The following is a 57,671-nucleotide window of genomic DNA, read 5'->3' as shown; positions in this document are numbered from 1 at the left end:
GGGATTTGTGATGATTTATCTGATGGGTTTTACACTTGCTACAAAACAGCCGGCTATGACTGCTGCCACGATGACAAAAGTACTATCTGAAGAAGGAAATGCTCAAAGAAACAATACGGAATTTGCCCATTTGGTATCCAAGCTGTTCAGAAGCCAGTTCATTGCCTTTGTAGGGAATGTATTGCTTGCTTTTCCGGTAGCTCTTGCCATTATTTATGGATTGGATGTGTTTTTCTCCCAAAACCTTGCTGTAGAGCGTTCAGATAAACTGTTAAAAGACCTAGATCCTTTTAAATCAAAGGCTATTCTGCATGCCAGTATTGCCGGATTCTATCTTTTTATTTCCGGGATTATTTCGGGAAATATCGGGAACAACTCTGTGTTTTATCAGATACCGGAGAGAATTGCTAAAAATCTTTCCATCAGAAGCTTTTTTGGAAAGAAATTCGCAAAAGGACTTTCAAAATATTATGCTAAAAACTGGCCGGGAATCATTTCTAATTTCTGGTTTGGGGTTTTCCTTGGGGCAACAGCTCCGGTCGGAATGTTTTTCGGACTGGATCTGGATATCAGACACATCACCTTTGCAGCCGGAAACTTTGCTTTAGGGTTATATGGAAAAGATTTCTCTGTAGATTCCTATACATTCTGGATGTCTTTTGTAACGGTATTCCTGATTGGTTTCTTCAACTTCCTGGTAAGTTTCAGTTTGTCGATGTTCCTGGCATTCAGGTCAAGAAAAATGAATTTCGGACAGGTAAGTGAGATCTATAAAGAGATTTTCAGATACTTTACGAAACATCCGCTGAAATTCTTCCTACCATTAAGCTCTGGTCTGGATAAAAAAGCAGACGATTTGATGAGCAGTACCATTTCTAATAAATCAGAAGAACATTAATATAATAAAAAATGCTACCCACGGGTAGCATTTTTCTATTGTTATAGCTATTAAAGACAAATAGGAAGTAATGGGCATTTTGTAGGCAAGGTTGTCCAATAAGCACATTCGTTTTCATTAGCGCAGCTTACAGCACAGCAAATCTGTCCAACGCCTCCTCCCTGTATTGTTTTTAAAGTTTTTCTAGTCAGTTTTTTTGATGCAATTGATTTTTTCATGGTAAAAATATTTAATGTGCATTAAAAATACATATAAAATTGCATAGAATAAAATAATTTCAACATTAGTGAATTATTTAAATGAATTTGCGTTCTACTCCTATAATATCTGAAGATCATTAAATTTCTCTATTCCAAATTTATCCTGAAACTTCTTGAGGTAAAAGCTTTTCCGCATTTTAAAATCATGCTTCAGTAGAGGAGAATCAATTTTGATTATGATACATTCGTTTTCTATATTGACACTTCTGATTTCATTGAAAAGACTTTCATCAAGATATTCTTCAAGGAAATCTTTAATGTCAAAAGCAACTAGTTTATGTTCAAAACCATAAATTCTGGCAAAAGATTTTACCAGTTCAGAGGATTGATATTCACGTTTTTTCTTCTTCATAGTCGGGGTTCGGGGTTCGGGATGCGTGATTCGGGTTTCGAGTTTTATTTGGTTTGTGATTGTTGATTATTGTTGCGACTTTTTATTCCAATTTTCTATGACCCATTTTTTATAAATATTGATCTTTCCTCCGAATGTGTTGTATTCATTTCTTAATATCTCAAATTCTGAGGAAAAATTAGGGTATAATATGATGATTTTCTCCAGATGGTTAATTGTTTCATCGTTACTTGCATGGCTGTAAATCAGGAAGCGAATGTAATCATTTTTATAAGTTGATCTTCCATAGCCTTCAACAATATTTGTAATGACTGAGTCTGAAGACCTTCTTAATTGACTACCTAGTTCGAACAGTTCGTATTTAGGAAGAAGATGAGACGCTTTATGGGTTTTTAAAAATAAATCAAAAGCTTTTTTATAAATATCCAGATTTCTATAACTCATATCATTGGTGTTTTAGGATCTTAAGTTAAGACAAAAAACAGTTCGATGATAAAGAATATTAGTTTTTTACTTTATATCGACACCTACACTTATTTGCCTGCATTTAATACCTCGTAACTCGCATCTCGAACCTCTTATTAAACTTCAAAAATGATACTTTCCTCGTTAATTTTCTTTACCACACTTTCAGTACGCTCTCTATGAGTATCTGTAATGAAAATCTGACCAAAGCTTTCTTTATTGACAAGCTCAATCAATTGAGAAACTCTGGTATCATCAAGCTTATCAAAAATATCATCAAGCAGTAGGATAGGTGTCTTTTTGGTGAGTTCTTTTACAAGACTCATCTGAGCTAGCTTTAAAGAGATCAGGAAAGATTTCTGCTGTCCCTGTGATCCGATTTTCTTGATTAATACATCATCCATTTCAAAAAGAAGATCATCCTTATGAATTCCTTTTGACGTGTAAGTAAGCATTCGGTCTCTCTCAAGGCTTTCTTTTAAAAGATTTTCAAAAGAATCTTCCAGCAAATGAGATTCATAAATTACTGATACCGTTTCCTTGCCACCGGAAATAATCTGATAGAAATTCTGAACAATCGGGTTGAGCTGCTCTACAAATTCTTTTCTTTTCTTAAAGATTTTCGTTCCGAATCTGGTGATAGGGTCATCATAAATTTCAAGAGAATCTTTGTCCCAGGTTCTGTTTTTTGCAAAATATTTCAGTAACGCATTTCGTTGCTGAATGGTTTTCTGATATTGGATGAGGTCAAAAAGATATTCAGAATCCGTTTGAGAGATCATCGCATCCAGAAACTTACGTCTGCTTTCTCCGGAATCCGAAATAAGATTAGAATCGTAAGGTGAGATCATAACACTTGGCAGGTATCCAATATGATCTGCAAGCCTGTCGTAGCTTTTATCATTCTTCTTGATCACCTTTTTAGCTTCCTTAGGCTGGGTGATTCTGATGATATCCTCACTGTCTTCATTCTGAATTTCAGCATCAATGGTAAAAAAGTCTTCCTCTTGTTTAATATTGTTGAGGTCCGTATTTCCCAGAAAGCTTTTTCCTACTGATAAATAATGCAAAGCATCCAGAATATTGGTCTTTCCCACGCCATTATTTCCCACGAAACAGTTGATCTGCGGGGAAAATTCAAATTTTTTCTCGGAATGGTTTTTGAAATTGTAGAGGGAAAGCTTCTTGATAATCATTCGTCAAAAATACTCCATTATTACTAAAAATAAAAAAGGAAGTGCCGAACAAGTTTCCACTCCGAATGAGAAATAAGCGTCATCTCTTTTATTATCAGAGAAGTAGATGAGAATATAAGTTACAATGCTGGCCATAAAAAAAGATATGGCGTAAGATAATTCAAGATAGAAGATCCCAATGATGTTGCTGATAAAAACAAGTGCGTAGGCAATATATTTAGTGTTTTCTACCCCTATCAGCATAGGGAAAGTTTTTACTGTATCACTGTTCATATCCCGGATGTCAAAGGGAAGTACAAGTGCCGTGATAAAGAAAAAGCTGATCAGAAAAATAGGGATACTGAATTCGGGAAGTGTAAGCCAGCAGTTGACCAATGCCCATACTAATCCTACGTAGAAGACTTTCAGTAAAGGAATTTTCCGGATATAAACATCAAGAAAAAAACTGTTGTAAAGCAATCCCAGCACGACAATGATAAACCATTTCAGAAGTCTTATTTCATTATGATTATGAATGATTAAAAAAGCACAGATGATTCCAGCAATGGCGTTGAGGATCACTATTTTAAAAAAATACCTGGTATATTGATATTTAGTATACAGATAACCACTGAAATAAGTGATGAAAATAAGTGCAAAAGTAGGGAAACGGAATGTGTTTTGCTCTTTCATGAAAAATACTGCAAAAAGAGTTCCCATAAGGGAGACATAAATCTGGCTGTCTATGACGGTTTTTTTCAGTATTTTTAAGATGTTCATTTATCAAAATTAATATATATGAAAAGATTTTCCAAGATTTTTCTGCTTTTGCTTGTAATGCTAAGCTTTTCAACGGTACCCGCACAGAAATATTACGATACCCAATGGAAAAAAGTGGCTGATAACAGTGTGAAAGGAGCTTATAAATCTAATCTTCCCATTATTTTAGACATACAAAAACAAGCCATGAAAGAAAATAATGCCTTCGAGCTGATCCGTTCTCTGAAAGCGGAATTCAGTATTGTAAACCAAACCGTTGACGATGATCAGAATGATGCTGCTTCTCAGTTTTTCAAAAAAATTAAGGATGCAGAAGGCAAAATAAGCGGAGACGGAAAGCTGGTGTACAAAGTCTTAATGAATGGCTTTTTCATGGATTATTACAATCAGAACTCATGGAAAATAAACGGAAGAACCAATATCAATTCACAGGATGTTTCACAGATTGAAACCTGGAGTAAACTTGATTTCAAAAATTATCTGACGAAAAACTTCCAGGAACTTGATAAAGAAAAACCTGAAATGAAAAAGATCTCTCTGGAAAAGTATAAGAATATCTTTTCAGAAGCAGGAGACCTTGTTTATTTCCCGACCTTGTCGGATTGGTATGCAGTGAAGAAAATAGCGTTTTTATCTGAAAACAATATTTTTACCAAAAATGAACTGACAGAAAACCATACAACAATCAATGCAATTTATGAGGAACTGATCGAGCAGAATACAGGAAATTCCAAGCTGTATTTCATGAAAGAAAAGCTTACGGAAAATTGTAACTTCAATCATTGTAAGGATAAACTTCAGCAGCTTCAGAATCTTTTGAAATCTAATATAGAAGGAGATTATAAAGTGATGATCATGGGAGATATCATGGATGAGCTCACTAATCAGAAGAAGCCTAAAGAAGCTCTTGCATTAGCGGCACAAGCTAAAAGTGAATACCCGAAATCTCTTTTCCTGGAGAATATTAAAAGCAAAGAAGCGCAGATTGTCAATCCATATCTGACTTTAAAATATGAAGCACAGACGCAGAATAATCTTCCGATTCATTTTGTAGCACAGTATCAGAATGTATCAGAATTTACCCTGAATATTTATGAAGTGAAAGACGATTTTACTTCGTTAATTCGATATGTTCAGGACTCATATTCCGATACTTTTACCAAACTAAAGAAGAATCTGGTAAGGAAGGAAACATTCCAGCTTCCGGATCCTAAAGATTATCAGAGTCATAAAACTTCTTTGGAGGTGAAGCCGCTTCCTTCAGGAGTGTATGTAGCAGAATTTACGGTTGCAGGAGCGGATATGAAAGATACAGACTCCAGACAGAATTTATATTTTCTGGTTTCAGGAAACAAGATTATTTATCAATCCAAAACGGATAGAAGCCCTCTTTCCGACGAGCTGAAATTGGTAAATAGTGAGAATGGTAAGCCTTTAGCCAATGAAGGTCTTCGGTTTTATGAATTTGTTTCCAATAAAACATTAACTAAAATTGAAGGAAAAACCAATGCCAGCGGAGTATTTAAGCTTCCTGCTACAGATAGCAAAGAATATTACAGAACATTCCTGATCCAACAGCCTAAAACAAATGATTTCCAGATCATGCAGGTCTACGGAAACAGAGGCTATGCTGAAGATTATAATCCTAATAAACAAACACGTTCAACAGCACAGATTTTTATTGACAGAGGAATTTACCGTCCCGGACAGACTGTTTATTTCAAGGTGATCAACACGAGAATGAATAAGGAAGTTGAAACTGTTCTTTCAGGATTGAAACAAAAAATAACGTTATTGAACACCAATAGTGAAGAGGTTTCTTCACAGGATTTTACCACCAATGAATTCGGTTCTTACCATGGAAGTTTCATCCTTCCAAAAGGAAAACTGAACGGTAATTTTTACCTGAGAATAGAAGGGGAAAGTGCTGGATATAAAAACTTCAGGGTAGAAGAGTATAAGAGACCAAAATTTGAAGTCACCTTTGATCCCGTAAAAGAAGAGTACAAATACGGTCAGACTATTGATCTGAAAGGAAAAGCCGTGATGTTTTCAGGAGTTCCTTTGAGTAATACTACAGTGAATTATGAAATCAAAAAGCAAAATATCAGATGGAGGTATTTCAGCTGGTATCCACAGAATGATGACAATGAAAATTCAATTTTAGGCGAAGCAAAAACCAACGAAAAAGGAGAATTTGTTATTCGCCTGGAACTTAAAAAAGATGAAAAGTTGGAAGGGATACAGATTGATAATTATGCCATCAATGCTTCTGTTACAGACATCAACGGAGAAACGCAGACTGCTGATACCCAATTAAAAGTAGCTTCGGTTTCTCATTACATTCAGGCAGAAAACATCAGCAATATTTTTACAGATGAAAATGTAAAAGTGAAGGTAGAAACCAAAAATTATAATGATCAGAATCTTAAAAAACCATATCAGGTTAAGCTATCAAAACTGAGTGCTCCGGATAGGATTTTCAGAGAAAATTTCAAGTCTGATGTTCAGAATCTGCCAAAATATTCAAAAGAAGAATTCATCAGCAAATTCCCACACGATCTTTTTGATAAAAATGATGAGATTAAAAACTGGAAAACAGAAAAAGTATTGATTGAAAAACAGCAGCAGCCATCCGCTGATAATGCTCAACTTTCAACCAACCTTGATTTAGGAAAACTGGAAACAGGAGATTATGAACTTGAACTTTTCAATATTGAAGGAAAAGATACCATCAAAACTTCACAGTATTTCAGTGTTTGGGATAAAACAGGGCTAAAATCAACTCAAAAAACTTTCCTTACAGTCATTGCTCCGAAAGAAGAATTGTCAAGAGGAGAAAAAGCAAAAGTGTATGTTTACTCAGCAGTTCCTGATGCTTTAATCAATGTTTTTGTACAGGACGGATCAGGAAAAACGGTTTCAGAAGTTCATCAGATGAAAAACGGAATATTAGAATTTACGGCTGAAATTCCTAAAGATAAAAGTGTCTCAGATCTGAATCTTCAGTTTCAGTTGGTGGCATTTAATGATGTGAATACAGAATCTGTTTCCTTAAAAATAAAAGACACAGAAAAGCCTTTAAAAATTGAAACCGTAACCTTCAGAGATAAGCTTGAACCTAACGCTAAAGAAAAGTGGACGGTAAAAGTTACCGGAAATGATAAAGAAAAGATCAATGCTGAGGTATTGGCGAATATGTATGATATGTCTTTGGATCAGTTTGCTAAAAACACGTACAGCTGGAGAAAACTCTATACTCCATTTGTAATCGTTACTTCTTATGGAATAAGAAATTATCTGCAGCAGCAAAACTATCAGAAGAGATTAAAGTATTTCGAAGACAGATATATAACTGTTCCTCAGTTTAACTGGTTTGATGGAAATTATTATTCAATTTCAAGGGAAACTGTAGTAGGATTTAGCAATCAGGAAGGAGTGAAAGCTCCGGCTTATGCAATGCCGCCGTCACCCATTGCTGGTGCGAAATTTAAAACAGCAAGAGCTGCTGTTGCAGAAGATAGAATTGAGGTGATGCAGAATGTTGTTCCTGAACCTCTAAAAGCTCCGAACATGGATGCAGGAAAAGGAGCTGCAAATGAAGAAGCCTTGGATAAAGTAGCTGTACGTCAAAACCTGAATGAAACGGCTTTCTTCTATCCTGACCTGAAAACTGATGCAGAAGGAAATGTAAGCTTCGAATTCACTTCTCCGGAAGCACTGACAAAATGGAAACTGATGTTCCTTGCCCACACTCAGGATGCAAGAGCGGCTACCTTGGAAAAAGAAGTGGTAACACAGAAAGAATTCTCAGTAACGCCAAACTATCCGAGATTCCTGAGAGAAGGTGATGAACTGAATCTGCAGTCGAAACTATCCAATCTTACCGATAAAAAACTAAGCGGTTCTGCGGAATTACAGATTTTAGATGCCTTTACCAATGAAAATATTTCCTCGAAATTCGGGATAACTTCTGGAGTACAAAACTTCAGCTTAAATGAAAACGGAAGCAGTGCATTAACATGGAAGTTGAAAGTTCCGGACAATATTTCCTCCATTATCTTCAAAGTGGTTGCGAAAGCAGGAGCTTATTCTGACGGTGAACAACAGGCTGTAGCCGTATTACCTAACAGAATGCTGGTGACAGATGCTGTTCCGGTTTTTGTAAAAGAAGGAGAAACCAAAACATTTGTACTGGATAATCTTAAAAATAATACGTCTACAACAGCTTCTAATGTTTCCAATACGTTAGAATTGACTACGAATCCGATCTGGGAGATCATGTTTGCGCTTCCAAGTCTGAAAAACGATCAGAATAATTCTGCGGATGTGATCTTTAATAAATGGTTTGCAGACGTGCTGGCTTCGGAAATATTCAAAGCCAACCCGAAAATGAAAACAGTTTTTGAAGAATATCAGAACAAAGGATTATTAAATTCAAATCTTGAAAAAAATCAGGAATTGAAACAGTTGTTGCTAGAAGAAACTCCTTGGGTATTGGAAAGCAAAAATGAAGGCGAGCAGATGCAGAAATTAGCATTGCTATTTGATGTCAATACGATGAAAAATTCTATCAATCAGGATTGGGATGATTTCAAAAAACTACAGAATCCTGATGGCGGATTCTCATGGTATCCTGGCTATCCAAGTTCTTACGGAACGTCATTGTATATTCTTAAAAACTTAGGAAAAATCAATTCCTGGTTAAAAGATAATGTGAAAGATTATCAAAATGCAGATCAGAAAGTACTTGTTGCTAAATTGATCCAGTATGTAGATAATGAGGTGAATAAATATTTTGATGCGAAAAAAGGAAATGTCTGGAACAACTGGACAATGGATTATCTTGATACCAGAAACTACTGGGAGCAGCAATATCCATTGAAAGGAAAAGGCGCTACCCTGAAAACATTGGTAAAACAAAAAGCAAAAACAGCGAAAATCACCGACTTTACATTCTTCGGACTTCATCGTGCTGCATTATTAATGAACGATTATGGTCTGAAAGATGTGTCTGCTAAGTTGATGACTTATCTTAAGGAAACTTCTACAGATACCAAAACACAAGGGGTTTATTGGAAACAAAATCTGAACGATTGGGGATGGTTTGGCTCAAAAGTAGTCAACCATGCCGGAGCATTGGAAGCTTTCAATACGTTGCAATCTAACGACCAAAACTTTATTGAAGACATGAAAATCTGGCTGGTAACTCAGAAGGAAGTCAACTCATGGGGAAGCTCAAGAGGAACAGCTGAGGTGATCTTTACCATTTTGAATTCAGGAAAATCATGGACGGGAGCAGAAAGTGATAAAGCAACGATTGTTTGGGGTGGAAAAGAATTAACTCCTCAGACACAGGCAACAGGTTACGTGAAATCAACATTGAAACCAGAAGCTATAGATAAAAACTTAGCATCTGTAACCGTTACAAAACCTGGTCCCGGAATTGTTCAGGGAGGATTGTTCTGGCAGTATTATGAAGACCTTGACAAAATCAAATCTTCAGAAAACTATATTTCTGTAACGAAAGAGCTTTATAAAAAAGTGAAAACTGTGAACGGGGAGGAACTTCAGAAAATCTCTTCTGAAACTCCGTTGAAAGTAGGAGATAAAGTAACTGTAAGAATGATTCTGAACACAGACAGAGCCATGGAGTTTATTCATATTAAAGATATGCGTGCAGCAGGATTTGAGCCTGTAGATGTATTATCCGGATATCAATGGAAAAATAATCTGGGATATTATCAGTCAACCAAAGATGCCTCTACCAATTTCTATATTCAATATATGCCGAAAGGAAAATATGTATTTGAATACGATGTGGTCTCCAATGCATCAGGAAAATTCTCCAACGGAATTACAACGATGCAGAATTATTACGCACCACAGATGAATGCGCATACAAAAGGAAGTAATGTAACAATTTCAGAGTAACTGATCAACATAGAAAACTGTAGTAAATTTTTTACTGCAGTTTTTTATTTCTGGATTTTTAATAAAAATAGAATTAAATCGAAAAATCAAACAATTGTTTAATTTTGGAATGATTTTTGGAATTAATATAGTAGCAATTAAAAAAATTATTAAAAGATGAAATTTTCTAAAACTTTAATCACAGGATTAGTATTAATGGCTGGAGTAAATGCTTTTGCACAAAAGAAAGCAGAGAAGTTTGAAAAACTACAGATTGAAATGTTCCCAAAAGCAAAAGAAGGATATAAGCAAGTATATATTCAGCTTCCCGTAGCAAAAAATGAAAACGATTTGAAAGTTGAACTTTTTGTAGGAGCTGAAAAAATGTTAGACTGTAACAACTATTTCCTGATGGGAGAAATGAAAACTCAGGATCTTCAGGGATGGGGATACAACTATTATGAAGTAGAATCTAAAGGAGAAACGGCAGGAACACTGATGGGCTGTCTGGATAAAAAACAGACTAAAAAGTTTGTGACTTTAAAACCTGAAATTGTAAGATATAACAGTAAACTTCCATTGGTATTCTACGTACCGAAAGACATTGAAGTTCGTTACAGAATTTTACGCCCTGATGCTGCAATGAAGAAAGCAATTCAAAAATAAATCAGCTTATTATAATTATACAGAAAACTCCTCACAGCGATGTGGGGAGTTTTCGTTTATAATTGAACATTATTCTCGCAGATTTGCTGCTTATTCATCCAGTTTGTCATTCCGCAGGAATCCAGCCTCCAAAAGTAGGATAGAGATAATATGATAAAAAATGATTTGTCATGTCATCCAATGATTAATTACTTTAATATTCCAACCTTCAGGAATTCTTGTTATAACATAAGTTTCACCTCTAGAAACCCCATTATGGACTAAAATGTAAGTATCTTTTTTATCATCACATTTGAAAAGTTTGCTGTAAAAATGAACATATATATTGTTAAAGCTTTGTTGGATGTATTTGGAAAACTCTTTTGAAGTAAGAAAAATTATTTTTTTACCTAAAGTATCTGTTCTTCTTAGATTTTCGTCATTCGTTACAATAACATTATATTGTAGCATATCAATGAAGCTCTTTTTATTATTTGAAGTAGAATTATACCTTTCCATCTGTGAAGCAAAGTCTTCTTTAAATGTTTTTAAATTCACAATAAACTCAATGGTTAATGGATCAGGATTATCAATAAGATCGTATTCTCCATATAAAGCGGCTAATAATACTTTTGTAAAATCATTGTCTATCGTTTTGTATTTTGGATTATTGTCCTCAGAGTCCGGAACTCCATCGCTATCGGTATCTTTTGATAAAGGATCGGTAAAAAGTTCCATTTTTTCTTCAAGATCATTAAGCCCATCATCATCAGAATCTTTCATGATCTCATTAATATTAATAATAACCAGTGCATTTCTTCTTAATATCTCATATTCAGCTTCACCATGTGGAAAAGTGAGTGGTCTTGTCATTCTCACAATGTCTGCTTCAATCTGTAAATGATGTCTGTCTTTCCACAATGGAAATTGAGAATTGTTTTTAAAAAAATAATTATTATTCTTTTCCATTCCGGTATAATAATTCTTCCAGGTTTTTCCATTGTCCACTGAAATTCTCAGATAGTATTTCGCGTTAAAAGAAGAATCATTCTGATAAAGTATAGCAATGATGTTATTAAACTGACCTGTTTTAACAATTAAAGGCCACGGAATATTTCCATATTGTTTGGCAAATTCTATATTTCTAATAGAGTCTCTTAGTTTATAATGTCCTAAGAGACTATCTGGGGTTGCGCTACTTTCTGCGGAAGCCATTTTTGTTTCCAAAGAATCTATTAAACTTTCAGATTTTGAAAATTTTTTTAAATATTGAATAGATACGAACTTAAAAGGACGTGTAAGTGCTTGTTTTCTGGTTGTTTTATAATTATAAGAATATGGGTTATTTAAACTATCCTTGGCCTTTTTTAAAGCTTCACACTTGCAGATCTCCTGATCTTGTGCCATGGAAAAAATGGAGAGTAAAAAGAAGAATACACTGAGAATTTGTTTCAAAATATAATTTTTTGTTAAATAGATTATTGTGATTTAAGATGAAATACTGTTTTATTTTAAAAAAATATTTCATATTTTGTTATTCCGAAGAGTCAAAATTTTACTATTCAGGATAGAAAATGTACTGTTGCTTTTTTCAGGTCGAATGCTCTGTTATTCCTTTGTTTCCTTATAAAAATGCTTTGAAAGTTGTGCGATAAAAGTAGAGTTAAATATTTTTTCAAAGTTTTTTAGTTTTTAATTAACATTTAAACGCTTTGTCCAAAACTTTATTTTGTAGGGTTTTAAACTTAAACATATTTTAAACTTACTTTAAATTCACTACCTTGTTGAATTATCTTTAAGGATTTTAACAATTTTTGCATTATATTTGTTATAAACATAAACCATGAAAAACAATTTATTGATTTTTACGTTTAGTTTTTTTGCTTTCCCCGTTTTTGGCTGGGCACAGTCTGCGCCGGATTTTAAAGAACTTCTGGATAGTGCGATGGTTCGGGACTCGAACCTTAAAATGCAGATTACCCAAAACAAACTTACCGATCTTGACGAACACAAACTCAAAGATATTTTTCTTCCAACTCTGGAACTAAGTGGTAAAGCCGGCTATCTCAACGGAACAGCAAGACTGACGTCCCCGGAATTCAATCTCGCTCCCTTTATCAATATTCCTGAAGGGACTTTCAACAATAATTTCAATGTATCCGGATTTTCAGGTATTGCCAAGGCAGATGCCAAAATGCTTCTGTATTCAGGAGGGAAGGTGAAGTACATGAAAAAGGCGGTGGAAGAAAAGAAAAAGTCTGAAGATATCCTTCTGGAGAAAACAAAAGATGAGGTGATTGCCACTATTTCTAAAGCGTATGATCAATTAGCCTTAATTCATCAGTCTAAAAAAGTGCTGGACGAAAGTAAAAAAAGATTGGATATTAACAGGAAAACTGCTGACAAAGCACTTGGTTATGGTTTGATAACGCCTTATGATCATAAGAAAATTGAACTTGCCCAGGCTACTTTGGATGCCAAAATGGTAGAATATGAAGGGAAAAAAGAACTGCTTCTTACACAGCTTTATATTTTGACAGGGATTCAAAGAGAAAGGCTCAGAATGATTGATCCTGTATTATCTCCTGTAGAATTACTGGCTGCAGAAAAAGGGATTGAACAGAGAGCAGAAATTCGTGCACTGGAACATGGAATCAGTGCTGCAGACTATAAAATAAAAGCAGAAAGAACGTGGATGATTCCTAAAGTACAACTGATGGCTTCTGCCTATTATATCGGTTTGTACGGAAACAGAATAAAGTCATCAGAAAACATCATTCCGGCAGTTCCCATACTTGGATATGAAGGGAAAAAGCTGGACTGGAGACCTAATAATATCAACGTATTTCCATTGATTACAGCAGGAGTTGGTTTTAAATGGGAAATTTTCGATGGTAAAGAAGGAAAACATGCAGAAGAAACTGCCAAAGTTGGGAAAGAAGTATTGCAGAACCAGAAAGAAGACGCGCTTAAAAAACTAACGTTGAATCTGGCTAATAATCAAACCAATTATGATATTGCTTCCGCACAGATCACCTTGAAAGCCAAAGAAAAAGAACTGGCAAAAAATGCACTCGTACAGGCAGAAAAAGAATTCAGATACGGAATGAGCAAATCTTCACAGCTTATTGATGCGGAAAACGACCTTGAAGCTTCAGAACTGGAATATCAGAATGCCATTTTCAACCAGAGAAGAGCGGGAATAGAACTGATGAGGTCTACCCAGGAGCTGGATATCACCAAATTTTATTTAATCCCTTAAAAATTTAAATGATGCATAAAAATATATATATACTCTTCGCTGCTCTGTTTTTATTGGGGAGCTGTGACAAAAAAAATGAAAAAATCAAAGAACCTGAAGGAAAAACTAAAAAAGATGTCATCTCATTTGCTCCTAAAGTTACCGGAAGGATTCTGAAAATATATGTTTCTGAAGGTCAGACTGTGAAGAAAGGAGATACGCTGGCTCAGCTTGATGTCCCTGAAGTTTCTGCAAAAATAGCACAGGCACAAGGTGCGGTAAGTGCTGCTTCAGCTCAGGAACAAATGGCTAAAAACGGAGCGACACCCGATCAGCTGAAACAACTTCAGGCTAAATATAAAGGATTGAAAGAACAATATGAATTTGCCCAGAAATCCTACAAAAGAGCCAACAATATGTTTCGCGACAGCTTAATGTCTCCACAGGCTCATGATGAAATCTATGCAAAATTACAAGGCGCAAAAGCTCAGTATGATGCTGTAGTGGCAGAATTGGATGATGTAAACAGAGGAACCCGTTTCGAAAAAATAGAAATGGCGGCAGGGCAGGCTTCACAAGCCAAAGGAGCTTTGCAGGAAGCTAATGTAGCCTATTCCGAAAGATATATTATTGCTACCAACGATATGGAAATTGAGACCATCAGCTTAAATACGGGTGAATTGGCAACCGCAGGTTTTGCACTGTTTAATGGATATATTCCGGAAAGTACATATTTCAGATTTACCATCCCGGAAAGTGCTATTTCAAAATATAAAAAAGGACAGGAGGTAACCATGCAGGTAGTGTATAATAAAGAAAACCTGACAGGAAATATCGTATACATTAAGCAGTTGACAAAGTATGCCGATATCACAACAGCTTATCCGGATTACCAGTTACAGGATGCAATCTACGAGATCAAAGTAAAACCCAAAGACATGAATAAGGCTAAAAGTATTCTGGTCAACGCGAATGTAATCCTGAAATAAATTGAAAAGAACAGATGAAGTTTCCATTGAATTTCATTTTATTCTTCAACACATAAAAATATACAGATGAAAGAATTTTTCCGTCTTTTGAAACGTGAGTTCAAACTTTTTATCGGCAATTCTACCTTAAGAACGGTGTTCTTTTTGGCACCCGTTTTCTATGCTACCTTGCTGGGGTTTGTCTACAAAAGCGGAAAAGTTGAAAATACTCCTGTTTTAGTTGTGGATAGAGACAATACACCTTTATCCAACCAATTGACAGAAATGCTGGATGATAATAAAAGCATCAAAATTATCAGATATCTGCAGGAACCTCTCAGTATTAAAGATGAGGTGATCAGGCATGAGGCTGCGGCTGTGGTGATTATTCCATCCAGATTTGAAGGAGATATGCTGCAGAAGAAATATCCGGAACTGAATGTTTATATCAATACAGGGAACGTTTTAACAGCTAATTTCGCATCCAAAGCGCTTCAGCTGACCATAGGAACATTTTCTGCCGGAGCTTCCATCAAAGCCCTTCAGAAAGCAGGAATGCCCGCTGCAAAAGCTGCAACACAATATGAGCCTTTCAAAGCCAATTATATAACCCTTTTCAATACTACCGGAAACTATCTGATCTTTATGTGGCCGGCAATGCTGGCAGTAGTATTACAACAGGTAATTTTATTAGCAATGGCGGTAAGTTTTGCTGCAGAATTTGAAAGAGGATCTTTTGTGAAAGAATACCTGAAAATGAAAAGATGGGCTTTCCCAACCATGCTGATAAAAGTGATCCCAATCTGGGTGTTTTCTATTCTCATCGTAGGTATTTATTACTTTATGCATATGATTTTCAGAGTTCCCATGCCGGAAGGAATTTTCAATTTTATTCTTCTGACAGCCGTTTTTGTAGGCTCAGCCTCATTTTTGGGTGTATTCATCAGTATCCTGATTCCGGATGCTTTGAAAGCTACACAAATCCTGATGGTAATTGCTTCTCCGGCTTTCATTATCAGTGGATTTACATGGCCTTTGAGCGCAATGCCGGCTTTCGTACAGTTTATCGCGAATATTATTCCATTAACTCCCTTTTTACAGGCTTTCAAGATCTTATTGATTCAAAAGGGTTCGGTAGAACTTACTTTTCCATATCTGAAACACCTAAGTATCCTTTTGGTAATATATGCTATTATAGGATGGATTGCTTTAAAGATCAAGCTTTGGTTTATTTTCAAAAAATCCACACCACAGGAAATTACAATTGAGGACACTTCTCGGGAAGAGATAGAGTAGTTTTTGGTTAATTTGTTGCTGGTTTTTAAGTTAGATATTGATAGGATACTGGTTTGCTGGTTACTTTTGGTAGTATATGGACTGACTGATGATCAGTTCCTATGCCCGACGATAAAAACAAGAGCAGGAAAAAATACGTAAAAATAACCCGAAAAATAGCCGAAAAAATTTCGAATTCGAATCCCGTACCCCGTAACTCGTATCTCATAACGAACACTTCTCAATTTTTTCACTCAACAATAAAATCAAACAAAAAAACTGATATATTTGTCCATAGTAAAATAGAAATTATATGGAAAATGTATTTGATGCAAAAGATGCTCAAAACTATATAGATAGGATCAACAGATTGGTAGAAGATACTCACGGTTTGTGGGGGAAAATGACAGTAGACCAAATGCTGGCACACTGCTGTATTACCTATGAAATGATCTATGAACCGGAAAAACACAAAAAACCGGGAGCGATTGCAAAATTTATCCTAAAAACTTTCGTAAAACCTAAAGTAGTGGGAGAAAAAGCATATCCAAGAGATTCTCCTACCGCTCCACAGTTTTTGATTACCACAAGAAAGAATTTTCACGAAGAAAAAACAAGACTGATCGGGTTCATTCAAAAGACACAACAGTTAGGAGCAGATGCGTTTGATGGCAAAGAATCTTTTTCTTTCGGAAAACTGAATTCCCAGGAATGGAATAATATGTTTGCCAAACATCTGAATCACCATCTTGCACAATTTGGCGTTTAAAAACACACCCTATGAAAAAATTTTTATTACTCTTCATTCTGACCGCCAATTTTGCATTAGGGCAGATGCCGGATATCTCAAATACCTGGCTGAACAATAGTAAACCTTATATAGGGACTATTGGAAACAAAGGCCAGGAACTGAAACTGAAGATCAATATTTCTGAACAGAATAAAAAGAATGATCAGGAATATTTTGTTTCAGGATATTCTCTTGTGGATACCAGTTATGCAAAATTTGAAGGGAAAATTACCATTTCAAAATATAAAGATTCCAAAAAACAGGGAACAGTATACGGAGAATATGAGCTGGCAGAAGAGAATAAAGGAAAACATTCCGGACTTTTCAAAGGGAAGTTTGTCTATAACTTCAAATGGAATAGAAAGACGGAGAAAATTGAAGGACAATTTATTGAGTTTATCGGAGACTGGAAAAGCTATGACGGAACTCTGGAATTTAAAACTCAATTAAAAAACCAATAATCATGCTGAGAAGAATATTAGCTGTATTGGTTGGTCTTATTGTTGGATCCGTGTGTATTACTGTGGTGGAAAAAATAGGACATGCTCTGTATCCACCGCCTGCACAGGCAGAGGCTGGAGATATGGAGGCTTTGAAAGTGTATGTAGAACAAGCTCCTTTTATTGCTCTGTTTTTTATCATCATTGCCTATGCTCTGGCAGCAATAGTTTCAGGTTTTACAGCTTCGAAAATTTCAAATAATGGGAAATATACAGCTGCTGTAATCTGTGGAATTATTTTTTTACTGATGACCATTTACATGATGGCATCTTTACCTTCTCCAATATGGTTCTGGATTTTAGGAATTCTGGTTTGGGGACTGGTTTTCGTAGGACATAAACTTGCTTTAAAAACAAAAAAAATATGAAATTAGGAGCTTTTTCAATCAGCTTAAGTGTAAAAGATCTTCAGAAATCCAAAGACTTTTATGAGAAACTTGGGTTCACCACTATGGCAGGAACAGAAGCACAAAATTACCTGATCATGAAAAACGGGTCTACTCTTATCGGACTTTTTCAGGCGATGTTTGATGGGAATATGCTTACTTTCAATCCGGGATGGGATGAAAATGCACAGAATCTTGAATCTTTTGAGGACGTGCGTGAAATTCAGAAAAGATTAAAAGAAAGTGGAGTAGAAATTGGAAAAGAAGCCGATGAAACCACGTCCGGTCCTGAGCATATCTATCTGAAAGACCCTGATGGAAATATGATTCTTATAGATCAACACAGATAATAATTAAAAACACATTTATGATGAGAACATTTAAACGCATTTTTTTACTTTTAACCACATTACTGATTATTTTACTGATTTGGGCTGCTTTTATTTCGGGAGACTGTAAATATGAAAAGTCGATTTCTATCAATGCTCCGGTAGAAAGAGTGTGGCAAAATACCAATACCCTCAAGGCAATGGATCAATGGAGCCCATGGAATGATCTTGATCCGGGTATGAAAAAAGACTGGACCGGATTAACCGGCCAACCCGGAGAAAAAGTTTGCTGGGACAGTAAAAATAAACAGGCAGGAAAAGGTTGTCAGGAATTGAAAAAAGTGGATGAAGCAGGTAAAAGAATAGATACGGAAATCAAATTTCTCACCCCTTATGAAAGTGAAGCAAATGCTTATGTAAAAGTAGTTCCGGAAGGAAACGGAAGTAAAGCAACATGGGGATTTACTTCAGAGATTCCTTATCCGTTTACTTTGATGAAGCTGTTTATGAATATGGAGGATGCTATTGGAAAAGATTATCAGAAAGGGCTTTCAAGATTAAAAACTTTATCTGAAAAACCTCAATAAAATAAACTCAACTTAAAAAAACAAAACAATTATGGCAACAGTAAACGTTTACCTGACATTCAACGGAAACTGCAGAGAAGCATTCGATTTTTATAAATCTGTTTTCGGGGGAGAATATCCTTACATCGGAACATTTGGAGAAATGCCTCCAATGGAAGGAAAAGAAACACCTGAAGAAGACAAAAACAAAATCATGCACGTTTCTCTTCCGATCTCTAAAGAAACGATTTTGATGGGAAGCGATACAGGAGGAGAGTGGTCTTCCAACTTCAAAGAAGGAAACAACTTCTCTATTTCTGTGAATGCAGAATCTAAAGAAGAAGCAGACAAATTATTCGGTGGTCTTTCTGCAGGCGGACAGGTAACAATGCCAATGGCTGATACCTTCTGGGGCGCTTATTTCGGAATGTTTAGCGATAAATTCGGAATCAACTGGATGGTAAACTATGACGATCCTGCTAAAATGCAGCAACATCCATAAGATTTATATTGGAATTTAAAATACTCAAAAACCGACAGATAGCTGTCGGTTTTTTTACTAGCTGTACTGCTTTTATTTCTTTTTAATGATTTTGTAGCTTCCTGATGCTGTTGTGATGAGGTAAATACCATCCGGAAGTTCGCTTATATTAAACTGATTTTTATCTTTTTCGGCTGCTGCAGATTTCATAAGTTTCCCAGACTGGTCGTATAATGAAACTTTTTCGTTTTTCTTCAGGTCATCCACATAGAAGATCCCAGTAGTTGGATTCGGATAAATATTCCCTTTGTTTTTGAGTGCATTTTCTGAAGTTCCCAGCGTGGAAATTTTTGTCCATGTAAATGCATCGAGGCACATATAGACATATCCTCCGGTGGATTGCAGCTGGAGTTCATCAATGGTTGTATTGCTGTTATTCTGATTATTTAAAGTAGCAAGATCAATCAGAGTAAATCCGTTGTTAATGCCCGTTGTTCCCATTGTTGCATTGAATGTTGTATTAAAACCTGAAGTTTTTGTGGTGCTAAACTTTGTGACTCCTGCTAATTTTCCTGTAATAATAAGCGTTCCTGATGAGGTAGACTGATTTAAAGCAGTATTACTCAGGAAGACCCAAAACTTTGATACGGTGAACATAGAACTGCTTTTAACACTAAAAGAAGGAGCATTGATATTGGTTGTTCCCGTATTGTCAATATAGACATTATCATTAGCTGTTCCGTTCCAGCCGGTATTGGGATAATTACTTTGAATTCTAAAAGTTCCGGCCTGTGAAACAATATTGAATGTATATCCATTGCTGGTAAAGCTTGTACTGCCGCCAGCTGAAGTTTCAAAAGTTACAGTGGTGATCTGTGCATTGATCGTTGTAATACTGCTTATGAAAGCAAGAATTACAAAAAAGATAATTTTTTTCATGGTACAGATTTTTTAATGTTTAAAGAAGATCATAAGCTTCCCGTACTGTTGATATGCTCATGAGGTTTTCCTCTAAAGGATACCACAAAGTAACCGAGAAATACAAAGTGACAATAGCGTATTAAATGCCGAATTGAAAAATGCGTAGAAATACGCAGTTTAGTTGTTTGTTATTATTATAATTTTGAAAAATGAATATTATGTTAATTAAAATGAAATTATTTCACGGTATGGTTAGTTTTTTTCATAACTTGTAATGTGTAGCTACAGTGACTTTATTCTAAACCTATTATATAATTTAAAACAAGAAAAACTATGGAACTACCAAAACATGCAATCTCATTAGATGATGCTAAAACATGGATCTCAAATTGGCAAAATACAAAAGTTATTGACGGAATGTCGATACGGGCTCATCTCATCCCTGCAAAGGATATCCATGATATTTTCATTAAAGACAAGGGATTTGAAAGATATCGCGGATACAATGCCATTACCAATGAAGGCGAATTTAAGTTTCTGATGGTAGGCGTGGATGCAAATGATAATGATATTGTAAATTATGACAATGGAGATTATGTCTATGATATGACAACACCTTGTCCAAGCGTATGTTCTGCTGCAAAATGGTGGAACCTGTAATCTGAAAATCAGAGATTATTGGACCATTGGATTGAAATATTGTCATTGATTGGAAAAGGCATTCTGCTGATTAATCTGGCAGTATACTGTATAGGCTTTTCCGGAAGAGGAAAAGCCTATACATTCTTCATCAGCTATTTGGCCTGGATATTACTATGTGAAATTGTGTTCTTTGTATTGAATTCACAGAAGATTAATAATCTGTTTTTCTCACATTATTATCTGATAGGCCAGTTTTTGTTACTGGGATTATTCTTTCATGAGATTTTAACGGAAAAATACCAGAAGAAAACAGCACGTACACTTTTAATTATCATTCCTGTAGTTCTCGTTATACAGTATATCATATACCCTGAAAAGTATTATGTTTTTAATCTGTTTGAAATATTTGTCACTTCTTATTCTATTATCATTCTGGCATTATTTCATTTGTATAATATACTGGATACCAAAAAGAAATACAATTATATAAGCCTGGGACTTTTACTTTATCTGATAAGCAGTACCGTAATATTTTTGTCCGGAAACCTCTATACGGTGATGAACAGAAAACTGCATAAAGAGATTTGGGTATTCAATGTTGTTATGTTTATTGTGTATCAGATCTTTATTCTGATAGACTATCTTTCTTCCCGCAAAAAAAATGTGTAATTACTGTTATGATTTTACAAAATGAATGAAAATACAATTATTTCCACTATCGTTTATACCTTTCTGGCATTTACCTTACTGGCCGTTACCCTGATTATATTTTATTATTTTTCGAATAAGAAAATAACAAGAAATCTTATTCAGAAAAAAGAGCTGGAGGTCAGATACGAGAAAGATCTTACCCATGCCATTATCAGTGCTCAGGAAAAAGAAAGGCTGAGAATTGCCCAGGATCTGCATGATGATATCAGCTCAAAACTCAGTGTGGTTTCTTTAAATATCCATCTTTTGGATTTTGATAATTTGTCCAGAGAAGAATATAGCGATCTGAAAAATAAAATCATACATCTGGTCAACAAAACAGCAGAAAGTGCCAGGCAGATCTCACATGATCTCCTTCCTCCGATTTTAGAAAAATTTGGACTCCATGCTGCAATAGATGCATTGTGCTCAGAAATAAACCTGTCCAAAACCCTGCAGGTTACTTATTCCAACAGCTTATACTTTGCAAAAGCAGAAGAAGAAAAAAATTTGCATATCTTTAGAATACTTCAGGAGCTCATTAACAATTCCATAAAACACGGAGAAAGTACGCATATTGATATAGAATTTTTGGGAAAAGACGGAAAAAACACCTGTCTCTACAAAGATGATGGTAAGGGATTTAATCTTAATGAAAATACTTTGAAAGAAGGATTAGGCTTGCGAAATATCAGAAGCCGGGTAGAATTGATCAATGGAACACTTAAAATTGAAAGTGAAAAAAATAAAGGGATTGCTGTAGAATTTACATTTTAAATCATTATAAAATGGAAAAGGATATAATTCGTGTCATAACTGTAGACGATGAAGCACTCTTTCGTCAGGGAATTTCATTGTTGATACAGAGAGAAAAAGATATTGAACTGGTAAGTGATTTCAGCAATGGGAAAGAGCTGCTGGACGAGCTTGTAACCCTGGAAGAACTGCCTGATATCATCCTGATGGATCTCAATATGCCTGAAATTAACGGAGTAGAAGCTACTAAACAAATTCATATCAAATATCCTCAGATCAGGATTATTGCATTAACGAGCTATAATACAAAAGCATTTATTGTCAATATGATACAGTCAGGAGCCTGTTCCTTTCTTAAAAAAAACTCAAGTCCTGCCGAACTGCTCACTGCAATCCGTGAAGTACACAGCAAGGGTTTCTTTTATAACAATGAGGTAATGGAAGCGTTACATCAAAACCTTACAGAACCTAAGAAGAAAGTTTCCAGTATTTTTGATGCCAATCATATTTCCAAAAGAGAAAAAGAAGTATTGGAACTCATCTGCAAACAATACAACACTTCTGAGATTGCAGATCAACTTTTTATAAGCTCCAGAACCGTTGAAGGTCACCGTAACAGCCTTCTGCTTAAAACAGGAGCCAAAAACACTGCAGGTTTAGTGGTGTATGCCATAGAAAGTAAAATTGCAGATATGAACTATTTAAAAGACAGGTTCGAGTAAATATTCATACAGCTGTTTTCATTAAAAAATTAAATAAAATTTATATTTTCTGATTAAATTAGCTTTTGTTTTGATAAGCAGAACCCAATGGTTTGTTTATGAAAAGCAATAATTTATAGTTAAAACAGAAAATACAAAAGAATGAAATTTACAATTGAAAACATCAAAGCAGAACACCAGAAAGTAAAAAGCGGAGCCGATTTCCCTCAATATATTCAGAATATAAAAACATTGGGAGTTTCTCACTATAAGGCGTACGTTCAGGACGGAAATACAGAATACTTTAACCACGAAAATCAATCTGTTCATACAGGAAAAAAGTATGATCCTCTTGCTGTTTCCGGTACTTTAAATCTTGAAAATTTTAAAATAAGACTGAAACTTCATCAGCAGGGAGGAACAGATTATATGACTTTCTGTAAAGACTGTGCAGAAAACGGAATCAATGGCTGGATAATGGATCTTCAGGCGATGACCTGTACTTATTTTGACCAGAATGAAACTGATGTTCTGACCGAACAGGTTCCAGGATAATCTTTTACGAAAGCGGGTGCAGACCATTGCATCCGTACTTGTTTATAATAACTTATAAAATATTGTTTGCTATTATTGATTTAAAATATTAATTTTGTTAAAAACGATAGATAATAGTAATTGATAAACATGAGAAAGGTTTTTACGAAGTTGGCATTCACAGTATTAGGTTTGGGATCCATTTTGACATTTGCTCAAAAAAACGATCTGGGAGCATGGTATATGTATTTTGGAAACAATAAGATCAGCAAAAAACTGAACTGGCACAATGAAATTCAGTACCGTAATTTCGATGCTGTTGGAGACCTGGAACAGTTGCTGATCCGTACAGGAATCGGGTATGATCTTACAGAGAACAATAACAATGTTTTATTGGGATACGGTTTCATTCTCAGCCAGCCTTACGTAAACGGGGAGAAAAAAGAAAATATTGAGCACAGAATTTTCCAGCAGTATATTACCAAACAGAAATTCGGACGTTTCTATCTTCAGCACCGTTACCGTCTGGAAGAGCGTTTTCTTCAGGATGATTTCAGAATGAGATTCCGTTACATGCTGGGAGTAAATATTCCGATTACTCAAAAAGAATTACTTCCGAAAACCCTTTACGCATCTGTTTATAATGAAATTTTTCTGCACTTCAATAGTCCGGTTTTCGACAGAAACAGAGTGTATGGAGCTTTAGGATATGTCATCAATAAAAATATGAGGATTGAAGCTGGTTATATGAATCAGATTCAGGAGAACAGAAACCGCGGACAGATTCAGATTGGTTTTTATAATAATATCCCATTTACTAAAAACTAATAAAAATGTTACTGAATGCTGTGAGGAAAACCATTATTTGAAAAATAAAAAGTAATAAACACTATAAAATAAACACTTATGCATTCAGGAAAAAGATTCGGAGCCCGGGAGTTCATTATCTGGACCAGAAGAAGTATTTACGCTTTGGTCGTACTATCAGCTATTCCTACAGTCCTGTACTTTTTAGGCTGGAAGTTTCTTTCTGTTCCATGGCAGCCGATTGCCATCATGGGAACAGCGGTTGCCTTTATCGTTGGATTTAAAAACAACGCCAGCTACAGCAGACTTTGGGAAGCAAGACAGATTTACGGAGCGATTATCAATGACAGCCGCAGCTTTGGATATATTCTGAGAGATGCACTGCTTTCCAAAGATCCGGGTAAAGTAAAAGAAATGTTCCTGCGTCATTATGCATGGCTTACTGCATTGAGATTTCAGCTCCGTGAACCGAGAGCATGGGAAAACATGGGGACAGATCAATTTGATGAATATGCTAAAAAATATGACATTCCGGAGAGGCAGTCCAAACTGGATGATGAATTGAAAAAGTACCTTTCAGAATCTGAACTTCAGTATATTGTAAGCAAAAAAAACAGAGCGACACAATTGATGGCCAGCCAAAGTAAAGCCTTGTCTGAAGCATATGAAAAGGGAGAACTTAATGATTTTCAATGGACACAGATCAATCAACAATTGATAAAATTTACCGACGATCAGGGAAAAGCAGAAAGAATTAAAAACTTTCCCTATCCAAGAAATTTCTCTTCCATCACCACGTATCTTTTGCTTTTATTCATTGTTTTCGTTCCCTTCGGATTATTGAAAGAGTTCGACAAATTAGGGGAAGGAACCATGGTAGAAGGCTGGACATTATGGTTCAATATTCCGTTTTCTTTACTGGTGACTTGGTGCTTCCATACTTTGGACAGCGTTGGGGAAGCTTCGGTAAATCCTTTTGAAGGAAGTCCCAACGATGTTCCTATCACGCAGATCAGCCGTACTATTGAAATCGATATGAGAGATATGCTGGATGAATCTGATCTTCCGCCAGCCATCACTCCAAAGAATAATATTGTGCTTTAATGCTATCCATTTTTATATTGTATGAAGATGGTTGTAAAGAAAAAGTCTAAACTTTAGATGAAATTAAACCTTATAGGTTTCTAAAACCTATAAGGTTTGGATAACAATAAATATTTGATATCCCATAAAAATAACACTTAAACTTAAAAAAAACTTACTTAAAAATGATTCACAGCTATGTTATAATATCCATTGCAGTACTGCTGTCTGTGATGATATTGGTAATGATCGGCCAGAAATTAAAAGTAGCTTATCCTATTTTCCTTGTTATTGCAGGATTGCTGATAAGCTTTGTGCCGGGAATGCCGCGTATTGAAATAGAGCCTGACCTTGTCTTTCTGATTTTCCTTCCGCCTATTTTGTTTGAAGCCGCATGGTTTACTTCATGGCAGGATTTTCATAAATGGAGAAAACAGATTTTTTCGATGGCTTTCGGATTGGTGTTTTTAACATCCATAGTCGTAGCTTATCTTTCATCTTCCATTATTCCGGGACTTACTGTAGCTATGGGATTCTTGCTGGGGGGTGTGAATTCTCCGCCGGATGCGGTAGCCGCAACTTCGGTTCTGAAACATATGAAAATCCCTAAAAAGATCACCAATATCCTGGAAGGAGAGAGCTTAATCAACGATGCATCCAGTTTAATTGTCTTTAAATTTGCACTGGCAGCCGTTATTTCCGGACAGTTTATCTGGAGAGATGCCGTTCAGGATTTCTTTACCATGGCCATCGGTGGAATTGCCGTAGGAGTGGCAGTAGGGTTTCTGTTTGGAGCTTTATTGAGGATTATTCCTACCAATTCTAATATTGATACCATTATTACCCTTATCGTTCCTTACATTATGTATGTGGGAGCAGAGCATTTCCATTTTTCTGGAGTATTGGCAGTGGTTGCCGGAGGTTTACTGATGTCCTATAATTCGCATTGTTATTTGAGCCATACCTCCAGAATCCAGTCCGGAAATGTGTGGAGTGTTTTGATATTCCTGATGAATACCATCATCTTTATCCTGATTGGTCTGGAACTTCCGATTGTAGTGGAAGGAATGAAAGAATATACGATTTCAGAAGGTATTTTCTACAGTGTAGTGATTGGCGGAGCGATTATCGGAACAAGAATTTTGTATAGTTATGCATTAATGTATTTCCCAAGAGTCTGTTCTAAAGAATTAAGATTAAAAGTTCCCAAACCGGATTGGAGAGAGCCGTTTATTATCAGTTTTGCAGCAATGAGAGGAGTGGTTTCACTGGCTGCTGCCTTGTCAATTCCTGCTTTTTTACCGAACGGAGAGGCATTTCCGCATAGGAATATTATTTTATTTGTCACTTTCGTTATCATATTGATTACTCTGGTAGGGCAAGGGTTATTACTAAGTCCGATCTTGAAATTATTGAATATTCAGGATGCAGGAAGTGAATTGCCGGAAGAAAAACAGGAAGTAATTCTTATGCGTAAACTGAAGGAAACAGCTTTGCACAAACTGGATAATGACTTTTCTGAATTAGCTGTAACCAACAGCCTGGTGCGCCATCAAAAGCACAAGTTGGAAAATGAAATGATGCTGATGGCAGATAAAGCCCAATGCATGGCTTCCACAGGAGATTATGTAACGGCGATCAATCAAAATAAAGATGTCCTTCGACAGATCATTCAGGCACAGAGAAACGAACTGCATAGAATGAAAAGAGAAAAGATATTCGATGATCATGTGATGAGAACCATTGAAATGCAGCTGGATTTTGATGAAGCCAAGATCACAGGTTTTTCACATGGGTAATTAAAAAATAAACCACAAAAGGATAAAAGTTAAAATGAACTTGCAGCAATAAAAAGTTCACAAAATGAAAATGCTGAAATTTTAAAGGCCTAAGTGTACTTCTCACGAATAGAAATTTAAACTTAAATAATTTAGTAGATAAAAACTTTTGTGACTTTTGTGGTCAAAGATTATAGGTAAAATGTGTACATTTAAACATATTAAACCCATAATATGAGTACACCCATCACTGTTCAGTATACCATAAATGCTCCAGCTGAAAAAGTCTGGAAAGCATTAACCGATAAAAATGAAATGAAATCCTGGTATTTTGATATCCAGGATTTTGTATTGGAAGCAGGACAAGAATTTAATTTCTATGAGCCCGGAGGAGCTAACAAATACCATCATCATGGTGAGATTTTAGAAATAATCCCCAATCAAAAATTAAAACACACATGGTCTTATCCTGATTTTTCAGACTTGAAGACCGTTGTAACCTGGGAATTGTTTTCTGAAGACGGACAAACTGTGGTAAAGCTAACCCATGAAGATATTGAAAACTTTAAAGATTTAGGAGAAGGCTTTTCAAGAGAAAACTTTACAGAAGGATGGAACACGATTTTGGGACAGAGTTTAAAAGAATATTTAGAAAAATAAAAAATGATCACATTACACCTTTTTACGATAGATGATGCTCCACAACTGATTTCAAAGATAAAAGATGAAAGGATGCTTCTTCAGTTTGCCGGGCCTGCATACCATTTCCCTCTTACAAAAGAACAGTTGGAAAAAGATTTATCTGATGAAAACAGAACTCTTTTTACAATTACAGATGAGACAGGAAGTACAATCGGGCATGCTCAGATATTTCTAAAAGAGAAGACATTCCTGCTGGGAAGAATTCTGATCTGGGATGAAAATAACAGAGGAAAAGGCTATGGAAAAAAGGTCATGCAGGAACTTTTGAAATATGGCTTCAATCATTTTGATAAAGAAACAGCAGAGCTGAACGTGTACGATTGGAATACGGGAGCTATAGAATGTTACAAGAAAGTAGGTTTTGCTTTTGATCCATATGTTAAAAGCGAAGCAAGGATAGATCAGGAAACATGGGTTTCTCTGAATATGAAAATCAATAAAAATACCTTCGAATTACAGGAATCATGACACAGTTTACCGCAATTCGCCCTGTTTTCTGGACAGAAAATCTTGATGAAACCATCGCATTTTATAGGGATGTTCTCGGATTTACACTGATGGGCAGAAATGACGACTGGCAATGGGCTTCTCTTCGAAAAGATGAGGTGTACATTATGCTTTCTCAGCCTAATGAACATGAAAGCAATGCTTCCATCGGGTTTTCAGGGTCATTTTATTTCAATGTAAATCAGGTGGATGATCTTTGGGAAGACCTTAAAACAAAAGCCAAAGTCTGCTATGAAATTGAAACTTTTGAATGGGGAATGAGAGAATTTGCAATATATGACAACAATGGATACATATTACAATTTGGTGAACCCGTAGATAATATTGGCAATACGGAATAAAATTTGCTATTTTTGGAGAAATATTTAGAAATTCAATGAAAAAAAGTATAATAGCGGGTTTCGCAGCGATTTTATTATTGGCGTCTTGTAATAAGGATAAGGAGATTCTTAATACATTAAACACTTATAATACTTCAATGGAGGCGAAGGGATACCATTTCGGAGATAAGCTTGAGCTTCCGAAAGAGGTAACGGAAAATGCAGAAAGCGTAACAATCAGCTTTGGAGATAAAGAAACAACAGATTTAACAATTGATCCTAAATTTTTCACATTAGGAGACAACGCTGTTACGTTCAATATTAAAACAAAAGGAGGTGAAGTTCTTAATCAGGATGCAACCATCAATGTATTTGCAAAAAATCCTGAAAAAAATATTCCTTATCAGATTGTAGCCGAATATCCTCACGATCCTAAAAACTTTGTACAGGGTTTTCAGATTGAAGGAAATACTATTTATGAAAGTGACGGGCAGAACGGATCTTCACAGATTTTAAAATACACGCTGGGAACAACCACTCCGTTGGCTTCTACGAAACAGGCTCAGGAAGACTTTTCTGAAGGAAGTACCATCGTAGGAGACAAAGTATATCAATTGACATGGCAGAGCAAAAAAGGATATGTTTATGATAAAAGCTCGTTAAAACTGCTTTCAGAATTTGCTTATCCTAATGTATTGGGAGAAGGTTGGGGATTAACGTATGATGGAAAAAGCCTGATTGCTTCTGATGGAAGTAAGCTTTTATATTTCCTTGATGTCAACGATCCATCAAAACTGATTAAATATATCGCTGTTGCAGGAAGTTCTCAGGCATATGATCAGTTGAATGAGCTGGAATACCACAACGGATTTATTTATGCCAACGTATGGCAGAAGCCGATCATTTTAAAGATCAATCCAGCCAATGGAGAAGTAGTAGGTACTTTTGATTTTACAGAAATCGCAAAACAGAACACCAAAGGAAGTGATGATGTATTGAACGGAATTGCTTTCAAAGGAGATAATATGCTGGTAACTGGAAAGAACTGGCCAAAGATTTATGAAGTTCAGATCAAATAATCTGATTGTATTGATAAAAAACAAAAATAGCGTTCCCTTGGGAGCGTTATTTTCGTTTTGAGGATTAAATTTTAGTACTTTTGGCAAATGATTAATACCTTCATGAAGCGAAATATCCATATTGGTTTGGTAGCGGCTTTATTCCTTATCTCTTGCAGCAACAAGGAAAAAATGCTCGATTCTCTGGCGGATTACAATAACTCAAAAGAAGAAAAAGGCTATCATTTCGGTGATAAGCTTGATCTTCCCAAAGAAGTGACAGAAAATGCGGAAAGTATTACCATCAGCTTTGGGGATAAAGAAACAAAAGACTTAAGAATTAATCCTCAGTTTTTCACATTGGGAGATAATAAAGTAGTCTTTGTAATTAAAACCAATCGTGGTGAAACTTTAAACCAGGATGCCACGATTAATGTATTTACTAAATCTCCTGAGAAGAACATTCCCTATAAAATAGTTGCCGATTATCCTCATGATCCTAAAAACTTTATTGAAGGTTTTGTGGTAGAAGGAAATACGGTGTATGAAAGTGACGGAATGAAGGGATCTTCTCAGCTTATAAAATATACTTTAGGATCTTCAGTACCCAAAATTCTGGCTAAGCAGCCCGCTGATATTTTCTCTGAAGGTTGTACGATTGTAGGAGATAAGGTATACCAGTTGACGTATCAGAATAAAATCGGTTTTATTTATGATAAAAATACGTTGAAAAAATTATCCGAATTTCCATTGCCTGGTGTAATTGGAGAAGGTTGGGGACTGACCTATGATGGAAAAAATATGATCGCTACAGATGGTTCAAAAAATCTTTATTTTCTGGATGTTAATGATCCTTCAAAAGTGGTGAAAACGATTGCAGTTGGCGGTAATTCTACCATTTATAATCAGCTCAACGAACTTGAGTATCATAAGGGATTTATCTATGCTAATGTCTGGCATCAACCTGTCATTCTAAAAATTAATCCTGCAAACGGAGAAGTCGTAGGTAAACTTGATTTCACACAATTGACAAAGGAAAATGATAAGGGAGACAGCGAGCATGTTTTAAACGGAATTGCTTTTAAAGGGGATAATATGCTGGTGACAGGTAAAAACTGGGAGAAAATTTATGAAGTTGCTTTTCAATAAACTCATTATATCTTTTGTAGAGCAGTCCTTTTCATCAACAAGATGGTCTCAATTTTGATTCACTTCAAAGAAGATTCTATTGGATTTAATCATCTTTTGAGTAAAGTTATTTTTCAGTAAATTGACCCCATTAAAAAAACAGAGTGAAGTTTTTAAACATACTATTTTTTTTCCTTTTCTGTACGGCTTCAGCGCAGAATATTCTTCCTTTGGATACATTGAAACTAAAGGAAGCTAAAGATATGCTTGCTGATGACTACGGAAATCTGTATATCTATAAAAACAAAGATTTCAGTTTTACCAAATACGATTCTTTAGGAAAACAGATTGGAAAAATGATGCTTACTGTTCCATATAAAGTTCAGACCGTTCAAAATCCGCTTAATGTACCTTTGTTTTCTGAAAATGCTCAGGAAATGAAATTTGTAGACCAGAATATGAATGAAATTCAAAAGCTTGATTTTAAACAGAAATTTGGTTTTATAAGAATGACATATGCCGAAGACCTGCAACAGATGTGGCTCCTTGATGACAGTACAAAACGTCTGATACAGTATAATTTCAGAAATGATACCACCATCAATTCATATCCTTTTGATATCAGTTTCGAAGATTTAATGGATATGCTGGTCTATGAAAATAAGGTCTATATCTTAACAAGAAAACATATCAGGATTTATAGCCTGAAATTTGAAAAGCTTTTCGAAGCCCCTTTGGAAAACGGAAAACGTTTTCGGAGAGAGAACGATATGATCCTGGTGGTGGCCAGTAATTTCATTTCACAATACGTCCCTGAAAAAGGTATGACAACCATTTTTGAAGATCAGGAAGCGCAAATTGTGGATAAAAACATCCTCTCTTATTTTGCAATCAAAGGGAACAAACTCTATCTTTACAGCCTTGAAAAAGTAAAGAAAGCCAAACAGCAAAAACAGCTCGAAGCTCAGCCGGAATCTCTGCAGCCATCTACAGAAAAGCCAGTAGAAAAAACTGAAGAGAAACCTGATGAGAAGACAGCAGAGAAACCTTCAGACAATACCTTACAGAAATTGATTGAAGACACTTCTAAAGTTCAGACTGAAGCCATCGAAAAACTTATCAACTAATCAGTAATACAAGGAAAAAGAATATTATGCATATTGCAGTTACAGGAAACATCGGAGCCGGAAAAACAACTTTGACAACGATGCTTTCCAAGCATTACGGATGGGATGCACAATTTGAAGATGTAGATCATAACCCTTATCTGGAGGATTTTTATTCCGATATGAGCAAATGGAGTTTTGCATTACAGGTCTATTTCCTGGGAAGCAGATTCCGTCAGGTGAAAGAGATTAGAGAAAGCGGGAAAAACATTATTCAGGATCGTACGATCTATGAAGATGCCCATATTTTTGCAGAAAACCTGAATGATATGAATCTTCTTTCAGACAGGGATTTCAATAACTATTCATCAGTTTTTGATTTGATGAAGTCTTTTGTATCAGCTCCGGACCTTTTAATCTATTTAAAATCAGATGTTCCTAACCTGGTTAAAAAAATCTACAAAAGAGGTCGTGAATATGAAGCATCCATCAGTATTGAATATCTTTCAAAACTGAATCAGAAATATGAAAAATGGATTTCCAATTATACGGAAGGAAAACTTCTGATTGTAGAAGTGGATGATCTTGATTTCGTTGAAAAACCTGAAGATTTCGGATTTATTCTGGAAAAAATTGAAGCCGAACTTCACGGATTGTTTTAACATATTTTTATCAGAACATTAAGACAACCTCACGGTAATTCTTTTTAAATTTGTTGAGATCAAGTTTAATTTTTTGAATAATTAATTATATCATGGTAGTTAAAGTTTTACATAACGGGAACTGTTCCAAGTCCAATGCTGTATTGGAGTATCTTGACGAAAACGGAGTGTCTTTTGAGATCATTAATATTGTTGATGATCCGTTAAGCCCACTTGAAATAAGAACAGTGTTGAAAAAGCTGAACCAAAGTGTTTTTCATATCATTCGTAAGACAGATAAACTGTATATTGAAAACTATGCAGATAAAAATTATTCTGAAGAAGAGTGGATTAAAATTCTTTCTGAGAATCCCTCTCTGATACAGAGACCAATTCTGGTTAAAGGCTCAGTGGCTATGCTGGGAAGACCTATTGAAAATGTAAAATTCTTTATTGAAAAATAGATCAACTTAATAAATAAAAAAATCCGTTCTTTTAAAGAGCGGATTTTTTTTATTTTCCCTTTTTCTTTTTATTTGAGAGGTTTCTTTTGCTTTGGTTTTTGTAAAGTATTGTATAATGCTTCCAGTTCTTTCGGTGGAATGCCAGAATCAAAAGTAGCGGAAGTATAAGTAATTCCATTGGATGTGATAATAATAGTAGCGGCTAATGCCCTGTCGCTATATCTGCCGGTTGTGGGAGACTGAAGATTCGATATTTTAGATAGATCCAGAGTCTCTGCCTGTCTGGAAATGTTCTCCCATTCAGAAAGAGGCATAGCCGTTTGGGTTGAATCTCCATTTAATCTAGCGGTAATAAGGTTGGGTGTATACACAACACTTCGATTGGTTCCCCGGGTTCTTTCTGTTAATTCGATTTTTTCGATTTTTTGCTGTTTTGTGATTTTAGTTGAATTTTTACTATTAATGTTATTTTTGTTTTGATTAATACAACTGATTATTGATAATATTGTAATAATATTAATTATGATAAATTGTGGTTTCATTGAATTATGTTTATTTTATTTGGTGTTTTATTGAATTGTAGTCTGTTTATGATGGTTTTTTTTGTATGTTTGCTAAAATACAAAAATATAATAATGAATAACTCTATTATTTCGAAATCTTCTCTAGCAGTCCTATTCTTTATGGGAATTGGATTTTCAAATGCACAGATTAGAGAAGAAACAAAGTCTCCCAAAAGACTTACAGAGCAAAAGCTGGATCCTAATGGGATTGAAAAATGCGGAACACTTGAATACGAAGCAAACCTGAAAAGAAAATTTCCTGAGAGACTTACAACGGAACAGTTTGAAAAGTGGCTTGCCCCTTTAATTGAAAAGGCCAATGCTAATAAATCCCAGAATGGAACTGTTATTACTATTCCAGTCGTAGTTCATGTTATTCACAGCGGTCAGGATGTGGGAATTGCTCCTAATATCACAGATGCTCAGGTGATGTCTCAGATTACAGTAATGACTAATGATTTCAGAAGAAAAATTAATACTCCGGGATATAATACCAATCCTGTAGGTGCAGATACTGAAATACAGTTTGTGCTTGCAAAGGTAGACCCTAACGGAAATCCAACCAATGGAATTGATAGGGTAAATCTTTGCAAAGATTATTGGGCAAATGGGGCTCCTCAATATGGATATCAGAATTTTATCAATGATGTTGTAAAAACCGGGACGATCTGGGATCCTACAAAATATATGAATATGTGGAGTGTAGACTTTGCAGATAATGGATTGTTGGGATTTGCTCAGTTTCCGTCGAGCTCTGGTCTTCAGGGACTTGCTGCGAATGGAGGTCTTGCCAGTACGGATGGGGTAGTTGCAGGGTATGCTACTTTTGGAAGTATGGATTATAACGACGGTACATTTTTAATGCAGGCTGGTTATGACAGAGGAAGAACAATGACTCATGAAGTAGGCCATTTTCTTGGGCTTAGACATATCTGGGGTGATGCAGCGTGTGGTAATGACTATTGTGCAGATACTCCAACAGCACATAATGCTAACTATGTATGCAATGCTACTATCGCAAGTTGTAATGATCCCGCGGTTTTTGAAATGGTGCAGAATTATATGGATTATACAAACGATACTTGTATGAATATTTATACTACTGATCAGAAAACCAGAGTAAGGGCAGTGATGGACAATTCTCCAAGAAGAATGGAGCTTAAAGCATCCAATACAGATTCTCCTATTCCTTTGTTTGCCAATGATGCTGAGATAAAATTTGACGGTGGGTGTTCAATAGGAGTCGTTAATTGTGGAGAAGGAGTGCTTCGTCTGCTTATCACCAACAGAGGTACGAGTAATCTGACATCAGCTGTTATTTCATATTCAATAAATGGAGGAACTGCTCAAACTTATAATTGGACAGGTAATTTGGCTCAAGATAAATCGGGGGTAATTAATATCCCTGTAAATGGTTCTGTAGCATCTTCTCCTGTTTCCTTCTCCCTCACATCTGTAAATGGAGCAGCAGATCAGAGAAGTACTAATAACTCTACAAGCGGTAATTATGTAAAGCCAGTTCCCCCTCAATATTTTTCAACCACTACTGTTACCTTTAAGCTGCAGAGAGACAAGTATGGCAAGGAAACGAGATGGAACCTGAAAAACAGTGCAGGACAAATTGTAAAAGAAGGCAAATATAGTAATACACAACCAGGACAGCCTACTCCGGCTCTTATCACTCAAGTGTGGACCTTGCCACAGGATTGTTATGCATTTACAATGTCTGATGATTTTGGTGATGGAATGGAAAATGGATATGTAGATCTTGCTACAAGTACCGGACAGACCATATTTCATCTGGAAAATGAATTTGTTTATGAGACTAAAACATTTACCACAAGGGAATCATTAGGGATTGCTGAGGTTAATAAGAACAATAAATTGGGTGTATATCCTAATCCGGTTAATGATATTCTTAATGTTGCCGGACTTTCAGGAGAATCTCAATTTGAAATTCATAATGCAGTAGGACAAATCGTTAAAAAAGGTAAAATTGATGACAATCAGATTCGTGTAGCAGATCTTGCAAAAGGAGTCTATGTTATTACAATACAGAATGCTAAAACCTCAGAAAGTATTAAATTCGTAAAGAAGTAATCATACGATATATCAATTTTTAACATAAATGATCCGCCTCTAACAGGGCGGACTTTTTTGTTGACTGGAAAGTAGTGAAAATAAAAACAGGTATTTTAGGTAAAGAATATAATTTACATATTATAGCTTGTAAATATTAATCTGGATGGAATAAAGAATAAAACCTGAAGAGCATTAGTGCATTAAAAAACCGCTTCATGATGATGAAACGGCCTTTGTTTTTTACAATAGAATAACGCCTTCTATTTTGGCTACTTCTTTATAAATATTCACTACCTGATTGGCATCCAAAACAAATGCATTGATATTGCAGGCTGTGTATTTTCCATTTTTGCTTTCGCGGTTTCCCAGTGTAAATTTAATACCATCAAAAACTCTGTAAATTTCAGTAAGTTTTGCCTGGTCTGTAGGAATAATAAATTTAAATAAATAATCCTCCGGAAAATCATGATGATCTTCCAGTTTCTCCTTCAAAGACTGATAAAAATCTTCAGGACTTGCGTGTTGATTTCCTTGTAATATATCCATCTGCAATTGTTAATATAATATAAATATAACGAAAAATTTCCTATTTTCCAAATGGTCCCAGCAGAGACTTGGAGTTCTGGTGTTCATAATCTTCGATGATATTGAATAACCCATTTACCAGCTGCTCGGAAGCCAGTTTACTCAATCCTCCGGAATTGACAGTGTTGTTATTTCCTCCTAAAAGGCTGCCCAGAAAATTACTTCCTGATAATGCTGTATTAATGGTTTTTACAATCCCATATTCATTCAGTTTTTCATCTACTTTAGGAGCAATGGCAGCAATCAGCTGTTGGGATGTTTTTTCCTTCAGAATCTGTGTAGCGGTTGTTCCCTGCATAATTCTTGTGACATCCTGAGCATTCAGACTGTTTACTGCATCCTGTAAAATAGGTTTTGAGGTATTCACGGTATAAGCCGCTGCCTGAGCAATATAGTCTCTTTCCTTAGCTACCAGTGAAGGCGCAATTTTTTCCAGCGTAGAATTGATATCTCTCAACTCTTTAGGAAGCGCTTTGTCTACCATATTATTCTGCAGAAATGCTTCTTTGTTTCCGTAGATGCCCATTCCTTTATCAATACCATTGAGCAGAATCCTTTTTATAATGGAAAGCCCCATGTCGGACGTGGCCAATGATGTGCAAGATTGTACACTGGTGGTAATAACAGCACCTGTCCCGATGATAAGAGCGGCTGCAATGATATACTTTTTCATTGATCTTTTTATTATTTGCTTTATAAATGCTTTTTTCAAAAACTGCACCAAAGGTAATTACTATTCTGTATTTAACAAAATATTAAATTGAGTGTTGGATTTGGTGAATTTTTTGGATGAAAATGTTAATTTAACATTAATGAAATAATGGTAAATTGATAATTATTTTGAATATAAAATTATAAAATTTAAAGATTTGTCATTTTTGATTTAATAAAAAAGGGCGATGTTTAAATATTTAAGATAATTTAACATTGTTCGATATTTTTTATATTTTTGGCTAATGTCTTTTTTTGAGATTTTAAATAACTCCACTATTTAGAGACAGAAATGAATTTGATTTATTTGAATAAAATTGAAACTATATGAAACAAAGTAATTTAAAGTATTCATGTCTCATTGCTGTTCTGTACTTCGGGATGAACGTGAATGCACAGGTTACGCAGGATTCTGCTAAAGTCCAGAAGATTGACGAAGTCGTGATGATTGGATATGGTAGCCGTAAAAAAGTAGATAACACTACTTCTATTAGTTCTATCAGCGCAGAAGAAGTAACCAGAACCAAAGTATTGAATGCATCACAGGCCATTCAGGGTAAAGCAGCCGGGGTACAGGTAATTGCTTCCGATGCACCGGGATCTACTCCTACAGTGATGATCAGAGGACTTGGTACAGTATTGGGTGGAAGAACACCTTTGTATGTAGTTGATGGAATGTTTACTGATAACATCAACAATATTAACTCTAATGATATTCTGACATATGATGTCTTGAAAGATGCAGCAGCATTGGCGATCTATGGTAACAGAGCTGCTAATGGGGTAATCATTATTACTACAAAATCAGGTAGAGGTAAATTAAGCGTTTCCTATGATGGGTTGGTTGGATTTAGAAGTCCTTTAAAAACCATCAAAATGGCTAACGGGTCTGAATTTGCAAATTATAATAACGCAGGTAAAGCAAGTAATTATTTAAATCCTAATCAACCATACAATACTGATTGGTTTAAAGAAATTACAAGAACCGGTATTTACAATCAACATAATTTATCTATTTCAGGATCTTCAGAAGTTGCAAAATACTTTTTAAGTTTAAGTAATTACGATGAACAATCTATCCTTAAAGGGACAAATTATAACAGGACTACAGTAAGAACAAATAACGAGTTCAGAATTACTAAAGGTATCAGATTAGCTCAGACCTTAAGTGCTACTTTTACCAATGATACTCCTAAATCGTATGGCGCTTTCACAAATGCATACAAACAGTCACCATTAGTTCCTGTATACTATCCGAATGGAAAATATGGTCAGCCTATTTATAATAAAACTACTGGAAATATCGATTACGAAGGGGGAAGATTTAATAACGTAGGTAATCCCGTTATGCAGCTCGCTTATGATAATCAAAGAGGTAGAAATTTCTTATTACAAGGTGGATTAAAACTAGATATAGATATTTTTAAAGACTTAAAGTTTACCTCTCAGTTTAGTGGAGAATATGGTAATTATAAGTATTACAATTTCGTAAATTCTAAATCTTTCTGGCTGGATAGTGATCCGATGAGAACGGAAAATCAATATTCAACTACATCCCCACTTACAAGATTGACCAATAAAAGTCAAAACTATTACAATTGGTTGCTTAATAATTACTTGACATATACCAAGAAAGTTGAAAATCATGATATTGAAGTTGTTGTAGGTACAGAAGCTTCAGTTAAGAATGGTCTGGAAACTTTAATTATTAACAGAAAAGATGTCCCTGTTTCGCAAGATTACTGGAACCTTAGCGGAGTTGATTATTATGGAAATCTCTACAGTGATAACGATACTAAAGCTCTTGAATCTATAAAAGGAAATAGAAATACTACAATTTCCTATTTCGGAAGATTCCAATATAAATTTATGAATCGTTATTTATTAAGTGGAACAATCAGAAGAGATGGTTCTTCTCAATTTGCTGCTGGTAATAAATGGGGAACATTCCCATCATTTGGCGCAGGTTGGATTATTTCTGAAGAAAACTTTATGAAAGATGGTTTCTTTGATTTGTTGAAACTTAGAGGAGGATGGGGTAAAATTGGTAACCAGAATGTTCCATTGAATTATTTACCACTATCAATGGGAGCAACTTACAATTATGCGTTTGGAAGCTCACCGGTAAGTAATGGAGTTACTGTTAATAAAGGTTACGATCCAGACTTAGGATGGGAAGTTACAGAAGAATCTTCTTTAGGATTGGATTTTGGAATCCTGGATAAAAGATTGACAGGTACTTTTGATATTTACAACAGAAAAACCAAAAATCTTATTTTGGGTGTTGTTCCATATATGGCAACTGGAATTTCTGATTTGAATTATTCTCATATGGGAAGTGTTGTTAATAAAGGTGCTGAGGTAAGTCTAAACTGGGCTGATAAAGTAGGGGAGGATTTTACCTATTCAATTGGAGCCAATTATTCTTATAATAAGAACAAACTTGCGAGCATTGACCTTTCTAAGCCGGTATCTCAAATTGTTGGAGGAAATCTTGGAAACGGACAGGATACAAAACTTTTCAATGCTAATGCAGTTGGGTATGCGTTAGGAAGTTTCTATTTATGGGAAGCTGATGGTTATGATGCAAATGGTAACCTGAAGTTTAAAGACTTGAATGGTAACGGAGTTACAGGAAGTGCAGATCCGGGAGACAGACGTTTCTTTGACTCTTACATCCCAAAATCAACGTTAGGTGTAAATATCTCAATGTCTTATAAAAATTGGGACTTTGCCTTGAGTGGTTACGGAGCTTTTGGATTTAAAGTATACAATGGTAAAAAAGCCCAAAGAAATGGTGGTGAAAATGTTGAGGCTTCTGTAGCGAATGATTTCTGGACACCAACAAACACTAATGCTGCGAATCCTGTAAATCCTGCAAATATTCCAATCGCATCAACGTTCTATTTAGAAAGCGGAGATTATTTCAGAATCAATAATATTTCGGTAGGATATACATTTAAGAACTTAACTGATTATGTAAAATCAATTAAACTTTATGTAAATGCAATTAATCCTTTTGTGTTCCAGAAATATTCAGGATATTCTTCAGAATTATCTGGATACAATCCTGCTGATCCTACTGCAGAAGGGGATCCATATAAACGTGCAGGAGTAGAGCTCGATGCTTACCCTACATTGAGATCTTTTGTATTTGGTGTTAACCTAAATTTTTAAAAAATGAATAAGAAATATATCATAGCAGCCGCATTTTTAATTTTAGGAGCTGTTAACCAAAGTTGTAGTAATGACTTTATAGATGTATCACCTACAGAAGCAATTCCTGAGTCTGCATTGGGTGAAATATATAATAATGATGCTGGGGCGAATAGCTTAGTTACCTCTATTTACGCTAAATTTTTAGACTGGAACATGAGTACGTTTGCCTGGATAGGGGTTACATCAATTGTTTCTGATGACGCAGATAAAGGTTCAAGTGCAAGTGATTCAGGCTCGGATAAAGATATTTTAGATGCTTTGACATTTACTCCTTCAACTCCATCATTTAAAGAATTGTTTGCGTCTAATTATCAGGGGATTAATAGATGTAATCAGGCACTGAAATATCTTCCTCAATTAGATAAAGCTGATCCGCAACTACGCGAAAGATTAGCTGGAGAAGCTAAGTTTTTAAGAGCATTCATGTATTTTACTTTAGTGAAATCTTTTGGAGGTGTTCCATTGGTAGATCACGTTCCTGTAACAGGAGTTGAAGCAGATAAACTGATGACGCTTACGAGAAAAAGTAAAGAAGAAATTTATGCATTTATAGAAAAAGATCTTAAAGACGCTGCAGCAGTTTTACCTACTGGAACCGGAGGACAAAGAGCTACAAAAGGTGCTGCCCATGCACTTTTAGCTAAAGTGTATTTATACCAGAAAAAATGGCAGCTGGCAGTAGATGAAACTAATTTGGTTACAGGGTATTCATTGACACCAAATTTCCAGGAGATTTATAAAGTTTCAGGGGAAAATAATGCTGAATCTATCTTCGAAATTAATGGTAGTGGAGGTACAGCAGGAAGAGCCATTCAACAGTACAGTCAGGTTCAGGGAGCAAGAGGTACTACAGGCTGGGGCTGGGGATTTGCTACACCTACTCAAGGTTTATATGATGCATACTCAGCAACAGATTCAAGAAGAGATGCTACGATTATCCACAGAGATATGACTTTATATGATGGATATTATGTAGGTCCAAATACTGAAAATAAATTCTATAATTATAAAGCTTATTCTTCAAATTATAGGGATCAGGCTTCAACAGATGTAAACATTCGTTATTTGAGATATGCTGAAGTACTGTTAATCAGAGCTGAAGCAATGAATGAACTGGGACAAACATCCGCGGCTATTCCTTTCCTGAATCAGGTAAGAAACAGAGCTAATATCGGAAATACTCCTGCTTCTTCCCAGGTAGATGTAAGATTAGATATCTGGAAACAGAGAAGATTGGAGCTTGCTTTTGAACATGATAGATGGTTTGACCTTGTAAGAACAGGACAAGCACAAGCAGCGATGGCAGCTGATGGTGGTAAAAAATTCATCGTTGGAAAACATGAATTATTCCCACTTCCACAAGATTTCATAATGGAAGCTGGTGGATTGTCTGCTCAAAACCCTGGCTACTAAAATAAACCATAAACATTAGAGGAGAATGAAAGTTCTCCTCTTCTTTTAGTTAAAAACCCTATAAAAAGAGATCTCATGAAAAGGAACGTATTATCAATAGCTATCACCTCTTTATTCTTTGTGTATTCCTGTAAAAATGCTCCCGTTGCCAAACTGGAAGCTGGAAAAACTGAAGCCGTAAAAAGCAATATCACAGATGAACAACTGATGGACAGAGTACAGAAAGATGCTTTAAAATACTTCTGGGACTACGCAGAACCCAATTCCATGCTGGGAAGAGAACGTTACCATGAAGATAATATCTATCCGGATAACGATAAACACGTGATCACTACAGGAGGCTCAGGGTTTGGGTTGGCAACTATTCTGGTGGGAGTAGAAAGAGGCTTTGTTCCAAGAAAAGAAGCAGTGAAAAGACTGACTCATATCATGGATTTTCTGGCAAAAGCAGACCGTCACAAAGGAGCATGGTCACATTGGATCAATGGAGAAACCGGAAAAACAGTCCCTTTCGGGAAAAAAGATAATGGCGGAGATCTTGTAGAAACAGCATTCCTTACCTCAGGAATACTGATGGTCCGTGAGTATTTTAAAAACGGAAATGCAGAAGAAAAAGCCCTTGCCGCAAAATGTGATGAGTTATGGAAAGGAATTCAATGGAACTGGTATACAAAAGGAGGTCAGAAAGTACTTTACTGGCACTGGTCACCGGATTACCAATGGGAAATGAATTTTCCTCTGGAAGGATATAATGAATGTCTGATCACTTATATTTTAGCCGCATCTTCACCTACTTATTCCATTGATGCTGAAACCTATTATAAAGGCTGGACCAGAAATGGAACTTACCTTACAGACAAAACAAAATACGGACTACCTCTGTACGTAAAACACAACTATGCCGAAGAATATGGCGGACCACTTTTCTGGGCACAATATTCATACATCGGCCTTGATCCGACAGGATTATCCGATAAACTCGTCAAAAATTATTTTGATATCAATAAAAATCAAACCCTCATCGATTACAAATACTGTGTTGAAAATCCAAAACAATGGAAAGGTTACGGGCCAAACTATTGGGGACTTACAGCCGGTTATACAAGAAACGAGGACGGAACTACTGGCTACACCGCCCATATGCCAGGCAACGATAATGGAGTAATCACTCCTACAGCTGCATTGAGCAGTTTCCCGTACACTCCTAAAGAATCAATGGCTTTCCTGAGATTCATGTATACCCAAAAACCTGAATTTATAGGATCTGCAGGGCCTTATGATGCTACTTCTATCAATTATAACAATTGGTTTACTCCAAGATATCTGGCCATAGATCAGGGAACCATAGCGCCCATGATCGAAAATTACAGATCGGGATTCCTTTGGAAGCTGTTTATGAATGCTCCTGAAATTCAGCAGGGATTAAAAAAACTAAGTTTCCAGTCAGCCAAATATGGAATAAAATAATTCAACAGAAAAGTACTTTTGCCTGTTTAAATAAAAATACCAAATCCACTGGCTTGAGCCAAAATCTAAATAACAATATGAAACTAAAACTGAAACATATCCCTCTTTTACTACTGCCATTTTCATTGCAACTGAATGCACAGGAGATAAAAGGGGAACTCAATAAAGAAATTAAAAGACAGGAAAAACTCTCCTATATTCTGGATTACCCTAAGAATACAAAAGGGAATGTTCCTTTGATTGTTTTTTTACATGGTTCAGGAGAGCGGGGTACTAATCTTGATTTGGTAAAGGCACACAGCCCATTTACCTATAAAAATCTGATCAAAGAACCTGTAGCCATTCTGGCACCTCAATGTCCGGAAGGAACATGGTGGGATACCGTTACCGTCTATAATCTGATCAAAGAAATTCAGAAGAAATATAAAATTGATGCTTCCCGCATTTATCTTACAGGACTTTCTATGGGAGGTTGGGGAACTTTGAAACTAGCCATGGAACATCCGGAAATGTTTGCAGCAGTAGCTTCAGTGTGTGCTCCTACAGATCAGGTAATGACAGCCAATATTCATCAGTTTAAAGATCTGAATATGAAAATTTTTCATGGCGGGATGGATGATATTGTATTGCCAGCCAATGCTTTTAATTTTTATCAAAAGTTACATCCTGTAAATCCTACAGCTGAATTGGTTATCTTTCCGAATGACAATCATAATTCATGGGATTCTACCTATTCAAATCCTGGTTTGTATGAATGGATGCTGTCTAAAAAGAAAGAAAAATAATCCCAAAATACACAATGATTGAAAGATAAACTCATCGAATTAAAGCAAAAAAATATAAAACAATAATTTAAGAAGATAGATTTATGAAAAAGTTAATTGTAATCGCCACATTAGCATTGGCTCCTGTATTTTCCGCTCAGGAAATGATAACGAAGCCCGTTCAGTCTTATCAGACGGCTCAGTATCAGGCTAAAAAGAAAGCTTTTGTAGATAATCTTTTGTCTAAAATGACATTGGATGAAAAAATTGGTCAGATGAACCTTCCCACTTCCGGAGATTTCACTACCGGACAGGCACAGAGCTCTGATATCGGAAAGAAAGTAGAACAAGGGTTAGTTGGAGGATTATTCAATATAAAAGGAGCAGATAAGATCAAAGCTGTTCAGAAAGTAGCTGTAGAAAAAAGCCGTCTGAAAATTCCAATGATTTTCGGGATGGATGTAATCCACGGGTACGAAACTACTTTCCCGATTCCTTTAGGGTTAGCCGCTTCATGGGACATGAACCTTATCCAGCAGTCTGCTAAAGTAGCAGCCAGAGAAGCTGCTTCTGACGGAATCAACTGGACATTCTCTCCAATGGTAGATATTTCCCGTGAACCAAGATGGGGTAGAGTATCAGAAGGCTCTGGTGAAGATCCTTATTTGGGAAGTGAAATTTCTAAAAATATGGTGTATGGCTATCAGGGGAAAGACCTTGCGAATGGAACCAATATTTTAGCATGCGTAAAACATTTCGCACTATATGGAGCAGGTGAATCCGGAAGAGATTACAATACCGTTGACATGAGCCATGTAAGAATGTTTAATGAATATTTTCCTCCTTACAAAGCCGCAGTAGATGCTGGTGTAGCTTCAGTAATGGCTTCTTTCAATGAAGTGGATGGAGTACCTGCGACAGGAAACAGATGGCTTCAGACCGAAGTTTTAAGAAATCAATGGAAGTTTAAAGGATTTGTAGTAACAGACTATACCGGGATCAATGAAATGGTAGACCATGGTATGGGAGACCTTCAGCAGGTATCTGCTTTGGCTTTAAAAGCTGGAGTTGATATGGATATGGTGGGAGAAGGTTTTTTAACAACTTTAAAAAAATCCCTGGCAGAAGGAAAAGTGACACAGGCTGAAATTGATATGGCAGCAAGAAGAATTCTTGAAGCAAAATATGATCTTGGCTTATTTGATAATCCATACAAGCACGGAGATGCAAAATTGGCTGCAAAAGAAGTCTATAATATGGAAAACCGTAATATAGCAAGAAACACGGCTGCTCAATCCATGGTGTTATTGAAAAATGACAATCAGGTATTGCCTTTAAAAAAATCAGGAACAGTGGCAGTCATTGGACCATTGGTGAATAACTCGATGAATATGGCCGGAACATGGAGTGTTGCTACAAAACACGCGGCTTCAGTTTCTTTGATGCAAGGGTTACAGTCAAACTACGGAAAGGAAGTTAAGTTTTTATCAGCAAAAGGTGCCAATATAGATTATGATGCTAAATTAGAAGAAATCTATGCTGCTCACGGTAAAAAAACAGACAGAGACAACCGTTCCAAAGAAGAATTGTTAAAAGAAGCGGTAGATGTTGCCAGCAAAGCAGATGTGATTGTTCTGGCTATCGGAGAATCTGCTGAAATGAGTGGAGAATCTTCTTCAAGAACAGAAATTACCATTCCTCAGTCTCAGGTCGACTTACTGAACGAATTAAAGAAAACCGGAAAGCCAATCGCGATGGTTCTTTTCACAGGCCGTCCACTAGCTTTAACCGATGTAAAAGATACTCCGGATTCTATCTTGAATGCTTGGTTTGCAGGATCTGAAGCTGGTAATGCCATTGCAGATGTTCTGTTCGGAAAAGTAAACCCGTCCGGAAAACTTCCAATGACTTTCCCAAGAAGCCTTGGACAAGTACCCATCTATTATAATGCTAAAAATACAGGCCGCCCATTGAGCCAGGATAAAGTAGACAAATGTACTTATGAAAGATTCCGTTCAAACTATATGGATGAGTGTAATACACCTTTATATGCTTTCGGATATGGATTAAGCTATACGAAATTCAATTACTCGGATATGACAGTTTCCCATACTACGGCGAAAGGAAATCAGACTGTTCAGGCAAGTGTTACAGTAACCAATGCAGGAAACTATGATGGCGCTGAGGTTGTTCAGCTATATATCAGAGACATGGTGGGAAGTATTACAAGACCGGTAAAAGAATTGAAAGGCTTCCAGAAAGTATTTTTGAAAAAAGGAGAATCGAAAAAAGTAACTTTTGATATCACTCCTGGAAATCTGAAATTCTATAACGGAGATTTGAAATATGACTGGGAATCAGGTGAATTTGATATTATGATCGGAACCAGCTCTGACAATGTTCAGCATTCAAAGATTAACTGGACTAAGTAATATCTGAAAAACTAAGTCACCGGATTGTGTTATGATGTTTTTTGGCACGATTTTTAATAATAACTCGGGTAATTATTATATACAAATTGACATGAAAAAAACAATTTTATTAAGCACAATGTTCCTGGGTTCTTTAGTATTTGCACAAAAAGGAACAATAAAAGGTGGAGACAGAGATGCACACGGATGTATTGGTTCTGCAGGATATACTTATTCTCAAATTAAGAAAGACTGTGTAAGAACTTTTGAACAGAAAATCAAGTTAACAGAAGTAGCTCCGAAAGACAGCTATACTTCAATAGCTGCAGTTATTTTCAGTAAAGACATGAAAAAAGCTGAGGTTTTTGTAAAAGATGCCGGTGAAAGAAGCATCATCCTTACCAGAGCAGGAGGTAAAGCCAAAGCATGGAAAAAGGATGGTTATGTATTGGTTCCTTACAAAAAGAACGGATATCAGCTTAAAAAAGATAATATCGTGATCTATCAGTAAAATCCGATTTTAAAAAAGAAATCACTCGTGAGAGTGGTTTTTTTTGTACCTTAGGGAAATTAATTAATATCACTTTTTTGGGATATTTTTAATCCATCAGAAAACAAAAATTTTACATATGAAAAAAATAATTTTACTCAGTGCCATGTTCCTTGGTTCATTCGTTTTTGCGCAAAAAAGTGCTCCTGTTCTGGGAGGAGACAGAGATGTTCATGGTTGTATTGGTTCCGCAGGATATACCTATTCTCAGTTAAAAAATGATTGTATAAAAACTTTCAATCAGAAAATAAAACTCAAAGAAGTAAACTCAGATAAAAGCTATACTACTATGACGGCAGTTATTTTTAATAAAAGTATGACTAAAGCTGAAGTATTTATTCCGGATGGAGCTGCAAAAAGCATTATTTTGGATAAACAGGGAAAAGCAAAGATCTGGAAAAGCGGATCTCATATTAATGATAGCTATGTTTTGACTCCCTACAAAAAAAGCTACCAAATCAAGAAAAATGATGTTGTCATCTATCAATAAGATCAAACTTCAAAAAATATATTGCCACTCGGAAGAGTGGTTTTTTTATTATATTAGAAATTTCAGATAGACCTGATAATATTGATTGAATATGCCAATAATCATTCTCAAAAAAATAATAACCTGGAAAATAAAATTTTATATTTTTGAATCTTTTTTTAATTCAATTAAACTAATGATCAGATAAACTATGCTATCACTCAATATTCATCTTATTCTAAAACTTGTGGGTAGGTTTTTGTTTCATGCACTGATGATTTTTGTCATCAACTTTTTATATTTTTTAATAGTGTATTACAATATTTTTAAACTGGATAAATTTATAGATGTTTATAAAATTAAAGATAGTGTGCATGCAGCAGAGAATAGGTTGATTATTGTATACCTTATTCCTGTTTTGCTTTCTTATGTGTATTACACTATTTTCATTTATCGAAAGGAGAATTTATTCTTTAAGGTTATTTTTTTTGTGTTGGCATTAGTATTATCTCAACAACCGTATTCTTACTGGATAAAAAATGTATTAAACTAAATATTAATTGATAGATAAATGAGAATAACGTTGAAAATATTACAATGGATAAGCATCTTTTGTGTTCTGTTTTTGTGTTTCGCATTTTTAATGGCATTAGCAAGTAGTCATACTATTCCTTTTCAAACTTATTTTACATTAGGTATTTCAATAGTTTTTTTAATGGCTATCTATTTCTTTCTTCATTATTTTAAACGGAGAAAATAATTATTGTTACAGTGTTTGTAATTTTAATATTGCTATTTCCTGCTCCTGCACGAATCCCTTCGTGTGGAACCTATATATATTAACTCAGAATAATAAAGAGCTTATGTTAAAAATATAAGATCATTAAAAAACAAAAGTTTTTAGGAATTCAACCCAATGTTTTGATCTAAAGTTTTAAGCATATGAAAGGATTCATACGGTAGCAGAGCAACTACTAAAAATAAAGTGGATAAAGTAAAAAATAAGACAAATGACTAAGAAAAGTTTTTTTTTAATTTTAATATTACTATTTATCATTTTTCTTAATAGAAATGTTATGATATACAGACCTCTAATGAAAATCATTCCTCTAAAACAGACTCAAGGATTGATTATAGATGAAAAAGAACCCCAAAGAAGGGGCTTTATAACAGGAGCATTTAATTACTATTATGAATTTTCTGTGAAAGATAAGAAATACTCTAATCCTAGTTATGATGATCGTTATAAGATAGGGGATACAGTTTGGGTAGAGTATAATGAAAGTTTTCCTTTTATAAATAGAATAAAAAGTCAGAAATAGAATATCTGCACCAGCTAGCGCGAGCGTCTCGCTCGTGTCTGTAAATAAAACGAAACCTCTGCAACAGCGGAGGTTTTTTATTTCTTGTTTTAAGAAACTATATTGACATACAATGTTGATCATTAAAAGTTAATAAACAAGTTTTGTTGTAAGTTAAATAAAATAAACATGTTATGTTTTCATATCCGAAAAACATGTATATTGGATCTACCAAATTAAAGCATAATCCGAAAAGCATAGAGAGTAGGAAAAAATCAAAAAAATGTTACTATGAAAAACTTAAGAAAACTTTCAAAAAGAGAATTGAAAATTGTTCAGGGAGGAATCCCAATGTGTCTGCCAGGATACTTCTGGTGTTCATTTGTGAAAAAATGCATTCCTGTAGGAACATCATGCGGACTTATTGATTAATCTGATTCATGAAAATAAGGTAAAGAACAGGCTGTCTCAGAAATGAGATAGCTTTTTTTGTATGCTTTCCACAATCGACTTAGATGTCAGGAGCGTAAAGAAAATTTCAATGTAATCCGTTAAAAAATTTCCACTGTCTGAGCATAGGACTTGGTCAAAGCCGTAGCAGAACCGAATGATCCATGCGAGTTTGGAAATTTCAGGAGTACATTTAAATTTTTAGCGGATGATTCCCGTCTTAAACTTTTACATACTTTTGCTTCAAGGCAAAAGTATAAGTATAAATTATGAATGAAAATCATCAAATCTGGATTTTCATCTCTCACCGAAAAACCGTATTTTTGTACATCTAAAAAGTAAAAGAACGAATGAATTCCTACAAAAATCCATTGGAAGAGCGCTACTCCAGTGAAGAAATGTTATTTAACTTCTCACACAATAACAAATTCCAGAATTGGAGAAAGCTTTGGATAGCTCTTGCTGAAATCGAAAAAGACCTTGGACTTGAAATTACAGACGAGCAGATCGCTGAGTTAAAAGCTAATGCTGAAAACATCGATTACGTAAAAGCTGCAGAGTACGAAAAAAAATTCCGTCATGATGTAATGGCTCACGTTCACGCCTATGGTGATGTGGCGCCTTCAGCAAAAGGAATTATTCACCTGGGAGCTACTTCAGCTTTTGTAGGAGACAATACAGACTTAATTCAAATCCGTGACGGACTTTTAATCTTAAAGAAAAAGTTGGTGAACGTGATGAAAAATCTTTCGGATTTTGCAATTCAGTATAAAGACCTTCCGACTTTAGGATTCACACACTTCCAGCCGGCTCAGTTGACGACAGTTGGGAAAAGAGCTACTCTTTGGTTACAGAGTTTGGTTCTTGACATCGAAGAATTGGATTTCTTCCTTGAAACCCTTCGTTTCAGAGGAGTAAAAGGAACTACAGGAACTGCTGCAAGTTTCCTTGAATTGTTCAACGGTGATTATTCTAAAGTAAAACACTTAGATAAAGAACTTTCAAAAAGATTCGGTTTCGAAAAAGTTTTCGGAGTTTCCGGACAGACTTACGATAGAAAAATTGATGCAAAAGTAGTTGCTTTATTAGGGAATATTGCACAATCTGCACATAAATTCACAAACGATTTACGTCTACTTCAAAACCTTAAGGAGATTGAAGAACCATTCGAGAAAAACCAGATCGGTTCATCGGCAATGGCGTACAAGCGTAACCCAATGAGAAGCGAAAGAATCGGAGCATTGGCAAAATATGTGATGTCTCTGACAACAAGTTCTGCAATGGTAGCTTCTACACAATGGTTTGAAAGAACATTGGATGACTCTGCGAATAAGAGATTAACAATTCCTCAGGCGTTTTTAGCTGTTGATGCTATTCTATTAATCTGGAATAACATTATGAACGGAATCGTTGTTTATCCAAACAGAATCAACAAACATATTATGGAGGAACTTCCTTTCATGGCGACAGAATATATCATCATGGAAGAAGTAAAAGCCGGTGGTGACCGTCAGGAAATCCACGAGGTAATCAGAGTTCACTCTATGGAAGCTTCCAAGAAAGTGAAAGAAGAAGGAAAAGAAAATGACCTTATTGAAAGAATCTTAAATGATGATTCTTTAAAACTAGACAAATCAAAACTGAAAGAAGTTTTAGATCCTAAAAACTTTATTGGTTTCGCGCCGATCCAGACGGAGGAATTCATCAAAAATGAAGTACAGCCGATTATAGACCAAAACAAAGACTTAATAGGATTGGAAGCTGATCTTAAAGTATAAAACAATATGCAGTCTTTTGGGCTGCATATTTTATTTCCCACTCCAATTAATATGAAAAAACTACTATTAACCATTCTATTAACACCAATCATTTCTTTTTCTCAGAGTAAAGAGGATTTACATTATTTTAAATCCAAAGATTCTTTAGTTGGAGTAAAAGATAAAGCAGGAAAAATAATTGTTCCTGCACAGTTCAAAATTTTTTCATTCTTAAAAGATGGAGATCCTGTAGAAGGAGAAACTATTCTTTTTGATGGCAGTAAAGAAGGTGAAAAACCGGAGAAAAATGCATGGGGATATGTGTACGACAGAAAAGGTAAATTTCTATATCAGCCTTTCCTTTATGACAATGGAGCAGATTATTTCTCTGAAGGACTGAGAAGATTGGTTAAAAATGGTAAAGTAGGATTTGCAGACCGAAACGGGAATACTGTTATTGAAGCTGAGCATGACTTTGCATTTCCTTTTAATTACGGATATGCCACCTTTTGTGACGGATGTGACTGGGAAAAGACCAATGATGAGCACAGAGCAGTTGTAGGAGGGAAATGGGGTGTGATGAATGTCAAAGGACAAACTGTTCAGCCATTGGCAAAACCATCACAACAGGATGTTGAAATAGACGGGAAATACTACCCGAATCCGTTTCAATACAATGAAAAAGAGAAGAATATTCTTCAGTTCTTTGAAAAACAGAAGAAAAAGCTTGCAGATCTTTATTATGTGAATTTTTACAATAAACTGTCTGAAAAAGAAAAGAATCTGTTTTTTGAAATTGTAGAAAGACCAAAAGAAAACTTTCCGTATTATCAGGTGAATACCTATAATCACAAGAAGAAAGATTTGGATATGCTTTATCGTTTCAAATTCCTGGTTTCAGAAGATGGAAAAACATTTTATGCCATTGAGGATTTTAATGAAAAGAAAATCCCTTTTGAAAACTGGCTGAAAGAAGAAATAAAAAATGCAGAAGACTTTCAGAAAGAACATAAGGATAATCCGAATAAATTTATAAACAAATAAATTGGAAATTCTACAGTTCAAATTTGAAGAAAATATAACTTATTCCTTTAAATTTGTACAGAATAATGGATAGAGAGAAAAATCTCTTTCAAAAATTTCCAATATAGATGGGTTTAAAGAAAAAAAACTTTAACTCAGAAAAAAGAAAAATAAATCTAATATTAAAAATCTGACATCTAATTTTTAATAATGTTACAGAATCAAAATCATCAACAATTAATGACCGATCTTAAGGAGCTGGTAGACAAGACAAGAAGTCAGGTCGCTGCTCAGGTAAACTCAGCAATGGTGGTTTTGTACTGGGAAATAGGAAAAAGAATAAATGAAGATGTTTTAGATAATAAGAGAGCAGAGTATGGTAAAGAAGTTATTTTACAGATCTCTCAGCAACTTACGTTAGAATTTGGAAATTCATTTTCTGAGAAAAATATCCGAAAAATGATGCAGTTTGCGTCTGTTTTTAGTGATTTTAATATTGTCGCATCAGCGATGCGACAATTATCGTGGACTCACTTTCTACTTCTTATTCCTATTTCGCAAGATACTAAAAGAAACTTTTATCTTGAAGTTTGTAAAATTGAAAATTGGAGTGTCAGAGTCTTGAGAGAAAAAATCAATTCTCTGCTTTTTGAACGAACAGCAATAAGTAAAAAGCCTGAGAAAATAATAGATAAAGAACTGAAAAACTGGTCTGAAAATAATATTTTAAACCCTGACTTAGTTTTTAAAGATCCCTATTTTCTTGATTTTTTAGAATTGAAAGATACCTTTTCTGAAAAAGATTTAGAAGAAGCCATTATCGTGGAACTTCAAAAATTCATTTCTGAATTAGGAAGTGATTTTGCATTTCTTTCAAGACAGAAAAGAATCACAATAGATAACAGAGATTACTATCTGGATTTACTTTTCTATCATAGGAAACTAAAATCTTTAGTCGTTATCGAACTGAAATTAGGTGAATTTGAAGCCAGCCATAAAGGGCAGATGGAGCTTTATCTCTCCTATCTTAATAAATATGAAAAAGTGGAAGGGGAGAATCCTCCCATTGGTTTAATTCTTTGCTCAGGAAAAAATTCAGAACATATAGAACTCATGAATCTGGAAGGGGATAATATAAAAGTAGCAGAATATTTACTTATCTTACCTTCAGAAAAAGTTTTGCTTGAAAAATTGCATCGTTCAATAGAGATAGCAAGAAATAAATTTGAAAATAAAAAATAAATCTAATATTAAAAATCTGACATCTAATGTCTAATAACAAAAGAATTTTCGTAGAAAAAAGAGGAATTTTCGATGTTGAAAGTCCAAAAATTTTTGATGAAGTAAAAGCGGTTGTCCCGGCAATTCAAAGTGTGAAAGTATACAATGTGTATGATATTTTCAACTTGAATGACGGAGAATTTGAAAAAGTGGTGAACAATACTTTCGTAGACCCTGTTACTGATATTTTACATACAGAAAACCCTGCAAAAGCTATTCATTTCGGAATGGAATTTTTGCCAGGACAGTATGATCAGAGAGCAGATTCTGCACAGCAGTGTATCGCTTTGTTGACAGAAAATGAAAAATCAAAAGTAAGAAGTGGGAAATTAATCGAATTTGAAGGAGTTTCCGAAGCTGATCTGGTTAAAATCAAAGACCTTCTGATCAACAAAGTAGAATCTCAGGAAAAAGACTTATCAATTCTGGATATTCCTGCAGATGAAACCCCGTCAAAAGTAATCATCCACGAAAACTTCATCAATTTCAATGATGCAGAACTTGAAAGTTTTTACAATAATCATGGTTTTGCATTAGGATTAGACGACTTGAAATTCATTCAGGATTATTTCAAAACAGAAGAAAGAAATCCTACGGAAACAGAATTAAAAGTATTAGACACGTATTGGAGTGACCACTGCCGTCACACCACTTTCGAAACACAGTTGTCAGACATTCAGTTTGAAGGTCAGTTCAAACACACATTGGAAACTATTTTCAATGATTATATCGAAAAAAGAAAATTCTTAGGCCGTGAACTGAAGCCAATTTCCTTAATGGACCTTGCAACAGTATGCGGTAAATATTTCCATAAAACAGGAAACCTGGATAATCTTGTTATTTCAGACGAGATCAATGCATGTACGATCCAGATTGAAGCAGAATATGACGGTAAAAAAGAACCTTGGTATTTATTATTCAAAAACGAAACGCATAATCACCCGACAGAAATTGAACCTTTCGGAGGGGCTTCTACTTGTTTGGGAGGTGCTATCAGAGACCCATTATCCGGAAGATCTTTCGTTTTCCAGGCGATGAGATTAACAGGAGCTGCAGACGTTTTAGAATCTGTTGACAAAACTTTACCAGGAAAATTACCTCAGAAAACCATTACCAAACAGGCTGCCAACGGATATTCATCTTACGGTAACCAGATCGGTCTTGCGACTACAATGGTTTCCGAAATTTATGACGAAGGCTACAAAGCCAAGAGAATGGAAGTAGGTTTCGTTACCGGGGCTGTTCCAGTAGATTGGGTAAGACGTGAGAAACCTGAAAACGGTGACTCTATCATTATCTTAGGAGGAGCAACAGGCCGTGACGGAGTAGGAGGAGCAAGCGGAAGTTCAAAAGAGCAGGACGAAACTTCTATCCACACCATGAGTTCTGAAGTTCAGAAAGGGAATGCGGTAGAAGAGCGTAAAATTCAGAGATTATTCAGAAATCCTGAAGTAACGAAGCTGATCAAAAAATCAAACGACTTCGGAGCAGGAGGAGTTTCTGTAGCAATTGGTGAAATTGCAGACTCTTTAGAAGTAAACCTTGACGTATTACCTTTAAAATATGAAGGATTAAACGGAACCGAGCTGGCTATTTCTGAATCTCAGGAAAGAATGGCGGTGGTAGTAGATCCTCAGGATAAAGAAAAATTCATCAAATTCTGTGAAGCAGAAAACATTGTTGCCGTAGAAGTAGCAAAAGTGACAGATTCAGGAAGAATGCACATGTTCTGGAAAGGAGACAAAATTGTAGACCTTTCAAGAGCTTTCTTAGATACCAACGGATGTTCAAAATCTCAGGAAGTGAAAATCACTCACCTTGAAAAAGTAAAAGAAGAAACAAAAGCTTTCACAGCAGAAAACTTCCTGAACATCTTAAAAGATAAAAACGTAGCTTCCCAAAAAGGACTATTGGAAATGTTCGACTCTTCAGTAGGTGGAACTACCGTAGCAATGCCTTTAGGAGGGAAATACCAGCAGACACTAATGGAAGGAAGTGTGCAGACACTACCTATTTTAGGAGCAAAAGATATTAAAACCGTTTCTTTGGCAAGCTGGGGATTCGATGCTGAAATCTCAAAACAAAACTCACTGTTAGGATCATCTTACGCTGTAGTAGAAAGTGTGGCGAAGATTGTAGCGATGGGAGGTGACTATAAAAACATCAGACTGAGCTTCCAGGAATACTTCGAAAAATTAGGACAAAATCCAGAAAAATGGGGTAAACCTTTAGCTTCACTTCTTGGAGCTTATGATGCACAGATCAATTTAGGTCTTGCAGCCATCGGAGGAAAAGATTCCATGAGTGGAACCTATCAGGATCTGAATGTTCCGCCAACCTTGATTTCTTTTGCATGTGCCAACGGAGACAAAGAAAATATCATTTCTCCTGAATTGAAAAATGCTGGAAACAAACTGTATTTCTTCAATCATATTGCTCAGGAAAGCGGACTTCCAAACTATGATGCTTTAAAAGAAGTTTTTGAATTTATTTTCGAAAATATTAAAGCAGGAAAAATTGTTTCTGTGAAAACAGTGAAAGAAGGAGGTCTTGCTGTAGCTTTAGCAAAAATGAGCTTCGGAAACAGATTGGGTGCTGAAATTAATGCTGACGAAGCTGTTTTATTGGCTAAAAATATCGGTAGCTTAATCATTGAAGCCAAAGAAGAACTAAGCTCAGCTGCTCTTAAGTTGATCGGAGAAGTGAAAGACTCAGGTGTTGTAAAAATCAACGGTCTTGAATCAAACATCACAGACCTTTTAGCTGCTAATACCAATACATTCGAGAACCTTTTCCCGACAGTAGAAAAAGAAAAGATTACAGTTGAAATTGATGAAAAATCAAACTCAATCCATCCAAGAAATATCATCATTAAAAAACACGGAATTGCACAGCCGAAAGTTTTTGCTCCGGTATTCCCGGGAACTAACTGTGAGTATGACACGCTGAATGCATTCCAAAAAGAAGGTGCTGTAGTAAGCAGCTTGCCTTTGATCAATATCAATCACCAGTTATTGGATGAAAGTATTGATGCATGGGTTGAAGAGATCAGAACTTCTCAGATTCTGGCATTCTCAGGAGGTTTCTCTGCAGGGGATGAGCCGGATGGTTCTGCAAAATTCATTGTGAACGTTCTGAAAAACGAGAAAATGAAAAATGCAGTTCACGAATTACTAGACAGAGACGGGATGATTATCGGTATCTGTAACGGATTCCAGGCACTTGTTAAATCAGGATTATTACCTTATGGAAGAATCAAAGATTTGGATGAAAACTCTCCAACGTTAGCGCACAATGCCATCAGAAGACATATCTCTCAGATGGTTACTGTACAAGTAGTGAATGACGAAAGCCCTTGGTTAAAAGGAATGAAAGGACAAACTTTCACTATTCCGATTTCCCACGGAGAAGGACGTTTCATGGCTTCAGAAGAAGAGATCAAGAAATTGTATGAAAACGGACAGATTGCTACCCAATACATTGATCTTGATGGAAACATTGCTCACGGAATGCCATTCAATCCTAATAATTCATTATTCGGAATCGAAGGAGTTACCAGCCCATGTGGAAAGATCTACGGAAGGATGGGACACCCGGAACGTTTTGCTGAAGGTCTCATGAAGAATATACCAACCGCGAATTATCACAATATATTCAAAAACGGTGTTGAATACTTCAAATAACAATACAAGAAAAATGATCGTCATCCATGGCGGTCATTTTTCGTCTTTAGGAGGTTTCTACGAAGAAGCTTCCAACGTTCTGATGAAGGATACAGACTGGAAAGTAGGAACTCTGGACGGTTTTGATGACATCCTATACGGTGGTTTCGGAGTAATTGAAGGCAAAGAAGAAATTGAAATCATTTGGAAAGAATCGCAGAAGTCAAAAGAAGACTTAGGCTTTAAGGCTACCCGTGAATTCTATGAAAATAAAATCAGACAGGGAAAACCTTTCAACATAGAATTAATTCAGCAGAAATTAGACGAATTAACCGAAGGAAAAGGGCAGACACTTTTTGATATTTTATTGGAAATCATAGAATCACATACCAATATTACGCTGAGATTGGAATAATGAGTAATGAATGGAAATTTTTAAATGTTGAAATTTTCCTGCTAGCTTCATCCAATCAACTTGTTGATTCCTTCTTTGCTTCCTTGAATGAGCATACTCACAATAAAAACCTTTGCGTCAAAAAAACAAAATACATTATTTAACCATTAAGAAGAATAAAGATTATAAGAAAAGTTAAGATTCATCGCTGATGAATAAGGCATTCTGTTTCATAATAGCTCTAGCTTTTGCCTTAATAATTCTTCACCCCTTCAAAAATCTTAACGGTTCAAATCATTTTTTGTTATATCAGCTTCATCCAATCAACTTGTTGATTCCTTCTTTGCTTCCTTGAATGAGCATACTCCCAATAAAAACCTTTGCGTCAAAAAAACAGAATACATTATTTAACCATTAAGAAGAATAAAGATTATAAGAAAAATTAAGGTTCATCGCTGATGAATAAGGCATTCCTGCTTCATAATAGCTTTAGCCTTAATAATTCTTCATCCCTTTAAAAACCTTAATGGTTTAAATCATTTCTTTCAGCTAGAGCATCAGTTTGTGTGTTGCTGAGTAAAACGCTCTTGCGAACAAAAACATAAAATTAATATAAATCCTCTAGCGTCTTTTGCGTGGTAAGTTTGCAATAAATCATAAAGACTTAATTTTAAGAATAACCTTATTGGAAAAAGGAATAGGAAACA

The 57,671-nt window shown here is 35.5% G+C and carries 53 protein-coding genes (1 of these 53 running past the window's edge); 43 read left to right on the top strand and 10 right to left on the bottom strand.

What is annotated here, in order from left to right:
- On the top strand, positions 1-898 hold the 3' end of the coding sequence (locus tag ACMA47_RS21845; protein WP_413931479.1) for a recombinase. Its footprint begins 1,133 nt before the window's first position; only the last 898 of its 2,031 coding nucleotides appear in the window; its start codon lies beyond the left edge, outside the window; the stop codon is at positions 896-898.
- Positions 899-948: 50 nt separating this feature from the next.
- Here ACMA47_RS21845 and ACMA47_RS21840 read toward each other — a convergent pair whose 3' ends face one another.
- From ACMA47_RS21840 to ACMA47_RS21820, 5 genes are all read right to left on the bottom strand, one after another.
- The gene (locus tag ACMA47_RS21840) at positions 949-1,116 is read right to left on the bottom strand and encodes a hypothetical protein (RefSeq protein WP_157885754.1); all 168 of its coding nucleotides are present in this window, start codon (positions 1,114-1,116) and stop codon (positions 949-951) included.
- Between the two features lie 100 nt (positions 1,117-1,216).
- Complete coding sequence (locus ACMA47_RS21835; RefSeq protein ID WP_034699575.1) at positions 1,217-1,510, bottom strand: hypothetical protein; 294 nt, start codon at positions 1,508-1,510, stop codon at positions 1,217-1,219.
- Between the two features lie 66 nt (positions 1,511-1,576).
- The gene (locus ACMA47_RS21830) at positions 1,577-1,954 is read right to left on the bottom strand and encodes a four helix bundle protein (RefSeq protein ID WP_413931478.1); all 378 of its coding nucleotides are present in this window, start codon (positions 1,952-1,954) and stop codon (positions 1,577-1,579) included.
- 137 nt (positions 1,955-2,091) lie between these two features.
- Positions 2,092-3,171 (bottom strand): DNA replication/repair protein RecF, encoded by a 1,080-nt coding sequence (gene recF, locus ACMA47_RS21825; RefSeq protein WP_413931477.1) that lies wholly within the window; start codon positions 3,169-3,171, stop codon positions 2,092-2,094.
- 3 nt (positions 3,172-3,174) lie between these two features.
- Positions 3,175-3,930: a hypothetical protein gene (locus ACMA47_RS21820; protein ID WP_413931476.1), complete on the bottom strand. Its 756-nt coding sequence runs from the start codon at positions 3,928-3,930 to the stop codon at positions 3,175-3,177.
- Positions 3,931-3,948: 18 nt separating this feature from the next.
- Between ACMA47_RS21820 and ACMA47_RS21815 the strand changes: the two genes are divergently transcribed.
- Together ACMA47_RS21815 and eco are read left to right on the top strand one after the other, a co-directional pair.
- On the top strand, positions 3,949-9,864 hold the full coding sequence (locus ACMA47_RS21815) for an alpha-2-macroglobulin family protein (protein WP_413931475.1): 5,916 nt from the start codon (positions 3,949-3,951) through the stop codon (positions 9,862-9,864).
- A 156-nt stretch (positions 9,865-10,020) separates the two neighbouring features.
- A complete protein-coding gene (gene eco / locus ACMA47_RS21810; RefSeq protein WP_413931474.1) occupies positions 10,021-10,509 on the top strand; it encodes a serine protease inhibitor ecotin in 489 nt (162 codons plus the stop codon).
- A gap of 168 nt (positions 10,510-10,677) precedes the next feature.
- Here the strand turns inward: eco and ACMA47_RS21805 are convergent, their stop codons facing one another.
- On the bottom strand, positions 10,678-11,943 hold the full coding sequence (locus ACMA47_RS21805) for a hypothetical protein (RefSeq protein WP_413931473.1): 1,266 nt from the start codon (positions 11,941-11,943) through the stop codon (positions 10,678-10,680).
- Positions 11,944-12,331: 388 nt separating this feature from the next.
- Here ACMA47_RS21805 and ACMA47_RS21800 point away from each other — a divergent pair, with 388 nt between their 5' ends.
- The 9 genes from ACMA47_RS21800 (at position 12,332) to ACMA47_RS21760 (ending at position 19,045) form a co-directional block, all read left to right on the top strand.
- Positions 12,332-13,750, top strand: coding sequence for a TolC family protein (locus ACMA47_RS21800; protein WP_413931472.1), 1,419 nt, complete (start codon positions 12,332-12,334; stop codon positions 13,748-13,750).
- Positions 13,751-13,761: 11 nt separating this feature from the next.
- Positions 13,762-14,718 carry an HlyD family secretion protein gene (locus ACMA47_RS21795; protein ID WP_413931534.1) on the top strand — a complete coding sequence of 319 codons (957 nt, stop codon included), beginning with the start codon at positions 13,762-13,764 and terminating at the stop codon, positions 14,716-14,718.
- Between the two features lie 66 nt (positions 14,719-14,784).
- Positions 14,785-15,993, top strand: coding sequence for an ABC transporter permease (locus tag ACMA47_RS21790; RefSeq protein WP_413931471.1), 1,209 nt, complete (start codon positions 14,785-14,787; stop codon positions 15,991-15,993).
- 292 nt (positions 15,994-16,285) lie between these two features.
- Complete coding sequence (locus tag ACMA47_RS21785) at positions 16,286-16,741, top strand: DUF1569 domain-containing protein (protein WP_034699611.1); 456 nt, start codon at positions 16,286-16,288, stop codon at positions 16,739-16,741.
- Positions 16,742-16,752: 11 nt separating this feature from the next.
- The gene (locus ACMA47_RS21780) at positions 16,753-17,223 is read left to right on the top strand and encodes a hypothetical protein (protein WP_413931470.1); all 471 of its coding nucleotides are present in this window, start codon (positions 16,753-16,755) and stop codon (positions 17,221-17,223) included.
- A gap of 2 nt (positions 17,224-17,225) precedes the next feature.
- Positions 17,226-17,630, top strand: a complete 405-nt coding sequence (locus ACMA47_RS21775) for a hypothetical protein (RefSeq protein ID WP_413931469.1) — start codon at positions 17,226-17,228, stop codon at positions 17,628-17,630.
- Positions 17,627-17,998: a VOC family protein gene (locus ACMA47_RS21770; RefSeq protein WP_413931468.1), complete on the top strand. Its 372-nt coding sequence runs from the start codon at positions 17,627-17,629 to the stop codon at positions 17,996-17,998. The genes ACMA47_RS21775 and ACMA47_RS21770 overlap by 4 nt, the downstream gene beginning before the upstream one ends.
- 17 nt (positions 17,999-18,015) lie before the next feature.
- Positions 18,016-18,564 (top strand): SRPBCC family protein, encoded by a 549-nt coding sequence (locus ACMA47_RS21765; protein WP_413931467.1) that lies wholly within the window; start codon positions 18,016-18,018, stop codon positions 18,562-18,564.
- 31 nt (positions 18,565-18,595) lie between these two features.
- Positions 18,596-19,045, top strand: coding sequence for a VOC family protein (locus tag ACMA47_RS21760; protein ID WP_413931466.1), 450 nt, complete (start codon positions 18,596-18,598; stop codon positions 19,043-19,045).
- A 72-nt stretch (positions 19,046-19,117) separates the two neighbouring features.
- On the opposite strand, the gene ACMA47_RS21755 is transcribed toward ACMA47_RS21760, so the two are convergent.
- Positions 19,118-19,963: a T9SS type A sorting domain-containing protein gene (locus ACMA47_RS21755; RefSeq protein ID WP_413931465.1), complete on the bottom strand. Its 846-nt coding sequence runs from the start codon at positions 19,961-19,963 to the stop codon at positions 19,118-19,120.
- 315 nt (positions 19,964-20,278) lie between these two features.
- Between ACMA47_RS21755 and ACMA47_RS21750 the strand changes: the two genes are divergently transcribed.
- From ACMA47_RS21750 to ACMA47_RS21675, 16 genes are all read left to right on the top strand, one after another.
- Positions 20,279-20,605: a hypothetical protein gene (locus ACMA47_RS21750; RefSeq protein ID WP_413931464.1), complete on the top strand. Its 327-nt coding sequence runs from the start codon at positions 20,279-20,281 to the stop codon at positions 20,603-20,605.
- Between the two features lie 18 nt (positions 20,606-20,623).
- The gene (locus ACMA47_RS21745; RefSeq protein WP_413931463.1) at positions 20,624-21,256 is read left to right on the top strand and encodes a hypothetical protein; all 633 of its coding nucleotides are present in this window, start codon (positions 20,624-20,626) and stop codon (positions 21,254-21,256) included.
- 21 nt (positions 21,257-21,277) lie between these two features.
- Positions 21,278-22,054 (top strand): sensor histidine kinase, encoded by a 777-nt coding sequence (locus ACMA47_RS21740; protein ID WP_413931462.1) that lies wholly within the window; start codon positions 21,278-21,280, stop codon positions 22,052-22,054.
- 11 nt (positions 22,055-22,065) lie between these two features.
- Complete coding sequence (locus tag ACMA47_RS21735) at positions 22,066-22,755, top strand: response regulator transcription factor (protein ID WP_034699628.1); 690 nt, start codon at positions 22,066-22,068, stop codon at positions 22,753-22,755.
- Positions 22,756-22,896: 141 nt separating this feature from the next.
- Positions 22,897-23,289 (top strand): DUF1398 domain-containing protein, encoded by a 393-nt coding sequence (locus ACMA47_RS21730; RefSeq protein ID WP_413931461.1) that lies wholly within the window; start codon positions 22,897-22,899, stop codon positions 23,287-23,289.
- Between the two features lie 129 nt (positions 23,290-23,418).
- Positions 23,419-24,096, top strand: coding sequence for a DUF2490 domain-containing protein (locus tag ACMA47_RS21725; RefSeq protein WP_413931460.1), 678 nt, complete (start codon positions 23,419-23,421; stop codon positions 24,094-24,096).
- 78 nt (positions 24,097-24,174) lie between these two features.
- Positions 24,175-25,179, top strand: a complete 1,005-nt coding sequence (locus ACMA47_RS21720; RefSeq protein ID WP_413931459.1) for a bestrophin family protein — start codon at positions 24,175-24,177, stop codon at positions 25,177-25,179.
- A 164-nt stretch (positions 25,180-25,343) separates the two neighbouring features.
- A complete protein-coding gene (locus ACMA47_RS21715; RefSeq protein ID WP_079242233.1) occupies positions 25,344-26,957 on the top strand; it encodes a Na+/H+ antiporter in 1,614 nt (537 codons plus the stop codon).
- Positions 26,958-27,170: 213 nt separating this feature from the next.
- Positions 27,171-27,596 (top strand): SRPBCC family protein, encoded by a 426-nt coding sequence (locus tag ACMA47_RS21710; protein WP_413931458.1) that lies wholly within the window; start codon positions 27,171-27,173, stop codon positions 27,594-27,596.
- Positions 27,597-27,599: 3 nt separating this feature from the next.
- Complete coding sequence (locus ACMA47_RS21705; protein ID WP_413931457.1) at positions 27,600-28,106, top strand: GNAT family N-acetyltransferase; 507 nt, start codon at positions 27,600-27,602, stop codon at positions 28,104-28,106.
- Positions 28,103-28,486: a VOC family protein gene (locus ACMA47_RS21700; protein WP_413931456.1), complete on the top strand. Its 384-nt coding sequence runs from the start codon at positions 28,103-28,105 to the stop codon at positions 28,484-28,486. The genes ACMA47_RS21705 and ACMA47_RS21700 overlap by 4 nt, the downstream gene beginning before the upstream one ends.
- A gap of 35 nt (positions 28,487-28,521) precedes the next feature.
- A complete protein-coding gene (locus ACMA47_RS21695) occupies positions 28,522-29,544 on the top strand; it encodes a glutaminyl-peptide cyclotransferase (RefSeq protein ID WP_114822475.1) in 1,023 nt (340 codons plus the stop codon).
- 102 nt (positions 29,545-29,646) lie between these two features.
- The gene (locus tag ACMA47_RS21690; RefSeq protein WP_413931455.1) at positions 29,647-30,672 is read left to right on the top strand and encodes a glutaminyl-peptide cyclotransferase; all 1,026 of its coding nucleotides are present in this window, start codon (positions 29,647-29,649) and stop codon (positions 30,670-30,672) included.
- A 143-nt stretch (positions 30,673-30,815) separates the two neighbouring features.
- Positions 30,816-31,778 (top strand): hypothetical protein, encoded by a 963-nt coding sequence (locus tag ACMA47_RS21685; RefSeq protein WP_413931454.1) that lies wholly within the window; start codon positions 30,816-30,818, stop codon positions 31,776-31,778.
- A 26-nt stretch (positions 31,779-31,804) separates the two neighbouring features.
- Complete coding sequence (locus ACMA47_RS21680; RefSeq protein WP_002977952.1) at positions 31,805-32,419, top strand: deoxynucleoside kinase; 615 nt, start codon at positions 31,805-31,807, stop codon at positions 32,417-32,419.
- A gap of 92 nt (positions 32,420-32,511) precedes the next feature.
- Positions 32,512-32,862, top strand: coding sequence for an ArsC/Spx/MgsR family protein (locus tag ACMA47_RS21675; protein ID WP_413931453.1), 351 nt, complete (start codon positions 32,512-32,514; stop codon positions 32,860-32,862).
- A gap of 68 nt (positions 32,863-32,930) precedes the next feature.
- On the opposite strand, the gene ACMA47_RS21670 is transcribed toward ACMA47_RS21675, so the two are convergent.
- Positions 32,931-33,233, bottom strand: coding sequence for a hypothetical protein (locus ACMA47_RS21670; protein WP_413931452.1), 303 nt, complete (start codon positions 33,231-33,233; stop codon positions 32,931-32,933).
- A 264-nt stretch (positions 33,234-33,497) separates the two neighbouring features.
- On the opposite strand from ACMA47_RS21670, the gene ACMA47_RS21665 reads away from it, so the two are divergent.
- Complete coding sequence (locus ACMA47_RS21665) at positions 33,498-35,525, top strand: M43 family zinc metalloprotease (protein ID WP_413931451.1); 2,028 nt, start codon at positions 33,498-33,500, stop codon at positions 35,523-35,525.
- 222 nt (positions 35,526-35,747) lie between these two features.
- On the opposite strand, the gene ACMA47_RS21660 is transcribed toward ACMA47_RS21665, so the two are convergent.
- Positions 35,748-36,053, bottom strand: a complete 306-nt coding sequence (locus ACMA47_RS21660; protein ID WP_034699649.1) for a DUF493 family protein — start codon at positions 36,051-36,053, stop codon at positions 35,748-35,750.
- A gap of 40 nt (positions 36,054-36,093) precedes the next feature.
- Positions 36,094-36,765: a DUF4197 family protein gene (locus ACMA47_RS21655; RefSeq protein ID WP_079242226.1), complete on the bottom strand. Its 672-nt coding sequence runs from the start codon at positions 36,763-36,765 to the stop codon at positions 36,094-36,096.
- A gap of 365 nt (positions 36,766-37,130) precedes the next feature.
- Between ACMA47_RS21655 and ACMA47_RS21650 the strand changes: the two genes are divergently transcribed.
- The 14 genes from ACMA47_RS21650 (at position 37,131) to ACMA47_RS21585 (ending at position 56,985) form a co-directional block, all read left to right on the top strand.
- Entirely contained in the window at positions 37,131-39,980 is a 2,850-nt protein-coding gene (locus ACMA47_RS21650; protein WP_413931450.1) for a SusC/RagA family TonB-linked outer membrane protein, read from the top strand.
- Positions 39,981-39,983: 3 nt separating this feature from the next.
- A complete protein-coding gene (locus ACMA47_RS21645; RefSeq protein ID WP_413931449.1) occupies positions 39,984-41,435 on the top strand; it encodes a RagB/SusD family nutrient uptake outer membrane protein in 1,452 nt (483 codons plus the stop codon).
- Positions 41,436-41,510: 75 nt separating this feature from the next.
- Entirely contained in the window at positions 41,511-42,902 is a 1,392-nt protein-coding gene (locus tag ACMA47_RS21640; RefSeq protein ID WP_413931448.1) for a glucoamylase family protein, read from the top strand.
- A gap of 77 nt (positions 42,903-42,979) precedes the next feature.
- Positions 42,980-43,687, top strand: a complete 708-nt coding sequence (locus ACMA47_RS21635) for a prolyl oligopeptidase family serine peptidase (RefSeq protein WP_413931447.1) — start codon at positions 42,980-42,982, stop codon at positions 43,685-43,687.
- Positions 43,688-43,770: 83 nt separating this feature from the next.
- Complete coding sequence (gene bglX, locus ACMA47_RS21630) at positions 43,771-46,098, top strand: beta-glucosidase BglX (protein WP_413931446.1); 2,328 nt, start codon at positions 43,771-43,773, stop codon at positions 46,096-46,098.
- A gap of 91 nt (positions 46,099-46,189) precedes the next feature.
- A complete protein-coding gene (locus ACMA47_RS21625; protein WP_413931445.1) occupies positions 46,190-46,588 on the top strand; it encodes a hypothetical protein in 399 nt (132 codons plus the stop codon).
- 118 nt (positions 46,589-46,706) lie between these two features.
- Complete coding sequence (locus ACMA47_RS21620) at positions 46,707-47,117, top strand: hypothetical protein (RefSeq protein ID WP_413931444.1); 411 nt, start codon at positions 46,707-46,709, stop codon at positions 47,115-47,117.
- 1,073 nt (positions 47,118-48,190) lie between these two features.
- Complete coding sequence (locus tag ACMA47_RS21615; protein ID WP_413931443.1) at positions 48,191-48,418, top strand: hypothetical protein; 228 nt, start codon at positions 48,191-48,193, stop codon at positions 48,416-48,418.
- A gap of 270 nt (positions 48,419-48,688) precedes the next feature.
- Complete coding sequence (locus ACMA47_RS21610) at positions 48,689-48,829, top strand: bacteriocin-like protein (protein WP_413931442.1); 141 nt, start codon at positions 48,689-48,691, stop codon at positions 48,827-48,829.
- A gap of 368 nt (positions 48,830-49,197) precedes the next feature.
- Positions 49,198-50,625 (top strand): adenylosuccinate lyase, encoded by a 1,428-nt coding sequence (purB, locus tag ACMA47_RS21605; RefSeq protein WP_034699682.1) that lies wholly within the window; start codon positions 49,198-49,200, stop codon positions 50,623-50,625.
- Between the two features lie 51 nt (positions 50,626-50,676).
- A complete protein-coding gene (locus ACMA47_RS21600; protein WP_413931441.1) occupies positions 50,677-51,648 on the top strand; it encodes a WG repeat-containing protein in 972 nt (323 codons plus the stop codon).
- Positions 51,649-51,867: 219 nt separating this feature from the next.
- Positions 51,868-52,869 (top strand): PDDEXK nuclease domain-containing protein, encoded by a 1,002-nt coding sequence (locus ACMA47_RS21595; protein WP_413931440.1) that lies wholly within the window; start codon positions 51,868-51,870, stop codon positions 52,867-52,869.
- Between the two features lie 26 nt (positions 52,870-52,895).
- On the top strand, positions 52,896-56,591 hold the full coding sequence (locus ACMA47_RS21590) for a phosphoribosylformylglycinamidine synthase (protein ID WP_413931439.1): 3,696 nt from the start codon (positions 52,896-52,898) through the stop codon (positions 56,589-56,591).
- A complete protein-coding gene (locus ACMA47_RS21585; RefSeq protein ID WP_413931438.1) occupies positions 56,572-56,985 on the top strand; it encodes a ribonuclease inhibitor in 414 nt (137 codons plus the stop codon). Before ACMA47_RS21590 ends, ACMA47_RS21585 begins: the two co-directional genes overlap by 20 nt.
- Positions 56,986-57,671 lie beyond the last annotated feature (686 nt).

Origin of the sequence: Chryseobacterium sp. T20 (assembly GCF_047345655.1) — a bacterium.
In the GTDB taxonomy this organism is placed as follows: domain Bacteria; phylum Bacteroidota; class Bacteroidia; order Flavobacteriales; family Weeksellaceae; genus Chryseobacterium.
Note: the sequence above shows the minus strand (reverse complement) of the source record. Positions and strands in the feature narration are given on the sequence as shown.

Excerpts from the sequence above, each read along its gene's own strand:
- ACMA47_RS21815 (WP_413931475.1), top strand. The coding sequence starts at position 3,949 with ATGAAAAGATTTTCCAAGATTTTTCTGCTTTTGCTTGTAATGCTAAGC.
- ACMA47_RS21750 (WP_413931464.1), top strand. The coding sequence starts at position 20,279 with ATGGAACTACCAAAACATGCAATCTCATTAGATGATGCTAAAACATGG.
- ACMA47_RS21835 (WP_034699575.1), bottom strand. The coding sequence starts at position 1,510 with ATGAAGAAGAAAAAACGTGAATATCAATCCTCTGAACTGGTAAAATCT.
- recF (WP_413931477.1), bottom strand. The coding sequence starts at position 3,171 with ATGATTATCAAGAAGCTTTCCCTCTACAATTTCAAAAACCATTCCGAG.
- ACMA47_RS21720 (WP_413931459.1), top strand. The coding sequence starts at position 24,175 with ATGCATTCAGGAAAAAGATTCGGAGCCCGGGAGTTCATTATCTGGACC.
- ACMA47_RS21730 (WP_413931461.1), top strand. The coding sequence starts at position 22,897 with ATGAAATTTACAATTGAAAACATCAAAGCAGAACACCAGAAAGTAAAA.
- ACMA47_RS21715 (WP_079242233.1), top strand. The coding sequence starts at position 25,344 with ATGATTCACAGCTATGTTATAATATCCATTGCAGTACTGCTGTCTGTG.
- ACMA47_RS21610 (WP_413931442.1), top strand. The coding sequence starts at position 48,689 with ATGAAAAACTTAAGAAAACTTTCAAAAAGAGAATTGAAAATTGTTCAG.
- ACMA47_RS21640 (WP_413931448.1), top strand. The coding sequence starts at position 41,511 with ATGAAAAGGAACGTATTATCAATAGCTATCACCTCTTTATTCTTTGTG.
- ACMA47_RS21690 (WP_413931455.1), top strand. The coding sequence starts at position 29,647 with ATGAAGCGAAATATCCATATTGGTTTGGTAGCGGCTTTATTCCTTATC.
- ACMA47_RS21695 (WP_114822475.1), top strand. The coding sequence starts at position 28,522 with ATGAAAAAAAGTATAATAGCGGGTTTCGCAGCGATTTTATTATTGGCG.
- ACMA47_RS21660 (WP_034699649.1), bottom strand. The coding sequence starts at position 36,053 with ATGGATATATTACAAGGAAATCAACACGCAAGTCCTGAAGATTTTTAT.
- ACMA47_RS21675 (WP_413931453.1), top strand. The coding sequence starts at position 32,512 with ATGGTAGTTAAAGTTTTACATAACGGGAACTGTTCCAAGTCCAATGCT.
- ACMA47_RS21735 (WP_034699628.1), top strand. The coding sequence starts at position 22,066 with ATGGAAAAGGATATAATTCGTGTCATAACTGTAGACGATGAAGCACTC.
- ACMA47_RS21760 (WP_413931466.1), top strand. The coding sequence starts at position 18,596 with ATGGCAACAGTAAACGTTTACCTGACATTCAACGGAAACTGCAGAGAA.
- ACMA47_RS21700 (WP_413931456.1), top strand. The coding sequence starts at position 28,103 with ATGACACAGTTTACCGCAATTCGCCCTGTTTTCTGGACAGAAAATCTT.
- ACMA47_RS21710 (WP_413931458.1), top strand. The coding sequence starts at position 27,171 with ATGAGTACACCCATCACTGTTCAGTATACCATAAATGCTCCAGCTGAA.
- ACMA47_RS21780 (WP_413931470.1), top strand. The coding sequence starts at position 16,753 with ATGAAAAAATTTTTATTACTCTTCATTCTGACCGCCAATTTTGCATTA.
- ACMA47_RS21645 (WP_413931449.1), top strand. The coding sequence starts at position 39,984 with ATGAATAAGAAATATATCATAGCAGCCGCATTTTTAATTTTAGGAGCT.
- ACMA47_RS21820 (WP_413931476.1), bottom strand. The coding sequence starts at position 3,930 with ATGAACATCTTAAAAATACTGAAAAAAACCGTCATAGACAGCCAGATT.
- purB (WP_034699682.1), top strand. The coding sequence starts at position 49,198 with ATGAATTCCTACAAAAATCCATTGGAAGAGCGCTACTCCAGTGAAGAA.
- ACMA47_RS21785 (WP_034699611.1), top strand. The coding sequence starts at position 16,286 with ATGGAAAATGTATTTGATGCAAAAGATGCTCAAAACTATATAGATAGG.
- ACMA47_RS21680 (WP_002977952.1), top strand. The coding sequence starts at position 31,805 with ATGCATATTGCAGTTACAGGAAACATCGGAGCCGGAAAAACAACTTTG.
- eco (WP_413931474.1), top strand. The coding sequence starts at position 10,021 with ATGAAATTTTCTAAAACTTTAATCACAGGATTAGTATTAATGGCTGGA.
- ACMA47_RS21725 (WP_413931460.1), top strand. The coding sequence starts at position 23,419 with ATGAGAAAGGTTTTTACGAAGTTGGCATTCACAGTATTAGGTTTGGGA.
- ACMA47_RS21655 (WP_079242226.1), bottom strand. The coding sequence starts at position 36,765 with ATGAAAAAGTATATCATTGCAGCCGCTCTTATCATCGGGACAGGTGCT.
- ACMA47_RS21635 (WP_413931447.1), top strand. The coding sequence starts at position 42,980 with ATGAAACTAAAACTGAAACATATCCCTCTTTTACTACTGCCATTTTCA.
- ACMA47_RS21800 (WP_413931472.1), top strand. The coding sequence starts at position 12,332 with ATGAAAAACAATTTATTGATTTTTACGTTTAGTTTTTTTGCTTTCCCC.
- ACMA47_RS21615 (WP_413931443.1), top strand. The coding sequence starts at position 48,191 with ATGAAAATCATTCCTCTAAAACAGACTCAAGGATTGATTATAGATGAA.
- ACMA47_RS21600 (WP_413931441.1), top strand. The coding sequence starts at position 50,677 with ATGAAAAAACTACTATTAACCATTCTATTAACACCAATCATTTCTTTT.
- ACMA47_RS21650 (WP_413931450.1), top strand. The coding sequence starts at position 37,131 with ATGAAACAAAGTAATTTAAAGTATTCATGTCTCATTGCTGTTCTGTAC.
- ACMA47_RS21770 (WP_413931468.1), top strand. The coding sequence starts at position 17,627 with ATGAAATTAGGAGCTTTTTCAATCAGCTTAAGTGTAAAAGATCTTCAG.
- ACMA47_RS21595 (WP_413931440.1), top strand. The coding sequence starts at position 51,868 with ATGACCGATCTTAAGGAGCTGGTAGACAAGACAAGAAGTCAGGTCGCT.
- ACMA47_RS21755 (WP_413931465.1), bottom strand. The coding sequence starts at position 19,963 with ATGAAAAAAATTATCTTTTTTGTAATTCTTGCTTTCATAAGCAGTATT.
- ACMA47_RS21740 (WP_413931462.1), top strand. The coding sequence starts at position 21,278 with ATGAATGAAAATACAATTATTTCCACTATCGTTTATACCTTTCTGGCA.
- ACMA47_RS21775 (WP_413931469.1), top strand. The coding sequence starts at position 17,226 with ATGCTGAGAAGAATATTAGCTGTATTGGTTGGTCTTATTGTTGGATCC.
- ACMA47_RS21665 (WP_413931451.1), top strand. The coding sequence starts at position 33,498 with ATGAATAACTCTATTATTTCGAAATCTTCTCTAGCAGTCCTATTCTTT.
- ACMA47_RS21765 (WP_413931467.1), top strand. The coding sequence starts at position 18,016 with ATGATGAGAACATTTAAACGCATTTTTTTACTTTTAACCACATTACTG.
- ACMA47_RS21705 (WP_413931457.1), top strand. The coding sequence starts at position 27,600 with ATGATCACATTACACCTTTTTACGATAGATGATGCTCCACAACTGATT.
- ACMA47_RS21830 (WP_413931478.1), bottom strand. The coding sequence starts at position 1,954 with ATGAGTTATAGAAATCTGGATATTTATAAAAAAGCTTTTGATTTATTT.
- ACMA47_RS21625 (WP_413931445.1), top strand. The coding sequence starts at position 46,190 with ATGAAAAAAACAATTTTATTAAGCACAATGTTCCTGGGTTCTTTAGTA.
- ACMA47_RS21795 (WP_413931534.1), top strand. The coding sequence starts at position 13,762 with ATGCATAAAAATATATATATACTCTTCGCTGCTCTGTTTTTATTGGGG.
- ACMA47_RS21790 (WP_413931471.1), top strand. The coding sequence starts at position 14,785 with ATGAAAGAATTTTTCCGTCTTTTGAAACGTGAGTTCAAACTTTTTATC.
- ACMA47_RS21620 (WP_413931444.1), top strand. The coding sequence starts at position 46,707 with ATGAAAAAAATAATTTTACTCAGTGCCATGTTCCTTGGTTCATTCGTT.
- ACMA47_RS21840 (WP_157885754.1), bottom strand. The coding sequence starts at position 1,116 with ATGAAAAAATCAATTGCATCAAAAAAACTGACTAGAAAAACTTTAAAA.
- ACMA47_RS21590 (WP_413931439.1), top strand. The coding sequence starts at position 52,896 with ATGTCTAATAACAAAAGAATTTTCGTAGAAAAAAGAGGAATTTTCGAT.
- bglX (WP_413931446.1), top strand. The coding sequence starts at position 43,771 with ATGAAAAAGTTAATTGTAATCGCCACATTAGCATTGGCTCCTGTATTT.